General features: G+C 63.5%; 51 protein-coding genes and 1 tRNA gene (1 of these 52 running past the window's edge). 20 read left to right on the top strand and 32 right to left on the bottom strand.

Annotation, left to right across the window (positions count from 1 at the left end):
* The 3 genes in view from dusB to ntrC are tightly spaced (at most 9 nt apart) and all read left to right on the top strand, a layout consistent with a single transcriptional unit that may run on beyond the window.
* A protein-coding gene (gene dusB / locus IVB12_RS08600) for a tRNA dihydrouridine synthase DusB (protein WP_247297692.1) crosses the window boundary here: on the top strand, positions 1–28 show its 3' end. It extends 974 nt beyond the left edge of the window; 28 of the gene's 1002 nt are visible here — the last part of the coding sequence; its start codon lies beyond the left edge, outside the window; the stop codon is at positions 26–28.
* Positions 25–1194, top strand: a complete 1170-nt coding sequence (locus IVB12_RS08595; RefSeq protein WP_247297678.1) for a nitrogen regulation protein NR(II) — start codon at positions 25–27, stop codon at positions 1192–1194. The genes dusB and IVB12_RS08595 overlap by 4 nt, the downstream gene beginning before the upstream one ends.
* Before the next feature lie 9 nt (positions 1195–1203).
* Positions 1204–2646: a nitrogen regulation protein NR(I) gene (gene ntrC, locus IVB12_RS08590; protein WP_247281084.1), complete on the top strand. Its 1443-nt coding sequence runs from the start codon at positions 1204–1206 to the stop codon at positions 2644–2646.
* Positions 2647–2812: 166 nt separating this feature from the next.
* On the opposite strand, the gene IVB12_RS08585 is transcribed toward ntrC, so the two are convergent.
* On the bottom strand, positions 2813–2959 hold the full coding sequence (locus IVB12_RS08585; RefSeq protein ID WP_247281085.1) for a hypothetical protein: 147 nt from the start codon (positions 2957–2959) through the stop codon (positions 2813–2815).
* Between the two features lie 173 nt (positions 2960–3132).
* Between IVB12_RS08585 and IVB12_RS08580 the strand changes: the two genes are divergently transcribed.
* The 4 genes from IVB12_RS08580 (at position 3133) to hflX (ending at position 8838) form a co-directional block, all read left to right on the top strand.
* Positions 3133–5544 (top strand): PAS domain-containing sensor histidine kinase, encoded by a 2412-nt coding sequence (locus IVB12_RS08580; RefSeq protein WP_247297676.1) that lies wholly within the window; start codon positions 3133–3135, stop codon positions 5542–5544.
* Between the two features lie 17 nt (positions 5545–5561).
* Positions 5562–6932: a sigma-54 dependent transcriptional regulator gene (locus IVB12_RS08575; RefSeq protein WP_247297674.1), complete on the top strand. Its 1371-nt coding sequence runs from the start codon at positions 5562–5564 to the stop codon at positions 6930–6932.
* A gap of 248 nt (positions 6933–7180) precedes the next feature.
* Positions 7181–7429 (top strand): RNA chaperone Hfq, encoded by a 249-nt coding sequence (gene hfq / locus IVB12_RS08570; RefSeq protein WP_007591126.1) that lies wholly within the window; start codon positions 7181–7183, stop codon positions 7427–7429.
* 11 nt (positions 7430–7440) lie between these two features.
* The gene (gene hflX / locus IVB12_RS08565; protein ID WP_247297671.1) at positions 7441–8838 is read left to right on the top strand and encodes a GTPase HflX; all 1398 of its coding nucleotides are present in this window, start codon (positions 7441–7443) and stop codon (positions 8836–8838) included.
* Positions 8839–8897: 59 nt separating this feature from the next.
* Here hflX and mazG read toward each other — a convergent pair whose 3' ends face one another.
* On the bottom strand, positions 8898–9752 hold the full coding sequence (mazG, locus tag IVB12_RS08560) for a nucleoside triphosphate pyrophosphohydrolase (RefSeq protein WP_247297670.1): 855 nt from the start codon (positions 9750–9752) through the stop codon (positions 8898–8900).
* A gap of 126 nt (positions 9753–9878) precedes the next feature.
* Here mazG and queC point away from each other — a divergent pair, with 126 nt between their 5' ends.
* Positions 9879–10595, top strand: a complete 717-nt coding sequence (gene queC, locus IVB12_RS08555; protein ID WP_247297668.1) for a 7-cyano-7-deazaguanine synthase QueC — start codon at positions 9879–9881, stop codon at positions 10593–10595.
* A 146-nt stretch (positions 10596–10741) separates the two neighbouring features.
* Here queC and IVB12_RS08550 read toward each other — a convergent pair whose 3' ends face one another.
* The 3 genes from IVB12_RS08550 to nthA are packed head-to-tail and all read right to left on the bottom strand — an operon-like array spanning position 10742 to position 12404.
* Positions 10742–11122, bottom strand: a complete 381-nt coding sequence (locus IVB12_RS08550) for a nitrile hydratase accessory protein (RefSeq protein ID WP_247297666.1) — start codon at positions 11120–11122, stop codon at positions 10742–10744.
* The gene (nthB, locus tag IVB12_RS08545) at positions 11122–11781 is read right to left on the bottom strand and encodes a nitrile hydratase subunit beta (protein ID WP_247297664.1); all 660 of its coding nucleotides are present in this window, start codon (positions 11779–11781) and stop codon (positions 11122–11124) included. Before nthB ends, IVB12_RS08550 begins: the two co-directional genes overlap by 1 nt.
* A complete protein-coding gene (gene nthA / locus IVB12_RS08540; RefSeq protein ID WP_247297662.1) occupies positions 11778–12404 on the bottom strand; it encodes a nitrile hydratase subunit alpha in 627 nt (208 codons plus the stop codon). Before nthA ends, nthB begins: the two co-directional genes overlap by 4 nt.
* A gap of 335 nt (positions 12405–12739) precedes the next feature.
* Between nthA and IVB12_RS08535 the strand changes: the two genes are divergently transcribed.
* From IVB12_RS08535 to fsrB, 4 genes are all read left to right on the top strand, one after another.
* A complete protein-coding gene (locus IVB12_RS08535) occupies positions 12740–13891 on the top strand; it encodes a methionine ABC transporter ATP-binding protein (protein ID WP_247297660.1) in 1152 nt (383 codons plus the stop codon).
* The gene (locus IVB12_RS08530; protein ID WP_247281095.1) at positions 13881–14546 is read left to right on the top strand and encodes a methionine ABC transporter permease; all 666 of its coding nucleotides are present in this window, start codon (positions 13881–13883) and stop codon (positions 14544–14546) included. The genes IVB12_RS08535 and IVB12_RS08530 overlap by 11 nt, the downstream gene beginning before the upstream one ends.
* Before the next feature lie 213 nt (positions 14547–14759).
* Positions 14760–17063, top strand: a complete 2304-nt coding sequence (locus IVB12_RS08525) for a TonB-dependent siderophore receptor (RefSeq protein WP_247297658.1) — start codon at positions 14760–14762, stop codon at positions 17061–17063.
* Between the two features lie 56 nt (positions 17064–17119).
* On the top strand, positions 17120–18412 hold the full coding sequence (gene fsrB, locus IVB12_RS08520) for a siderophore utilization protein FsrB (RefSeq protein ID WP_247297656.1): 1293 nt from the start codon (positions 17120–17122) through the stop codon (positions 18410–18412).
* 139 nt (positions 18413–18551) lie between these two features.
* On the opposite strand, the gene IVB12_RS08515 is transcribed toward fsrB, so the two are convergent.
* The 7 genes from IVB12_RS08515 to IVB12_RS08485 form a co-directional block, all read right to left on the bottom strand.
* Positions 18552–19751 carry a Xaa-Pro peptidase family protein gene (locus IVB12_RS08515; RefSeq protein ID WP_247297654.1) on the bottom strand — a complete coding sequence of 400 codons (1200 nt, stop codon included), beginning with the start codon at positions 19749–19751 and terminating at the stop codon, positions 18552–18554.
* 143 nt (positions 19752–19894) lie between these two features.
* Positions 19895–20527, bottom strand: a complete 633-nt coding sequence (gene leuD / locus IVB12_RS08510) for a 3-isopropylmalate dehydratase small subunit (protein WP_247297653.1) — start codon at positions 20525–20527, stop codon at positions 19895–19897.
* Entirely contained in the window at positions 20524–21942 is a 1419-nt protein-coding gene (gene leuC / locus IVB12_RS08505; RefSeq protein WP_247297651.1) for a 3-isopropylmalate dehydratase large subunit, read from the bottom strand. The genes leuD and leuC overlap by 4 nt, the downstream gene beginning before the upstream one ends.
* 57 nt (positions 21943–21999) lie before the next feature.
* A complete protein-coding gene (locus IVB12_RS08500) occupies positions 22000–23403 on the bottom strand; it encodes an MFS transporter (protein ID WP_247297690.1) in 1404 nt (467 codons plus the stop codon).
* 287 nt (positions 23404–23690) lie between these two features.
* Positions 23691–24926 (bottom strand): CaiB/BaiF CoA-transferase family protein, encoded by a 1236-nt coding sequence (locus IVB12_RS08495; protein WP_247297649.1) that lies wholly within the window; start codon positions 24924–24926, stop codon positions 23691–23693.
* Between the two features lies 1 nt (position 24927).
* On the bottom strand, positions 24928–25881 hold the full coding sequence (locus IVB12_RS08490; RefSeq protein WP_247297646.1) for a hydroxymethylglutaryl-CoA lyase: 954 nt from the start codon (positions 25879–25881) through the stop codon (positions 24928–24930).
* Between the two features lie 384 nt (positions 25882–26265).
* Complete coding sequence (locus IVB12_RS08485; protein WP_247297644.1) at positions 26266–26598, bottom strand: LysR family transcriptional regulator; 333 nt, start codon at positions 26596–26598, stop codon at positions 26266–26268.
* 527 nt (positions 26599–27125) lie between these two features.
* On the opposite strand from IVB12_RS08485, the gene IVB12_RS08480 reads away from it, so the two are divergent.
* From IVB12_RS08480 to IVB12_RS08470, 3 genes are read left to right on the top strand one after another with little or no spacing between them, the layout of a single operon-like run.
* On the top strand, positions 27126–28145 hold the full coding sequence (locus IVB12_RS08480; RefSeq protein ID WP_247297643.1) for a TRAP transporter substrate-binding protein: 1020 nt from the start codon (positions 27126–27128) through the stop codon (positions 28143–28145).
* A 16-nt stretch (positions 28146–28161) separates the two neighbouring features.
* Positions 28162–30051, top strand: a complete 1890-nt coding sequence (locus tag IVB12_RS08475; protein ID WP_247297640.1) for a TRAP transporter large permease subunit — start codon at positions 28162–28164, stop codon at positions 30049–30051.
* 20 nt (positions 30052–30071) lie between these two features.
* Positions 30072–31721, top strand: coding sequence for an acyl-CoA synthetase (locus IVB12_RS08470; protein ID WP_247297638.1), 1650 nt, complete (start codon positions 30072–30074; stop codon positions 31719–31721).
* Positions 31722–31784: 63 nt separating this feature from the next.
* On the opposite strand, the gene IVB12_RS08465 is transcribed toward IVB12_RS08470, so the two are convergent.
* The 9 genes from IVB12_RS08465 to IVB12_RS08425 form a co-directional block, all read right to left on the bottom strand.
* Positions 31785–32762 carry a TRAP transporter substrate-binding protein gene (locus IVB12_RS08465; RefSeq protein WP_247297636.1) on the bottom strand — a complete coding sequence of 326 codons (978 nt, stop codon included), beginning with the start codon at positions 32760–32762 and terminating at the stop codon, positions 31785–31787.
* A 39-nt stretch (positions 32763–32801) separates the two neighbouring features.
* Positions 32802–34115, bottom strand: coding sequence for a TRAP transporter large permease subunit (locus IVB12_RS08460; protein WP_247297634.1), 1314 nt, complete (start codon positions 34113–34115; stop codon positions 32802–32804).
* A gap of 2 nt (positions 34116–34117) precedes the next feature.
* Positions 34118–34711: a TRAP transporter small permease gene (locus IVB12_RS08455; protein ID WP_247297632.1), complete on the bottom strand. Its 594-nt coding sequence runs from the start codon at positions 34709–34711 to the stop codon at positions 34118–34120.
* A 164-nt stretch (positions 34712–34875) separates the two neighbouring features.
* On the bottom strand, positions 34876–35673 hold the full coding sequence (locus IVB12_RS08450; protein WP_247297631.1) for an MBL fold metallo-hydrolase: 798 nt from the start codon (positions 35671–35673) through the stop codon (positions 34876–34878).
* 13 nt (positions 35674–35686) lie between these two features.
* Positions 35687–36463, bottom strand: a complete 777-nt coding sequence (locus IVB12_RS08445) for a TatD family hydrolase (protein ID WP_247297629.1) — start codon at positions 36461–36463, stop codon at positions 35687–35689.
* Between the two features lie 12 nt (positions 36464–36475).
* Positions 36476–38452, bottom strand: coding sequence for a methionine--tRNA ligase (metG, locus tag IVB12_RS08440; RefSeq protein ID WP_247297627.1), 1977 nt, complete (start codon positions 38450–38452; stop codon positions 36476–36478).
* Positions 38453–38499: 47 nt separating this feature from the next.
* On the bottom strand, positions 38500–39546 hold the full coding sequence (locus tag IVB12_RS08435) for a DNA polymerase III subunit delta' (protein WP_247297625.1): 1047 nt from the start codon (positions 39544–39546) through the stop codon (positions 38500–38502).
* The gene (gene tmk / locus IVB12_RS08430; RefSeq protein ID WP_247297623.1) at positions 39543–40229 is read right to left on the bottom strand and encodes a dTMP kinase; all 687 of its coding nucleotides are present in this window, start codon (positions 40227–40229) and stop codon (positions 39543–39545) included. Before tmk ends, IVB12_RS08435 begins: the two co-directional genes overlap by 4 nt.
* Before the next feature lie 2 nt (positions 40230–40231).
* Positions 40232–41494: a D-alanyl-D-alanine carboxypeptidase family protein gene (locus tag IVB12_RS08425; protein ID WP_247297621.1), complete on the bottom strand. Its 1263-nt coding sequence runs from the start codon at positions 41492–41494 to the stop codon at positions 40232–40234.
* A gap of 154 nt (positions 41495–41648) precedes the next feature.
* Here IVB12_RS08425 and IVB12_RS08420 point away from each other — a divergent pair, with 154 nt between their 5' ends.
* A complete protein-coding gene (locus IVB12_RS08420) occupies positions 41649–42605 on the top strand; it encodes an alpha/beta hydrolase (RefSeq protein ID WP_247297619.1) in 957 nt (318 codons plus the stop codon).
* Here the strand turns inward: IVB12_RS08420 and IVB12_RS08415 are convergent.
* On the bottom strand, positions 42599–43534 hold the full coding sequence (locus IVB12_RS08415; protein WP_247297617.1) for a septal ring lytic transglycosylase RlpA family protein: 936 nt from the start codon (positions 43532–43534) through the stop codon (positions 42599–42601). The two genes, IVB12_RS08420 and IVB12_RS08415, sit on opposite strands and share 7 nt — an antisense overlap.
* Positions 43535–44653: 1119 nt before the next feature.
* Between IVB12_RS08415 and IVB12_RS08410 the strand changes: the two genes are divergently transcribed.
* Positions 44654–45244, top strand: coding sequence for a TIGR00645 family protein (locus IVB12_RS08410; RefSeq protein ID WP_247297615.1), 591 nt, complete (start codon positions 44654–44656; stop codon positions 45242–45244).
* Between the two features lie 18 nt (positions 45245–45262).
* Here IVB12_RS08410 and IVB12_RS08405 read toward each other — a convergent pair whose 3' ends face one another.
* The 5 genes from IVB12_RS08405 to IVB12_RS08385 all read right to left on the bottom strand — a co-directional run bounded on the left by IVB12_RS08405 (position 45263) and on the right by IVB12_RS08385 (position 49594).
* The gene (locus IVB12_RS08405; protein ID WP_247297613.1) at positions 45263–45580 is read right to left on the bottom strand and encodes a DUF1476 domain-containing protein; all 318 of its coding nucleotides are present in this window, start codon (positions 45578–45580) and stop codon (positions 45263–45265) included.
* A gap of 246 nt (positions 45581–45826) precedes the next feature.
* Complete coding sequence (locus IVB12_RS08400) at positions 45827–46018, bottom strand: hypothetical protein (RefSeq protein ID WP_247281133.1); 192 nt, start codon at positions 46016–46018, stop codon at positions 45827–45829.
* A 375-nt stretch (positions 46019–46393) separates the two neighbouring features.
* Entirely contained in the window at positions 46394–47068 is a 675-nt protein-coding gene (locus IVB12_RS08395) for an endonuclease/exonuclease/phosphatase family protein (RefSeq protein WP_247297610.1), read from the bottom strand.
* Positions 47068–49215, bottom strand: a complete 2148-nt coding sequence (locus tag IVB12_RS08390) for a VTT domain-containing protein (protein ID WP_247297608.1) — start codon at positions 49213–49215, stop codon at positions 47068–47070. The genes IVB12_RS08395 and IVB12_RS08390 overlap by 1 nt, the downstream gene beginning before the upstream one ends.
* 82 nt (positions 49216–49297) lie before the next feature.
* Positions 49298–49594 carry a hypothetical protein gene (locus tag IVB12_RS08385; RefSeq protein ID WP_247297606.1) on the bottom strand — a complete coding sequence of 99 codons (297 nt, stop codon included), beginning with the start codon at positions 49592–49594 and terminating at the stop codon, positions 49298–49300.
* A gap of 477 nt (positions 49595–50071) precedes the next feature.
* On the opposite strand from IVB12_RS08385, the gene IVB12_RS38125 reads away from it, so the two are divergent.
* Together IVB12_RS38125 and IVB12_RS08380 are read left to right on the top strand one after the other, a co-directional pair.
* A complete protein-coding gene (locus IVB12_RS38125) occupies positions 50072–50200 on the top strand; it encodes a hypothetical protein (protein WP_256466437.1) in 129 nt (42 codons plus the stop codon).
* Between the two features lie 18 nt (positions 50201–50218).
* Positions 50219–52012: a DNA polymerase/3'-5' exonuclease PolX gene (locus IVB12_RS08380; protein WP_247297604.1), complete on the top strand. Its 1794-nt coding sequence runs from the start codon at positions 50219–50221 to the stop codon at positions 52010–52012.
* Positions 52013–52037: 25 nt separating this feature from the next.
* On the opposite strand, the gene IVB12_RS08375 is transcribed toward IVB12_RS08380, so the two are convergent.
* Both IVB12_RS08375 and IVB12_RS08370 read right to left on the bottom strand, forming a co-directional pair.
* Entirely contained in the window at positions 52038–52241 is a 204-nt protein-coding gene (locus IVB12_RS08375; RefSeq protein ID WP_247297603.1) for a hypothetical protein, read from the bottom strand.
* 372 nt (positions 52242–52613) lie between these two features.
* Positions 52614–52703: transfer RNA gene (locus IVB12_RS08370), tRNA-Ser, on the bottom strand.
* 498 nt (positions 52704–53201) lie between these two features.
* Between IVB12_RS08370 and IVB12_RS08365 the strand changes: the two genes are divergently transcribed.
* Positions 53202–53435: a hypothetical protein gene (locus IVB12_RS08365; RefSeq protein WP_247297599.1), complete on the top strand. Its 234-nt coding sequence runs from the start codon at positions 53202–53204 to the stop codon at positions 53433–53435.
* Between the two features lie 731 nt (positions 53436–54166).
* Here the strand turns inward: IVB12_RS08365 and IVB12_RS08360 are convergent.
* The 3 genes from IVB12_RS08360 to ilvD form a co-directional block, all read right to left on the bottom strand.
* A complete protein-coding gene (locus IVB12_RS08360) occupies positions 54167–54490 on the bottom strand; it encodes a hypothetical protein (RefSeq protein WP_247297688.1) in 324 nt (107 codons plus the stop codon).
* Between the two features lie 249 nt (positions 54491–54739).
* Positions 54740–55000 (bottom strand): hypothetical protein, encoded by a 261-nt coding sequence (locus IVB12_RS08355; protein WP_247297597.1) that lies wholly within the window; start codon positions 54998–55000, stop codon positions 54740–54742.
* Positions 55001–55443: 443 nt separating this feature from the next.
* Complete coding sequence (gene ilvD, locus IVB12_RS08350) at positions 55444–57294, bottom strand: dihydroxy-acid dehydratase (RefSeq protein WP_247297596.1); 1851 nt, start codon at positions 57292–57294, stop codon at positions 55444–55446.
* Positions 57295–57671: the final 377 nt, after the last annotated feature.

Here is a 57671-nt window from a genome sequence, read left to right as displayed (position 1 = left end):
CGACTTCGCATGGAGAGCCGCTGCATGAGCTCAGCCGCCGAACATCGCCGGGCGTCCGACAGCGATGCGATCCTGGATGCGCTGCCCAATCCCGTGCTGATGATCGGGCCGGACGGCAAGATCGTCGCCGCCAACATCGCGACCGAAGCCTTCTTCGAAATCTCGACGCAGTTCCTGAAGCGGCAATCGCTCAAGGAGCTGGTGCCGTTCGGCAGCCCGCTGCTGGCACTGATCGACCAGGTGCGCTCGTCGAACTCGCCGGTCAACGAATACAAGGTTGATCTGGGCACACCGCGCATGGGCGGCGACCGCCAGGTCGACCTGCATGTGGCTCCGCTCACCGAGCGGCCCGGCCACATCGTGGTGATGCTCCAGGAGCGCAGCATCGCCGACAAGATGGACCGCCAGCTCACCCATCGCAGCGCCGCGCGCTCGGTGATCGCGCTCGCGGCGATGCTGGCGCACGAGATCAAGAATCCGCTCTCGGGAATCCGCGGCGCGGCGCAATTGCTGGAGCAGCAGGCCTCGTCCGAGGACCGCATGCTGACGCGCCTGATCTGCGACGAGGCCGACCGCATTGTGACGCTGGTCGACCGCATGGAGGTGTTCGGCGACGAGCGCCCCGTGGTGCGCGGTCCCGTCAACATTCACTCTGTGCTCGATCACGTGAAGCGACTGGCGCAGTCCGGCTTTGCCCGCAACATCCGCTTCATCGAGGATTACGATCCCTCGCTGCCGCCGGTGCTGGCGAACCAGGACCAGCTGGTCCAGGTGTTCCTCAATCTCGTCAAGAACGCCGCCGAAGCCCTGATCGACGCGCCCGACGCCGAGATCCAGCTCACCACCGCCTTCCGCCCCGGCGTGCGCCTGTCAGTCCCCGGTCAAAAATCCCGGGTATCCCTGCCGCTCGAATTCTGCGTGAGAGATAACGGACCAGGCGTGCCAGACGACCTTCTGCCCAACCTGTTCGACCCCTTCGTGACCACCAAGCAGACCGGCTCGGGGCTGGGCCTCGCGCTGGTTGCAAAGATCGTCGGCGATCACGGGGGCATCATCGAATGCGAATCTCAGCCGCGCAAGACGACCTTCCGCGTGCTGATGCCGATGTATTCCACATCGGCGAAACATGCCGATCAAAGCAGTCGCGCCGACTCTGCCGGGAAGCCGTCGCCTGCATCACAGGGGGCAAAATGAGGATTAACGATGCCCGCAGGTAGCATTCTCGTAGCTGATGACGATACCGCCATCCGCACCGTTCTCAATCAGGCACTGTCCCGCGCCGGCTACGAAGTGCGGCTCACCGGCAATGCCGCAACCTTATGGCGCTGGGTCAGCCAGGGAGAGGGCGATCTCGTCATCACCGACGTGGTGATGCCTGACGAGAACGCTTTCGACCTCTTGCCGCGGATCAAGAAGATGCGGCCGAATCTGCCCGTCATCGTCATGAGCGCACAGAACACGTTCATGACGGCGATCCGCGCCTCCGAGCGCGGCGCCTATGAATATCTGCCAAAGCCCTTCGATTTGAAGGAGCTGATCGCCATCGTCGGCCGCGCGCTCGCCGAGCCGAAGGAGCGGGTCTCGACGCCGGACGATGACGCCGAGATGGAAGCGATCCCGCTGGTCGGCCGCTCGCCGGCGATGCAGGAGATCTATCGCGTGCTGGCGCGTCTGATGCAGACCGACCTCACCGTGATGATCACGGGCGAGTCCGGCACCGGCAAGGAGTTGGTGGCACGCGCGCTGCACGATTACGGCAAGCGGCGCAACGGCCCCTTCGTCGCCGTCAACATGGCGGCGATCCCGCGCGACCTCATCGAATCCGAGCTGTTCGGCCATGAGCGCGGCGCCTTCACCGGCGCCAACACCCGCGCCTCGGGCCGGTTCGAGCAGGCCGAGGGCGGCACGCTGTTCCTCGACGAAATCGGCGACATGCCCATGGAGGCGCAGACCCGCCTATTGCGCGTGCTCCAGCAAGGCGAATACACCACCGTCGGCGGCCGCACCCCGATCAAGACCGACGTGCGGATCGTCGCGGCTTCCAACAAGGATCTGCGCGTCCTGATCCAGCAGGGCCTGTTCCGCGAAGACCTGTTCTTCCGCCTCAACGTCGTGCCGCTGCGGCTGCCGCCGCTTCGCGAGCGTATCGAGGACCTGCCGGATCTGGTGCGGCACTTCTTCACGCTGGCCGAGAAGGACGGATTGCCGCCGAAGAAGCTCGACGCGCTGGCGCTGGAGCGGATGAAGCAGCACCGCTGGCCGGGCAATGTGCGCGAGCTCGAAAACCTCGCCCGGCGCCTGGCCGCGCTCTATCCGCAGGACGTGATCACGGCCTCGGTCATCGACGGCGAGCTCGCGCCGCCTTCGGTCAGCCCTGGTGCGGCGGTCCAGCAGGGCGTCGACAATCTGGGCGGCGCGGTGGAGGCCTATCTCTCCTCGCACTTCCAGGGCTTCCCGAACGGCGTGCCGCCGCCGGGTCTCTATCACCGCATCCTGAAGGAGATCGAGGTGCCGCTGCTCACGGCCGCGCTCGCGGCCACCCGCGGCAATCAGATCCGCGCCGCAGACCTGCTCGGCCTCAACCGCAACACGCTCCGCAAGAAGATCCGGGATCTGGACATCCAGGTCTACCGCAGCGGGGCATAGTCGTTCTGGACGGACGGTGGCTCAGCTCCCCCTACCAAGGCAGAGCTGAGCCTGTCCGGATCGCGCTGGCCGTTGTGGCTGACGCGGTGGGCAGAAGTCCGTATCGGACTGAAATGTTCCGCTCGCACCCACAAATTGGTCATTCTGCCGCAAGGCGCTGCATCATCTACCTGACAAGTCGGCTGGATGCCGGCATCACGCTGGCGACATTCACCAGCGGCTGCTGAAGGCCGAGCCCGTTAACCAGGAGGTCGGCGGCCACGATCAGCAGAAGCACGGCCGAGACCATCGTCGCGAGAAAAAATCTATCCATCCCCGTCAAGCCGGGACGGCGGGAATCCGTTCCCGTCCAACCGGAATCTGCTTGTGGATGTGCCGTCGTCGCGGCGGAGACGCCGCGGAATTGTCGCAATTCGGCAACAATGTGGTACGAATACATCAGTATCCGCCCGCCCGCGGACCCGTTTTCAGCAACCCATTGCCGGAATGACCAGCGCAGATACCTCGGCCGCATCCTTTGACACGGCCCCAGCCGAAGAGCCCAAGCGCTGGTCGCTGCGGCGCTGGCTGGCACCCTTCGCCGTGGCCCTGGCGCTGCTCTCGGCCCTCCTGACCTTCCTGGTTCTGACCGGCCTCACCAAGATCGAGCCGACGCCGGAGGTGGTCCGCTCGTTTTATCTGATCAACGCGGCCACGATCCTGCTCCTGGTCGGGATCATCGTCCGGGAACTCTGGCAACTGATCCTGGCGCGACGGCGGGGCAGGGCGGCAGCGCGCCTCCATGTCCAGATCGTCAGCCTGTTCTCGATCGTGGCGGTGCTGCCGGCGGTGCTGGTCGCCGTGGTCGCCAACGTCACCATCGAGCGCGGCCTCGACCGGCTGTTCTCGGGGCCGACCAAGGAGGTGATCCAGAATTCGCTGACGATCGCGCGGGCCTACATGCAGGACCATGCGCAGCTGATCCGCGGCGACATTCTCGGCATGGCCAACGACATCGCGCACGCCCGGCCGCTCTACGACCAGGACCGCCGCTCGTTCCGCGAGATGCTGACCGCCAGCGCCGGCTCCCGCAATTTGCCGGGCGCGATGATCATCGACAAGAACACCAACATTCTGGAATCCGCCGACACCGGCATGCGGCTCGCCTATTCGCCGCCGGCGCCCGACTTTCTCAGCAACGTCAACGAGTCCGAGCCCGAGATCGCGGTGCTGCCGGACGCGAGCTTCGTCGCCGCGGTGATCCGCCTGCGCGCCTTCAGCGACACGTTCCTTTACGTCGCCCGGCCACTCGATCCGAACGTCGTGAACCAGCTCAAGCAAACCGAGGTCAGCGTCGCCGAATACGCTCAGATCGAGTCGCGACGGCTCGGTATCCAGGTCGCGTTTGCGCTGATGTTTGCGGTGATCGCGCTGACCATCCTGATGGCCTCGGTGCTGATCGGACTCAACTTCGCCAACTCGCTGGTCTCGCCAATCCGGCGGCTGATGAATGCGGCCCACACGGTCTCGACCGGCGATCTGCATGTCCAGGTGCCCGTGCACCAGTCGGAAGGCGACCTTGCCCAGCTCGGTGAGACCTTCAACAAGATGACGCAGGAATTGCGCAGCCAGCGCGACGAGCTCGTCAACGCCAGCGACCTCATCGACAGCCGCCGCCGCTTCATCGAGGCCGTGCTGTCATCGGCAAGCGCCGGCATCATCGGCGTCGACACCTCCGGCAGCGTCGGCATCCTCAACCGTTCCGCCGAGAAGCTGATCGGGCACTCCGAAGCGGAGACGCTCGGCCACCCGCTCTCCGACGTGCTGCCCGAGCTTGACGAAATGATGAAGGCGGCACGGGAAGGGACCCAGCGCCTGGTGCAGGGCCAGATCACGATCACCCGCGACGGCACCGAGCGCAATCTCTCGGTCCGCGTCAGCGCCGAGAAGACCAGCCAGCCGCGCGACAGCTACATCATCACGCTCGACGATATCACCGAGCTCGTGTCGGCGCAGCGCACCTCGGCCTGGGGCGACGTGGCGCGCCGCATTGCCCACGAGATCAAGAACCCGCTGACGCCGATCCAGCTCTCGGCCGAGCGCATCCGGCGCAAGTTCGGCAAGACCATCACCGAGGACAAGGACAAGCAGGTCTTCGACCAGTGCACCGACACCATCGTGCGCCAGGTCGACGACATCAGGCGCATGGTCGACGAGTTCTCCCGCTTCGCGCGGATGCCGAAGCCGGTGATGGAAGGCGAGGACGTCGCCGACACAGTGCGGCAGGCGGTATTCCTGATGAAGGTCGCCCATCCCGAGATCGACATCGAGGCCGAGTTCAAAGAGGATCCGCTGCGCGCCCAGTTCGACCGGCGGCTGATCTCCCAGGCGGTCACCAACATCGTCAAGAACGCAACCGAGGCGATCGAGCAGGTCCCGCCGGAGGAGCTCGGCAAGGAAAACGGAAAGGGCCGCATCGACGTCGTGGTGTCGCGCGAGGGCGAGGACGTGCTGATCGACGTCATCGACAACGGCATCGGCCTGCCCAAGGTCGCGCGCTCGCGGTTGCTCGAGCCCTACGTCACGACGCGTGCCAAGGGCACCGGCCTGGGGCTGGCGATCGTCGGCCGCGTGCTGGAAGACCACGGCGGACGCATCGAGCTGAAGGACGCTTCCGACTTCCGCGAAGGCCAGCGCGGCGCCTGGATGCGGTTGCGCTTTGCGATCTCCGGGCAACCCGCGAAGTCCGAGACAGCCGAGCCGGCGGCCGCGGCCAAGGAAGCAACCAAGTCGGACAACAAGGACGCCGTTACGGGATCCATCAAGGACCCGGAAACAAACGGGCCGGCCGCCGGAACCAAAGAGCCGACTGAAAAGACCAATGATTCAACGAAAATCGAAGCCTCAACAGGTAGCTGACAAGGCAGGCGCGACCCATGGCAAGTGAAATTCTGATTGTCGATGATGAGGCCGATATTCGGGATCTCGTTGCCGGCATACTCGAAGACGAGGGGTTCGTCACAAGGACTGCGCGCGACAGCGATACGGCCCTCGCCGAGATCGCCAACCGCAGACCGCATCTGGTGTTCCTCGACATCTGGCTCCAGGGCTCCAAGCTGGACGGCTTGCAGCTCCTGGAGCAGGTCAAGAAGGACAACGCCGACCTGCCGGTCGTGATGATCTCCGGCCACGGCAACATCGAGACCGCGGTCGCCGCGATCAAGCGCGGCGCCTATGACTTCATCGAGAAACCGTTCAAGGCCGACCGGCTGATCCTGGTCGCGACCCGCGCGCTGGAGAACTCGCGCCTCAAGCGCGAGGTCAAGGAGCTGAAGCAGCTCGCGCCGAGCGCCAGCCAGCTCGTCGGCCGCTCGCCGAGCATGAACCAGCTGCGCCAGACCATCGAGCGCGCGGCCAAGGCCAACAGCCGTATCCTGATCGTCGGCCCCGCCGGCGCCGGCAAGGAGCTGACGGCGCGCACGCTGCACATGGCCTCGGGCCGCGCCGACGGACCCTTCGTCGTCATCAACGCAGCCGCCATCACGCCCGAGCGGATGGAGCATGAGCTGTTCGGCGTCGAGCAGCCCAACGGCGAACAGCCGCGCAAGGCCGGTGCGCTCGAGGAAGCCCATGGCGGCACGCTGTTCATCGACGAGATTGCGGACATGCCGCGCGAGACCCAGAACAAGATTCTGCGCGTGCTGGTCGAGCAGTCGTTCCAGCGCGTCGGCGGCACCGCAAAGGTGCAGGTCGACGTCCGCATCATCTCCTCCACCGCGCGCAATCTCGAAGAGGAGATCGCGGCCGGTCATTTCCGCGAGGACCTCTATCATCGGCTCTCGGTGGTGCCGATCCGCGTGCCCGCGCTGTCGGAGCGGCGCGAGGACATTCCGGAATTGATCGACTACTTCATGGAGCAGATCTCGGCCGGCAGCGGCCTGCCGAAGCGTCAGATCGGGCAGGATGCGATGGCGGTGCTGCAATCGCACGTCTGGCCGGGCAATGTGCGCCAGCTCCGCAACAATGTTGAGAGAGTCATGATTCTGGCTGCGGGCGGGCCCGAGGTCATCATTACGGCCGACATGTTGCCGCAGGACGTCGGCTCCATGGTCCCGGCGATGCCGACCAGCAACAATGGCGAGCACATCATGGGGCTGCCGCTGCGCGAGGCGCGCGAAGTGTTCGAGCGCGACTATTTGATTGCACAGATCAGCCGTTTCTCGGGAAATATTTCTCGCACGGCCGAGTTTGTTGGCATGGAACGTTCAGCGCTACACCGGAAGCTGAAGGCGCTTGGTGTCGGCTAGCGCGGCCAGGTGGCGGTCAGAGATCAAAGATAAGCGAGGAAAATCATCGATTTCCGTAGTTTTTCGGGGCAATACGGCTGGGGCTGCCGCGTGAAGCGGCTTGCCTAATAGGCCCACCTGTCCTCTAATTGCACAGCTGTTCCTTCCGAGGGGGATCTCATGAGGCACGGCAACCGGGAGAGGCTCCGAATTTCAAAAGAGGGCCGCAACCGGCGCAATAAAAAGAAACTCAAAGCGAGATAAAAACAATGGCGGCAGACCGCGCACAAAACCTGCAGGACACCTTCCTTAATCACGTTCGCAAAACCAAGACGCCACTGACGATCTTTCTGGTCAACGGAGTGAAGCTCCAGGGCATCGTGACCTGGTTCGACAATTTCTGTCTGCTGCTTCGGCGCGACGGTCACTCGCAGCTTGTCTACAAGCATGCGATATCGACCATCATGCCGGGTGCGCCGATCCAGTTGTTCGAAGGCGGCGAGGATCAGCCGGCTTGAGAGTGATCTGATTGGAACCCCGGAATTTCGACGGGGATGCCGACCGTCCGCGGCCGGCAGGGGCTAAGCAGACGGGGCGGGTGCTTGTCATCGGCCCCTACTTGCGTATGCGCGCGGGCAGTGCCGACGTGCAATCGGAAAACCATGGCTTGTCTAATCAAGTCCTGCGTAACGCCGAGGCCCGGCTCGATGAAGCCGCGGGCCTCGCGCGCGCGATCGATCTCGTCATTGCCGACGCCATTATCGCGCCGATCAGCCAGATCAGGCCGGCGACCTATATCGGCAAGGGCAAGGTCGAGGAGATCGCGGGGCTGATCAAAAGCCTCGATGTCGAGCTCGTGGTGATGGATTGCGCGCTGGCGCCGATCCAGCAGCGCAATCTCGAGAAGGAGCTGCACGCCAAGGTGCTCGACCGCACCGGGCTCATTCTGGAAATCTTCGGCCGCCGTGCCAAGACCAGGGAAGGCTCGCTCCAGGTCGAGCTCGCGCATCTCAACTATCAGCGCTCGCGCCTGGTGCGCTCATGGACCCATCTCGAACGCCAGCGCGGCGGTTTCGGATTCATGGGCGGTCCGGGCGAGACGCAGATCGAAGCCGACCGCCGCCTGATTCAGGAGCGCATCTCCAAGCTGGAGGGCGAACTGAAGAAGGTGCAGGCGACGCGCCGCCTGCACCGGGCCGGGCGCCAGCGCGTGCCGTATCGCGTCGTCGCGCTGGTCGGCTACACCAATGCCGGCAAGTCGACGCTGTTCAACCGCCTGACGCGCGCCGACGTGCAGGCCGCCGACATGCTGTTCGCGACGCTCGATCCGACCCTGCGGGCGCTGAACCTGCCGCACGGCGGCAAGGCGATGCTGTCCGACACGGTCGGCTTCATTTCCAATCTGCCGACACAGCTCGTCGCCGCCTTCCGCGCTACGCTGGAGGAGGTGCTGGAGGCCGACGTCATCCTGCATGTCCGCGACATCTCGCATGAGGATGCCGAAGCGCAGCAGAGCGACGTCGACGCGGTGCTGCGCCAGCTCGGCATCAACCCTGATGATTCCGGCCGCATCATCGAAGTCTGGAACAAGATCGACCGTTACGATGCCGAACAGCGCGAAGAGCTTTTGAACATCGCCGCACGCAGGCCGGAAGACCATCCGGCGATGCTGGTCTCGGCCGTGTCGGGCGAAGGGGTGGAAGCACTGCTCGCCGCGATCGAGGAACGGCTCGCGGCCAAACGCACCACCCTGGATCTCTCCATCGACGCCGCCGACGGCGCCGGCATCTCCTGGCTGCATCGCAATTCCGAGGTGCTGTCCAAGGAGCTGCACGACGGCCGCTTCGACATGACCGTGCGGGTCGACGAGACCAAGCGGGATATCGTGGTGTCCAGGTTCGATGCGGTGCCGCATCTCTCCGCATAGACGCTGTCGTCCCGGATCTGCGCGCGCTTGAGGCGCGCTTGTCCAGGACGACATTTGGGTTAACGGCGAACTTCTTTGCGTCCCTCCGGCGCCGGCTTTTCGTCGACCTTCGCCTCGTTCCATAGCGCATCCATCTCCGCGAGCGAGGCCTGCTCCAGCGTGCGCCCCTGCGCCTCGAGCGCGCGTTCGATATAGGCGAAGCGCCGCTCGAATTTTGCATTCGTCGCCCGCAAGGCGCTTTCCGGATCGGCATCGACATGGCGGGCGAGGTTGACGAGGGCGAACATCAGGTCGCCCGTCTCCTCCGCCAATTCCTGCTTGTCGTTGCGGTCGAGCGCGGCCTCGATCTCGTCGGCTTCCTCGCGGATCTTTTGCAAGACCGCGCGCGGATCGTTCCAGTCGAAGCCGACGGTGGAGGCCTTGCGCTGAAGCTCCATGGCGCGCGTCAGTGCGGGCTGGCCGGCCTTCACGCCCGACAGCAGTGATTTGCGCGCCGGCCCGTCCTCCGGCGGCCGGCGCGCGGCGCGCTCGGCTTTCTCCTCGGCCTTGATGCGGTCCCAGACTTCCTTGACGTGAGAGGAGGCGAGATTTCCGTTCTTGTCGGCGAAGACATGAGGATGGCGGCGGATCATCTTGCGGGTGATGGCTTCGACGACGTCACCAAACGCGAACGCATTCTGCTCCTCAGCCATCTGGGCGTGGAACACGACCTGCAACAGGAGGTCGCCGAGCTCCTCGCGCAGATCGTCGAGGTCGCCCCGGGTGATGGCGTCGACCACCTCATAGGCTTCCTCGATCGTGTAGGGCGCGATGGTCGCGAAATCCTGCTCGAGATCCCAGGGGCAGCCGGTCACCGGCGTGCGCAGCGCCGCCATGATCTCGATCAGGCGGGAGATGTCGCGGGAAGGGGTCATTGCGGGGCAGTCTCCTGGCTCCCAAACCTTATGCCAAAAGCGGGCGCCCGTTCCCAGCGGAGCACGGCGGAACAGGCCGATTTCCACCGATTGGCGAGTGGTCTGCGCAGTGCTAAAGCGCGGACCATGAGTGACGCATTTTCATCACAGACCGCCTTGGTGCTGTTTTCCGGCGGCCAGGATTCCACCACCTGCCTCGCCTGGGCACTCAGCCGCTTCGCCCGCGTGGAGACGCTGGGGTTCGACTACGGCCAGCGCCATGCCATCGAGCTCGCCTGCCGCGACCGCCTGCTCGAGGGTATCAAGGGCCTGCGCGCGGATTGGGCCGCAAGGCTCGGCGACAGCCATACTCTGTCGATCCCGACGCTGGCGGCCGTGTCCGAGACGGCGCTGACGCGGGACGTCGCGATCGCGATGGGGGCCGACGGGCTGCCCAACACCTTCGTGCCCGGGCGCAATCTGGTGTTCTTGACCTTCGCCGCGGCGCTGGCCTACCGACGCGGTATCAGCCACATCGTCGGCGGCATGTGCGAGACCGATTATTCCGGCTATCCCGATTGCCGCGACGAGACCATCCGCGCCATGCAGGCCGCGCTCGCGCTCGGCATGGCGAGAGCCTTCGAGCTGCATACGCCGCTGATGTGGATCGACAAGGCCGCGACGTGGAAGCTGGCCCACGATCTCGGCGGCGACGGCCTCGTCGATCTCATCCGCGAGCAGTCGCACACCTGCTATCTCGGTGAACGCGGCGCGCAGCATGAGTGGGGCTATGGCTGCGGCGAGTGCCCGGCGTGCAGCTTGCGCGCGAAGGGGTGGCGGGAGTTTGCGGCGGGGCGCAAATAGCGGCTTCGAGCAACACTGTCATTCCCCGGCGAAGGCGGCGAGTCCAGTACGCCGCGGCTTCCCCGTTCCCACAAGCGTCATACACCCGCCTTCGCGGGTGATGACAGCTGTGTTTGGGAAGCACCGCCCGCGCCACGGACGAAGCACTAACCCTTAAAATCCTCCGCCCGCAGCTCGATCGGCTTGCCGTGCGGCGTGCGATCCGCCGCGTGGTCCCAGGCATCCCGATAACGGTGCAGCGTGTCCTTCGACGCCACGCCCTTGCTTGCGACCAAGCCCTCAAGTGTCGCGAGCCAGTGCAGGTAATAGGTCTCGCCCGTATCGGGATCGCCGGCCGCCTGCGCGCGCTTGATCTCGTCGGCCAGTGCGGCGGCCCATTCCGGCCAGGTGAACACGCCGCGTTCGTGCAGGGTGAGCGCCATCGCAAACGCATGCGCCTCCCAGGGCGCGCGGAACACCGGGCCGTCGTCGTCACGGGGAATGCTCGGAATGGCCGCCGTCGCGGCGGCCGCAAGCGTACGGCTCATCACGCCGGATCCAGATAGGGCTCGAACGCGTCGATCGAGACCTTCGAGGTCGGATCGCCATCCGCTCCCCAGAGATCGCGGCCCTCGAACACGACCGTGTAGAGCCATTGCGGATTTTCGCCTTGCTCCATCGCGGCCGTGTCAGGAAACACGTGGCAGCCATGGTTGAGCTCGACGACGCCGACATGGCCGCGCACATAGCGCGGCAGCCGTGTATGCGTTGCCGGATGAATGTTCTTGGCGCGCACGCGATCGCCGATGTTGAATTTCGCCGGGGCCAGGGCAGGGCGGGCGAACTTGCCGCGCACCATCACGCGCTCGACATTGGCGAGATCGAACTTGCCGTGCTTGAGCGCCTTTCCCGGCTGCATCGCATGGCCGGCAGCGACCTCCTCCCTGGTGAGATAGCCCTTCTCGATCAACATCTCCTCGAGCCCGAGAAACCACTTCTTGTAGTAGGAGCTCGACAGATAGACGTCCGGCGGCAGCGTCTCGCGATAGTACCGCGAGGTATCGATGTTGAAGGCACCGGCCGCGCCCATCGCCCGCACCATCGCCAGGACACGCGCTTCCCACGCTGCGTGGAACACCGGCTCGTTGGCTTCGGGCTCGACCTTGCCGAACCCATCCATGCCGCCCATGTCGTGCACGCCGTTCACGACGGCGCTCCCGGCGTCTTGGGAAAGCCGGTACCGATCATGGAGTCGCGGGTGACGAGCTCGGCGAGCTGCTCTTCGCTCCAGCCTTCCGTGCCTTCCGGGCGCCTCGGCAGCACCAGGAAACGCGTCTCGGCAGTGGAATCCCAGACACGGATTTCGATCTCCTTTGGCAACGTGACGCCGAAATCGGCGAGCACGCCGCGCGGGTCCTTCACCGCACGCGAGCGGTAGGGCGCGGCCTTGTACCAGACCGGCGGCAATCCCAGCATTTCCCAGGGGTAGCAGGAGCATAGCGTGCACACGACCATGTTGTGACGCTGCGGCGTGTTCTCGACCACCACGAGATGGTCACCGACGCGGCTGACATGCCCGAGCGTGCCGATGGCTTTTGAGCCGTCCTCCAGCAGCGCCTGTTTGAACGCCGGATCGGTCCAGGCCTTGGCGACGACACGCGCGCCATTATGCGGGCCGATCTTGGTCTCGTAGGCCTCGATGATGGCATCGAGCGCGGCCGGCTCCACGTAGCCTTTTTCGGTCAGGATCGTCTCGAGCGCGCGCACGCGCAGCTCGGTTTCCGACAGTTCGGAACGATCGTGGTGATGGTGGTCGTGATCGTGGCTCATGGGACGAAAGATAGGCGCAAAGGTCCCCGCCTGTCGAGGATGCGTGGTGGCGCAATGGGTAAGGCGCGAACTGAGGTCGATGACAAGGCTGCCGGTGCGGATCCGCCGTGCTCGGATCAGACGACAGCCCGGCAGATGATTTTTCTTCGCCAAGGAGCGATCGGGAAAACTTTGTCCAACTGCCCGCCAATATCTGAGATTGCAAGAAGGGTCTGAAAGGGCGATGGTGCGTGCTGCGATGCAGCGCGCTTTCCGAGCCCTCATCGCGGTTCCATCTCCGTCGCGTGATGCGACCCGGCTTCCCGCGCGCTTTTGCGGGCAAGCGACCATTGTGCATGAAGGCCGCCGCCATGAACGCCCACCAATCGCCTGCGATCGGACAGCCGATCCAGACGCCTGAAGCGATGTCACCCGCCATGACCGAGCCGGACGCGATGGTCCGGTTCGCAGGCATCTCAAAAACCTATCCGGCCTATCGCGGCAAGCCCGGAGTCAAGGCGCTGCAAGACATCGACTTCGCGATTCCGCGCGGCTCCATCACCGGCGTGATCGGCCGCTCCGGCGCCGGCAAATCGAGCCTGGTCCGGCTGATCAATGGGCTGGAGAAGCCGACCACGGGCCGCGTCATCGTCGATAGCAGAGACATCTCGGCGCTTGCAGGGCGCGAGCTGCGGCTGGCGCAGCGCTCGATCGGCATGATCTTCCAGCATTTCAACCTGCTGTCGTCGCGCACCGCTGCCGATAATATCGCGCTGCCGCTCGAGATCGCCGGCTGGGGCAAGGACGATACCAAGGCCCGTGTCGCTGAGCTGCTGGCGCTGGTCGGGATCGCCGACAAGCACGATCGCTATCCCTCGGAGCTCTCCGGCGGCCAGAAGCAGCGCGTCGGCATCGCGCGGGCGCTGGCGACGCGGCCGAGTGTGCTGCTGTCGGACGAGGCGACCTCCGCGCTCGATCCGCAGACCACGCGCGCGATCCTCGACCTGCTCGCGAGCATCAATCGCGAGCTGGGCGTGACGATCGTGCTGATCACGCACGAAATGTCGGTGGTGCGTCAGCTCGCCAAGGAAGTGGTGGTGCTCGACGCCGGCCATGTGGTTGAGAGCGGCCACGTCGCCGACATCTTCACCCATCCCAGGCACCCGATCACGCAGTCCTTCCTGGCGGAGGTGATCGGCGACAGTCTGCCGGTGTCGCTGGCGAGCCGCATTGTTCCGGAGCCGGCAGCAGGCGGGCAGGCCGTGATCCGAGTCCAGGTGCGCGGCGCCGGCGCCGGCGATACGCTGGTGGCGCGGCTTGCCCGTGAGCTCGACCTCGACGTTGCACTGCTCTCGGCGCGCATCGACGAGATCAGCGGTCAGCACGTCGGCTCACTCGTTCTCGGCATTCCCGTTGGCGTTTTTGGCGGAGAGGACGCGGTGACGCGGACGCTCGCCTGGCTTTCTCGATATCAATTCCCGGCGGAGCGTCTCGGCCATGTCGCCTGAACTCATCAACCTGATCATCCAGGCCACGGGCGAAACCCTGTTCATGGTCGGCACCGCGGCGCTGCTCGGCACCGTCTTCGGGCTGCCGCTCGGCGTCTTTCTCGCGACCAGCCGGAAGGGGGAGCTGTTTGCAGCGCCTGCCATCAACGGCGTGCTCGGCGTCATCGTCAACGCGACGCGTTCCACGCCCTTCATCATCCTGGTCGTCGCCATCATCCCGTTCACGCGCCTCGTCGCCGGCACCTCGATCGGCTCGACCGCGGCGATCGTGCCGCTGACGATTGCCTCGACACCGTTCATCGCACGCCTCGTCGAAGCCGCCATCCGCGAGGTCGATGGTGGCCTGATCGAGACGGCGTCCTCGTTCGGCGCCTCGCCAATCCAGATCGTGCTCAAGGTGCTGATCCCCGAGGCGCTGCCCGGCTTGCTGCTGGCGCTGACACTCGCGGTGGTCAGCCTGCTCGGCTATTCCGCCATGGTCGGTGCCGTCGGGGGCGGAGGTTTAGGTGATCTCGGCATTCGCTACGGCTATCAGCGCTTCATGCCGGAGATGATGCTCGCCGTCGTCGTCGTGCTAATTGCGTTGGTACAGCTCGTTCAGAGCGCGGGCGACTATCTGGCGCGCCGCGTCAACCGGCGGCTGCGGCATCGCTGACGCCGTTTCGAGATATTGCCGGCAGGCAGATTCTTGTCTGTCTGGAAACATTCCAAATTCCGAATCGCGACTGAGCGCATTCGTCGCACTTGCTGCGCACACGTCTGGAGAGATTCTAACGCCGTTCCTATCGCACTCCGAAACAGCTTGAGCTAGGCCGGGGCATCAAAAAACGATACCGGCAAAGCCGGCAGTGCGTGGGGCCTCGAATACGTGACCGATTTCCAACCTTCTTCGCGTGATGACACGCGTCGCCGACAGATCCAGCTTCTTTTCTTCGGTGCAGTCAGCACATTTGCTCTCTCCGTCCCGTTCGCTGACGTGCAAGCCCAGACGCAGATTCCACCTGTCACTGTCGACGCGCCGACGCAGCGCGGCCGTCCGGCCGCGGTTGCTTCGTCCCGGCGGTCGTCGGCGACACGCACCGCACGGGCCAATCGTCGCGGTCCGGCGCAACAGGCTGCGCCAACCCAGTCGGCATCGGCATCGAACGGCGGCACCGGCGAACGCGCCAATGGCCCGGTACGCGGTTTCGTCGCCACGAGGAGCGGCACAGCCACCAAGACGGATACGCCGCTGATCGAAACCCCACAATCGGTGTCCGTCGTCACCACCGACCAAGTCAAAAACCAGGGCGCGGTCTCGATCGGCGAGGCATTGCGCTACACCGCAGGCGTCAGCGGCGACGTCAATGGCGGTTCTGACACCCGCTTCGGCGCCCTCCAGATCCGCGGCTTCGACACCACCATGTCAGGCCTCTACGTCGACGGCTTGCGGATTCCATCCAGCAACTACGTGCACTTCAACGGCCTCGATCCCTACGGGGCCGAGCGCCTCGAGATTCTCAAGGGGCCTTCGTCGGCGATGTATGGCGGCAGCGGTACCGGCGGCATCCTCAACTACGTGACCAAGCTGCCGACCGCGCAGCAGTTCGGCGAAGTCTCAATCTCCGGCGGCAGCTTCAACCGTTATCAGGGCCAGTTCGACATGGGCGGCGCCGCCAACAAGGAGGGCACCGTGCTATGGCGTCTGACCGGCGTCATCCGCGACGGCGAGACCCAGGTCGACTTCACCAAGGACAACCGCATCTTCATCGCGCCCGCTGTCACGTTCAAGCCGAACGAGGACACGACGATCACGCTGCTCGCCCACTACCAGCGTGATCGGGCAGGGTGGGGCCTTCAGTTCCTGCCGGCTTCGGGCACGGTGTGGCCGAACAACGGCCGCACCATCCCGGTCTCGTTCTTCGCGGGCGTGCCGAGCTTCAATGCGTTCAACACCGAAATTGCGACCGCCGGCTATCAGCTGTCGCACAATTTCACCGACAACATCACGTTCCGGCAGAACCTGCGCTACGCCTATCAGCACAACGAGGAAAAGACCTTTTACGGCACCGGATACACCGACGAGGCGGCGGGACAACTGGGGCGTTTCGGCAGCTACAGCAATTCGTACATCAACTCCTTCGCGGTGGACAATCAGCTCCAGGGCAATTTCACCACCGGCATCCTCAGCCACACCACCCTGGTCGGGCTCGACTATCGCAACACCACGTTCCGCGATACGGCGTTTGCCGTCACGACATCGGCGCCGGAGATCAACGTCTTCAATCCGGTCTACAGCTATGACTGGGCCATCGGCGGAATGTACGACAACAAGGGTGTCAAGCAGTCGCAGCTCGGCCTCTATGCGCAGGATCAAATCAAGCTCGGCCGGCTCTCGTTCCAGCTCGGCGGGCGCCAGGATTTCGTGACGACGCAGCTCGATACCAATCTGCCCCCGGCCGATACATCGACGTCGAAGGACGCATCGGCGTTCACCGGCCGCGCCGCCGTGATGTACAATTTCGACAACGGCATCGCTCCCTATTTCAGCTATTCCGAGTCGTTTCTGCCGCAGCTCGCGACAAGTCCGTCAGGACAGATGCTCAATCCCGAGACCGGCGTGCAATACGAGGTGGGCGTCAAGTACCAGCCGCTGGGCTGGAATGCGCTGTTCACGTTCGCCGCCTTCGACCTGACGCGTGACAATGTCGCTGTGTACATGCCTGCAACCACCTTTTACGAACAGATCGGGCAGGTGAAGTCGCGCGGCATCGAGCTCGAAGGTACGATGTCGCTGGCCGACGGCTGGAACCTGCGCGCGGCCTATGCCTATGTCGATGCCATGGTTACGCAGGATCCGGTCAATGTCGGTAAGGCGCCGGTCACGGTGCCGCTCAACCGCGCGTCGCTGTGGAGCGACTACACGCTTCAGACCGGGCAATTGGCGGGCTTGCAGTTCGGCGGCGGCATTCGCTATGTCGGCGCGACGTGGGGCGATGATGCCAACACGTTCAAGGTTGGATCAGCCACGGTGCTGGACGCGCTGCTTGCCTACACCAGGGATAATTGGCGGCTGTCGCTGAACGTCACCAACCTCGCGGACACGCGCTATGTCGCGGCGTGCTACGGCCTGTCGGGCTGCATGTATGCGGAGGGACGCAAGGCGATCGGCAAGCTGACCTACCGCTGGTGAAATCGAGGACGGTCCGGCGATGGGAAGTCGGACCCTGCTGATGAGAGTGCAACACGATGAGGGCGATATTCGGCAGGCTGCATCGTTGGGCGGGACTGCTCACGGCCGGATTCCTGTTTTTCTCCGGCATCACCGGGGCGATCATCTCGTGGGATCACGAGATCGATGACGTCCTGAACAGCCGCTTGTTCGACGTCAGCAGCAAGGGTCCGGCGATTCCCTCGATCGAGCTCGCCAAGATGATCGAGCAGCGCGATCCCCGCGCGCGCGTCGTCTATCTCTTCATGACGCCGGAGGAAGGCCACTCACTGTGGTTCTTCGTCATGCCGCGGATCGATCCCGCAACCGGCAAGCGTTACCCGCTCGACTACAATCAGGTCTTCCTCGATCCCAACACCGGCGCGGAGCTCGGCCGGCGCTATTGGGGCGCGGTATGGCCGGTGACGCGGGAGAATTTCGTCTCCTTCCTCTACAAGCTGCACTACACCATGCACATCCCGGAATTCTGGGGCAGCGACCGCTGGGGCATGCGCGTGCTCGGCGTGATCGCCATCATCTGGACCATCGATTGCTTCGTCGGCTTGTATCTGACGCTGCCCTCGCGCAGGCGCGCCAAGGCGGCGCGGGCCCCGGAAGTCACGCGCCAGCTCGAGCGCGGTTTCTGGGCGCGCTGGGCGCCGGCCTGGACCATCAAGACCTCCGGCAGCGCCTACCGGATCAATTTCGACATCCACCGCGCCTTCAGCCTGTGGACCTGGGGCGTGCTGTTCGTCATCGCTTTCACGGCATTCTCGCTGAACCTCTATTTCGAGGTGTTCTCGCCGCTGATGAAGATGGTGTCGAACTACACCCCGACGCCCTATGAGCAGCGGCCCTATCGCGATCTCGATGATCCCATCGAGCCCAAGGTCACCTTTGCCGAGATCGCGGCGCGCGCGGCGGCGGACGGCAAGGGGCGAGGGTGGACCACCCCGGTCGGCGCGATCAGCTACGACCCGGCCCATGGCGTCTATGCCGCCGCCTTTTTCCATCCTGGCGACGATCACGGCGCCGGCGGCGTCGGCCCGGCCCAGCTCTATTACGACAGCGAGGATGGCCGCTCCATTGGCGAACGGCTGCCCTGGGTCGGCACCGCTGCCGACATCTTCGTGCAGGCGCAATTCCCGCTGCATTCGGGCCGCATCGTCGGGCTGTTCGGCCGCATCCTGATCTCGATCATGGGCCTCGTCGTGGCGACACTCTCGGTCACCGGCGTCGTGATCTGGTGGCGCAAGCGCCGTGCCCGCGTCCGCGCGCGCCAGACCGCGGCGATGCGCCTCGGCGGGCAGCAGCTCACGCCAGCAGAGTAGGGCGTGGCATCACCCGCCTATGCGGCTGCGCCGAGCGGCATTATCTCGATCTGCGCGAAATGCTGCGCCAAGGAAACGCCGAGCCAGAGCTGGTTCGCGGCGGTCGTCAGAGGCGCAGCGCCAGCTCGATCAACTGCCGCTACCCTAAGGCGCTGCCGCCAAGATTCCACCCGCGGCCACCTTCGCCGAAAATTTCGTAGCCCGTCGACGTCACCGCAACTGTATCCTCGAGCTTGATGAAGCCGCGCCTCGGATGCTTCATGGTGGTCTCGATCGAGACCACCATGCCGGCTTCGAGCGGTTGACGGGCGTCGGTGTCGTCGTAGGGAATCGGACCCTTGGCGGTCAGGCGAGGGGCTTCGTGGCTGACGAGCCCCATGCCGTGAGCGAGAAAATCGGTGCAGTCGCGCTGGGTGATCTGGGCGAGCTGGCGTTCGGCCGCGACGTAGATGTCGCCGCCCAAGGCGCCCGGCCGGACCGCCGCGAAGGCGGCGCGCTGGACCGCTTCGATTTCGGCCAGACAATCCTTCAGCTCCGCATCCGGCGCGCCCAACACGGCCATGCGCGCGACGTCGCCGATATAGCCGTGATAATTGCCGCCGGAGTCCAGCGACAGCACCTCGCCTTGCTCCCAGTGATGCGCCGATGGCGCCCGGTTGTGGCTGCTGCCGCAGGCCAGCAGGCAATACTCGAAGGTCAGGCCGCGGTTGGCTTCGGCAAGGCGCAACGCCTCCGACAATTGCCGCTTGGTCGTGCCCCGACCGTGCCCGGCGATGACCGCCAGCATGGATGCGACGACGAGCTCGGACGCCGTCTTCAGCTTCGCCAATTCCTCCGCCGACTTGACTGCCCGCAGCCGCTCCAGCACCAGCACCGCATCCTTGAGCTCGGCACCGGGCAGGGCGTCGGCCAGCGCCTTCCCGGCGTCCATCGGCATGAACGGCATCTCGATCCCGATCCGCTTCAATGGCACGCCGGCCTGCCGAATCAGGTCCGCAGCCTGCGCAATGGCGTCCACCGAACCATTGGATTCGGTCCGGACCTGCGGCACCCAGGGCGGCGCGACCGCGCGCTGATGGGTCTCCAGCCGGTGGCCGACATAGACCGCTTTCTCAGGTGCGCCCTTGGGATAGACCAGGATCGGCAAATAGCGGCTGACGCCGAGCGCGTCCATGTAGTCGAAGAAGATCGCGCGCTCGGCGCCCAGCAGATACTGCACGTTGTGCTTGGAGGTCGCGATCACGAGGTCGAGGCCGGCGGCCTCCATGAGACGGTCGAGCTTGGCGGCATCGAACGGAATGGCGCGGGACCCCGCTCCGCGGGGGGCGTGCTCCTGCATGACGATCTCCCAAGGCTGGCGCGGCTTGAAGGCCGGCGTTCTGTTGTCTCGCTTGCGGCAGACAACTCTGAGCCGGGAGCAGAGTTTTGGCTAGCCCAAATTTCGTGGCGAACGCATGCGATGAGGATGCCCGTGAGGTTCGTTCAGGACCTCTTGTATGGGTCGAGCCAAGGGTATGCGTCATCCAGCCGGCGCTGCGTAGCCTGGATGTCGGGCACGTAGCGGGCGGTGAGCGCAAATTCATCCATGCCGTTGACGATCATCTCCAAGCCCATTTCGTCGGCTCGGAATGCTCCGACATTGTGGTCATTGATCGTGATGCATTGCCGGATGAGATCGATCGACGTGACCGGAGGGGTCGGGCAATCCAGGGATTGTACCAGCCGTGCATGTGTCTCGGCATCGACGGTCGCGGGCAGGAGGTGGTTCTTATAGGCATTTTGCTCGAATATCTCGGCAAAACTGCGTGCGATCACCGCGCGAAAGCCGTAGTCAATCAGCGACCACACCGCTACCTCGCGCGACGAGCCGCAGCCGAAATTCTCGCCCGCGACCAGAATGGCGGCGCCTGTGAATTGCGGCTCGTTCAGAACAAAGTAAGGCTTTGGTGTGCCGTCTGCGGTGAACCTGAACTCGTAGAACAGAACCTCACGTAAGCAGTCACGTCCTCCGCCAAGCCGCTTGTAAGGGGCAACGGGGGTGAGGGCGTCGGTATCGACATTGTCCCAGAGCAGGGGAGCGGCGATCCCACGAATAATTGTGATTTTCCCGCTCATGCGAGGGTCCTGACATCGGTGATCTCGCCGGTGATCGCCGCGGTCGCCACCATAGCCGGACTCATCAGGTGCGTGATCGCACCGGGACCCTGTCGATTCTCGAAATTGCGGTTCGAGGTCGACGCGCACCTTTTTCCGCGGCCGACGTTATCGGGTCCAAGCGAAACGCAAAGCGAGCATGCAGATTCGTGCCACTCGAAGCCTGCATCGCGGAAGATCCGATCGAGACCTTCTGCCTCGGCCCGTCGCTTTACGTCGCTGGAGCCGGGGACCACTAGCGCACGCACACTTCCTGCAACCTTTCGTCCGTCGACAACACGGGCGGCGGCCCGAAGGTCGGATAGACGTGAATTGGTGCAGGAGCCGATAAAGGCGACATCGACCGGCGTGCCCGCGATAGGCTCGCCGGGCCGCAAGTTGACGTAGGAAAATGCACGCTCCCAGCGCGATCTCTGCGCCTGATCGCGGGCGTCGGACAAGCGTGGAATGGTTCCGTCGACGGCGATCGCGTCTTCCGGGCTCGTGCCCCAGGTCACCATCGGTGCTATCGTGCTTGCCGGTAGCGAATACTCCTTGTCGAAAATTGCATCGTCATCACTTGCAAGCCTGCGCCACGATGCAACGGCTGCGTCAAACGCCGAATCCTTTGGTGCTTGCGGCCGGCCGTTGAGGTAGGTGAAGACCGCCTCGTCGGGCGCAATCAACCCAATCCGCGATCCGAACTCGATGGACAGGTTGCATAGCGTCATGCGCTCTTCCAAGGGAAGGCTGCGGATAGCGGTGCCGGCGTACTCTACTGCGCAGCCCGTTCCGCCATCGGTCGAGAAGCGGGAAATGATCGCAAGCGCGATGTCCTTACCGTTCACGCTAGGATCGAGTACGCCGTCGATCGTCACACGCAGTGCTTTTGGTTGAGGAAGCCACAGCGCCTGATAGGCGAGGCTGTGCGCGATTTCGGTGCTTCCGATGCCGAAAGCGATCGCGCCCAGAGCGCCGTTTGTACAGGTATGACTGTCGCCGCAAACAGCCGTCATTCCCGGCAGGATGGCACCTTGCTCCGCGGCAACGACGTGCACGATGCCTTGCTGCGGATCTCCAAGACCGAACAGCGGAATTCCGCACTCAGTCACCTCCCGGCGAAACGACCTTACCATCGGCGCCATGACCGGATACGTCTCCTCCGTTCGACCAGGCGCGGTCGCGACCGCGTGATCGATAACGGCGAGGGTACGCGCTGTTTCTGCGACGGAGAGGTTGCGTTCGCGAAGCTGCTCGAACGCCGGAATCGACGTCATATCGTGCAGGAAGATGCGATCGATGGTCAGCAGGTTTCGCGTGCCGCGCCGCGTGGCGACGTGAGGTCGCCAGATCTTTTCGAACAATGTTTGGGGTCTACCCGCTAGGTCCGTTGCCATTGGTTTCTCGATCTTCGACGTTCGGCAGCAACGGCTGCAGCGTGGCGCGAGACCGCCCTAGGCGATCTCTTCGAGCGACTTGTTATTCGTTGTCGGCCCAAATACGCCGATGACGATCATCACCACGACCATGGCTCCCACGATGGCACCGAACACGCCCGTCACACCGTAGTCTCGAAGCAGAAAGGCGATCAGGAAGCCGGAGAACATGGCGGTCAATCGGCTGACCGAATAGACGGTGCCTGCCGCTCGTGCCCGGATTCGAGTCGGGAAGACCTCGTTCTGGTAGGTGTGGAAACTGAGCGACATGATTGAGTTGCCGAGATTGACCAGGAGGCCGAACGTAACGAGCAAGAAGGGCGCGGATGATTGAGCAAACGCCAGCCCGAAGACGGAGATTGACGCAGCGGCAATTACGATGAGCCATTTGCGCTCGATGCGATCGGCGATCATCATGGCTAACAGTGGTCCGACAGGGCTGGCGATCGCAATCGCCGAAGAATAGAGCAGGCTCTTGGTGACCAGGACCCCCTTGGCGATCATGAAGGAAGGCACCCAGTTCGCGAAACCGTAATATCCGATTGCCTGGAACAGATTGAAGACAAGCAACATCAAGACTCGTGAGCGCCAGGGGCCCGTCCACAGTTCAAAAAAGTGAGGCTCTCGCTCGGGAGCGGCGTTCCGGATGCGCGCCGGCTCGGGCAAGGAATTTCCGGTCTCGCGTATAATCTGCTGTTCGATACGCTCGACGATGCCAAGAGCTTCTTCCGATCGGCCATGCTGTGCAAGCCATCGCGGCGTTTCGGGAAGGCGGGCGCGCAGGAAGCCGACCACGATTGCGCCGGTGGATCCGATCAGGACGATCCAGCGCCAGCCGTCCAGGCCGAAATAGGTTTCCGGAACGAGCCAGGATGAAAGGAGGGCGGCGATCGGTGCCGCCGTGAACATGATTGCCTGGTTCAGTGCGATGGCCTTGCCCCGCATATGGCCGGGGACGAGCTCGATGATGAAGGTCGTCACCGTGATGATCTCGACCCCGATGCCAATCCCGGCGACGAAGCGCCAGACCAGCAGGCCCTCAGGCGTGTGCTGAAACGCCATGATGAGCAAGGCGAAAGAATACCACACCATCGACCAGGTGAAGGCCGCGCGTCGGCCGAACCGATCGATCAATCTGCCGCAGAAGAAAGTTCCTACGAAGAGCCCGGCAAAAGTTGCGGCGATAAAGCCGGCAATTCCAGTGTAGCCGAAGAAGGTCGTGGTCGTGGTGGTCAGCAATCCCGATTTCGTCAGGCCGGGCGCGATATACCCCGTGAAGATGAGATCGTAGTATTCGAACCAGCCGCCGAGGGAAACGAGGATGCCGAGGGAAACGAGGATAATGATCTTCCAGAAATAGCGACTTGCGGGAAGCCGCTCGAGGCGGGCTGCAACCTCGGCAACGGCATGGTCGACCGACAAGGAGCGAGCGTCCCTGGCTGCGGCGCTAGGAGCGTCCAATTGATCGGCTGTCGAGCCGGCCAGATCCGCCGTGGTCATCTATCCCTCCCGATTTTTCGTACGTCTTTGTGCGAGCAACGCGCTTTACCGCGCGAGCACGCCAGGTTGCCGAAAAGGTTCTCCGAATGACGCGAAGAGCACCAGTAGAACTTAGCGATGGGATCGTTCTGGAAGCGAGAAGGCGAGGCGACGTGTGCGCAGCATCAATCCAGACCCCGATGGCCCCATGCGGCAGGCGCTTTGGCCTCTTAGGCAACGTTCTCGTTGCGTGCCGCGACCTGAGCGTCTGGTCGACGCAGAATTCTTTCCTGCACCAAAGCCTCGACTTCGGCCGGAGTCAGGCCCGCCTCCCTAAGGACCTGCTCGCCGTGCTCCGAAATGCCGGGCGGTTGCCGCTCCAACCTTGTTCGTTCCCTGAACTCGCCGAACTCCATGGGCAGGCCGGGCAGGTGCGCGATGAGATGCTTGCCCAAAGCGGAGATCGCAGTTTCGACCAGCCCTCCTGCCGCCAAATGCGGGTCTCGCGGAAGCTCGTCGGGATGCCCCACCTTAGCATAAGGCAGCATGGCCGTATCGCAGGCGGCGAGAACGTCGGCCATTGCCTGCTCGGCAAATAGCCGCTTGAGAACTGGCAGCATCCAGTGGCGGTTGGCGCAGCGATCGGTATTTGATTGCAAGCGCGGATCGCCCCCGAGCTCCGCCAAGCCGAATTGTTTGCAGAACCGACTCCAATGGGCGTCGCTGGTGATGCCTATGAAAACCTGCCCGTCTCGCGTGTCGAAAACGTCGTAGACCCCCCAGGCGTTGGTGCGCGCAGGAAACGGACGCATTGGTTCGCCGGTTACTGCGCCGCCGGCAATGTGGCTCGCCATGAGGAATGCCGCACTCTCGAACAGGGAGGAGCCGACCCGCTTGCCCTGTCCGGTGATCGCGCGCTCATTGATGGCTGCGAGCACGGCAACGACCCCGAAAACGGCGCCGAGAATGTCGATGATCGAAGCGCCGGCCCGTAACGGCTGGCCGGGCGGGCCGGTCATATAGGCGATGCCGCTTTGCATCTGGACCACTTCGTCCAGGGCTCCGCGATGCTCATAGGGACCCTTCAGATATCCCTTCATCGACAGGAAGATCAGGCGCGGGTTGATCTTCGCGAGGTCTTCCCATCGGCAGCCAAGACGCTCGATCGTGCCGGGGCCGAAATTCTCCAGTAGCACGTCTGCACCAGCCACCAGGCGGTGAAGAGCTGCCTGGCCACGGGGTGTTTTCAGATCAAGCGCGATCGAGCGCTTGTTACGATTGAACGTGGCAAAGAATCCCGCGGCGAAGCCGGGCATTCGACGTGTGGAGTCGCCTTCGTAGGGTTCGACTTTGATCACATCGGCGCCGAGATCGGCCAAGATCAGTCCGGCGCCGGGGCCCATAATGGTGTGACCGAAATCCAGAACGCGAATGTTCTGGAGCGGCTTTGCAACATCTGCGGTCATGTCATTGGGTCCCTATTATCTTCGGTCGCCCCGATCTGAGCAGCGCGCTTGGCAGGCGGTGCCCGACGATCTGCTCGGCGAGCCGGGCAACGTCAATGAGCCGGTCAAGATTGATGCCGGTCGGTATGCCGAGTTGTTCGCAGAGGAGCACCAGCTCTTCCGTGGCAATATTGCCGGGCGCTCCGGGTTGCCCGGCAAAGGGGCAGCCTCCCAGGCCGGCGACGGCGGCGTCGAACTTCGATACACCGAGCCGCAGCCCCTCATAAGCCGATGCGATGCCGAGACCCCGTGTATCGTGCAGATGCAGCGACAACTCCAACTCCGGCCAGCGCTCGCGGATAGCGGTGACGGTCTCCTGAATCCTCCTCGGCGTGCACCAGCCCATACTGTCTCCGAGCCCGATGGCGCAAATTCGGGTCCCCGTTTCCTCGGCGATGCCGAGCCCATCCTTGATGGTGGAGATCACCGCGCTGAGCGGCACTTCTCCGGAGAAATTGCATCCGAATGCCGCCATGACGATCACTCGATCAACCGGCACGTTCGCGGCGAGATGAGCCGCCACTGTCGATCTCATGGCTTCAATCTGGCCCTGCCGATCTCGCCGGAGATTCTGCAGAGAGAACGCCTCGGAGGCGCTCAAGGCGATGGCTGCGGCATTCACGAGACGATCGCGATGGGAGAGGGCGCGTTCCATTCCGCGCTCATTGAACCAGAGGGCCGTATAGGCGACGCCCGGAGACGGCGTGAATCCCCGAACGACCGCCTCGGCGTCAGCCCAGCCCGGCACGGCCTTCGGGTTGACGAACGAAGCGACCTGGATCGTCTTGACGCCTGTCTGTGACAAGGCATCGATCAGCTCGATCTTTGCAGCGGTCGAAATTGGCCCGGGCTCGATCTGGAAGCCCTCGCGAGGACCTTCCTCGACGATCTCCACCGAGTTGGGGAAATTGCTCATCTCTCCACGTGCGCTCCCATCGCGTCGGCAGTTTGCCTGCTGTTTGCCACCAGACGATGCTCGCGCCTGCGGAAAGTGACAATTACACCTTTCCTAACGCAGCTATCTCGCGACCAGATAGTTCAACGCGTTGATTTGGCTCGACCCATGCGGGGCATGTCGGGGAGGCCTGTTTCGCCCGAGCCAACCAATGCCGCCGAAGCCGGTATCCGGCTGCATTGCCGTTCAGGGCGCTTACAAAGTCGTGCTCGGCTCAGCTCTGCGTCGCTTTGGCCAGCGACTCCGCTGGCCAGCGTCCGCTGACCACCTCCTGAAAAAACACCTCATTCAGGACGCGGCGCACCTCGGTGAAGGCGCGCGTTTGCGGGTGGTCGGACCGCATGATCAGATTGAGATCTCTTGTAATGGTCGGCTCTGCGTGAGGCCGACCGAAATCGCCCCGGTCGCCTCCTCGGTGAATGCCTTGACGTCGGTCTCCGCCTTCACCACCGCAGCCAGGATCGCAGTGGCATGCTCGTAAAGACGTTCCCCGGCAGGTGTCAGCAATATTCCGCGCGGACGCCGATGTAGGAACTGGACCCCAAGGACGGCCTCTATCTCCGACACGTGATGGCTCAGCGCCGATTGAGCGACGTTCAGGATTTCGGCGGCTCTCGCGAGCGCACCAGCATCCGCAATGGCCACGAAGTATCGAAGTTGTCTGAGGCTCAGAGTCATGTCGATTCCGCCTAGCCAATTTCAGGACCGCGCCTCAGATCCCGACGTTGCGGGCTCCACCTCAACGCTCGAACGATGAGGCCGCTGGGTGAGGGCCCAGCCGAAAAGGACGTCGAGGGCAAGATCTTCGTTGCCCGCAGGCGTTGCCAGAGTCGAGTCCAACCCCTGGAGAACGGTGCCGAGCACAGGCCGGCTCGCCCCATACCCGTAATTCGCATAAGGTATATTATGGAATATTTTTATGTGCAATTTGATCAGTCATTTAGATGAAATTCCTGCCACTGCACCTTCGCTCCAAGCCGTTTTTGGGCTTACGCCGGGCCGCCGTCCCAGCTCTTTGACGGCTACTGTGCATGGGGTTGTTTTCGCATTTTTTTGTGCGGCCATCTCTCCGAAAGCCGATATTGCCGCGACGTTGTCCGGCTGCAATAAGCGAGGCTTCGCGAGATCGCAGATGACCTTCTGACCTGACGTCCGTATAGGTTTGCATCTCAGAACAACAACAAACCTTCCGAGGAAGCAGACCCATGAGCTTTTCCCGACGCACGCTTCTCAAGGCCTCCGCCGCGACCGCGGTCCTGGGCGGCCTCAGTGCGCCCCATGTGGCCCGCGCCCAGAGCGCCGAGTTCACCTACAAATACGCCAACAACCTGCCGGACAGCCATCCGCTGAACGTGCGCGCCAAGGAGATGGCCGCGGCCATCAAGAGCGAGACCAACGGCAAGTTCGACCTCCAGATCTTCCCGAACAACCAGCTCGGGTCCGACACCGACATGCTGAGCCAGATCCGCTCCGGCGGCGTCGAGTTCTTCACGCTGTCGGGGCTGATCCTCTCGACCCTGGTGCCGGCCGCGTCCATCAACGGCATCGGCTTCGCGTTCCCGGACTACGGCACGGTCTGGAAGGCCATGGATGGAGACCTCGGCGCCTTCGTCCGCGGCGAGATCAAGAAGGCCGGGCTCGAGGTCATGGACAAGATCTGGGACAACGGCTTCCGCCAGACCACATCGTCGACCAAGCCGATCGCCGGTCCGGACGATCTCAAGGGCTTCAAAATCCGCGTGCCGGTGTCGCCGCTATGGACCTCGATGTTCAAGGCATTCGACGCAGCGCCCGCCTCGATCAATTTCGCCGAGGTCTATTCGGCGCTCCAGACCAAGATCGTCGAGGGCCAGGAGAACCCGCTGGCGATCATCTCGACCGCAAAGCTGTACGAGGTGCAGAAGTACTGCTCGCTGACCAACCACATGTGGGACGGCTTCTGGTTCCTGGCCAACCGCCGTGCCTGGGAAAAACTGCCGCAGGACGTGCGCACTGTCGTCGCCAAGAACATCAACGCCGCCGCCGTCAAGGAGCGTGAGGATACCGCCAAGCTCAACGCCAATCTCCAGCAGGAGCTGGCGGGCAAGGGCCTGACCTTCAACCAGCCGGCGGTGGCCCCGTTCCGCGACAAGCTGCGGTCCGCCGGCTTCTATGCCGAATGGAAGGGCAAGTACGGCGATCAAGCCTGGGACCTCCTGGAAAAAGCCGTGGGCAAGCTGTCGTAACGCGTTAGGCCGCGTCATGGCTCATGTCGAAGTCGAGGTGATCGAAGTGGCGGGCGAGGCGACTGTTCAGTCCCCTCGCCGACCTTCGTTGCTGGCTTCGCTGGAGCGCACACTTGGCCTTCTTGTGGAGATCCCGGCGGCGATCCTGGTCATCGCCGAGATCGTGATCCTGTTTGCCGGCGTGGTTGCGCGCTACGGGCTGCATCGGCCGCTGATCTGGTCAGACGAGCTCGCCTCGATCCTGTTCCTGTGGCTCGCCATGCTGGGCGCGGCAGTCGCGTTCCGCCGCTCCGAGCACATGCGCATGACCGCGGTCGTCGCCAGTGCCCGGCCCGCGTTGCGGACCTATCTCGATCTGGTCGCGACATCGGCCGCGCTGGCGTTCCTCGTGCTGATCGTCTGGCCGTCCTGCGACTATGCCTACGAAGAGAGCTACATCACCACACCGGCGCTCCAGATCTCGAATATGTGGCGCGCTGCGGCGCTGCCGGCCGGCATCAGCCTGATGGCGGCGTTCGCCTTGCTGCGGCTGCTGCGCGCCGCCGATTACCGGATGGTCGCGGCCGCCGTGCTGTCGGTTGCAGTCCTGATCGGCGCATTCTGGCTGGCGGAGCCGTCGCTGCGCCCCCTCGGCAATCTCAACCTCGTCATCTTCTTCGTCGGCGTTGCCGGCTTCTGCGTCTTTGCCGGCGTTCCCATTGCGTTCGGGTTTGGCCTTGCGATCTTCGGCTATCTGGCGCTGACCACGCGCACGCCGGTGATGGTGCTGGTCGGGCGGATGGACGAGGGCATGAGCCACCTCATCCTACTCTCGGTGCCGCTCTTCGTCTTTCTGGGGCTGCTAATCGAGATGACCGGCATGGCGCGGGCCATGGTGGCGTTCCTGGCGAGCCTGCTCGGGCATGTCCGCGGCGGCCTGCATTATGTACTGGTCGGCGCCATGTACCTGGTCTCCGGCATCTCCGGCGCCAAGGCCGCCGACATGGCCGCGGTCGCACCGGTGCTGTTCCCGGAGATGAAGCAGCGCGGCGCCAAGCCCGGCGACCTCGTCGCGCTCCTTGCGGCGACGGGGGCCCAGACGGAGACCATTCCACCGAGCCTCGTGCTGATCACGATCGGCTCGGTCACGGGCGTGTCGATCGCCGCCCTCTTTACCGGCGGTCTATTGCCCGGCGTGGTGCTGGCGATCACGCTCTGCATGCTGGTGTGGTGGCGCTACCGCCACGAGGACATGAGCCACGTCCGCCGCGCCAAGGCATCCGAGATCGGCAGGACCTTCATCATCGCCCTGCCCGCGCTCGCGCTGCCCTTCGTGATCCGCTACGCCGTGGTCGAGGGCATCGCGACCGCCACCGAGGTCTCCACCATCGGCATCGTCTACGGCGCCCTGGTCGGCGTTCTAGTGTACCGCCGCTTCGACTGGCGGCGGTTGTTTCCAATGCTGGTCGAGACCGCAGCGTTGTCGGGCGCAATCCTGCTGATCATCGGCACCGCGACCGGTATGGCGTGGGGCCTGACCCAATCCGGCTTCTCGCGCTCGCTGGCGGCGGCCATGACGGGATTGCCCGGCGGGGCGGCGACCTTCATCGCCGTCTCAATCCTGGCCTTCACCATTCTCGGCAGCGTGCTGGAGGGCATCCCTGCGATCGTGCTGTTCGGGCCGCTGCTGTTCCCGATCGCCCGCGCCGTCGGCGTGCACGAGGTGCACTATGCGATGGTGATCATTCTCGCCATGGGTATCGGGCTATTCGCCCCACCCTTCGGCGTCGGCTATTATGCCGCCTGCGCCATTGGACGCGTCGACCCGGCCGAAGGCATCAGGCCGATCTGGGGCTATCTGCTGGCGCTGCTGGTGGGATTGATCATCGTCGCGATCTTCCCCTGGATATCGATCGGATTCCTTTGAGGCGTTTTCAGGAGGTGTCGATGAGTAAGCGGCAGAACAAGTACGATATCGGCCTCGACAAGACCCCCGCCAATTATGTGCCCCTGAGCCCGTTGAGCTTCCTCGCGCGAAGCTCCGCCGTCTATCCCGATCACGTCAGCACTGTCTATGAGGGCCGCAGCTTCACCTGGGCGCAGACGCACGAGCGCTGCCGGCGCTTTGCCTCTTATCTGGCGGGCAAGGGCATCGGCGTCGGTGACACCGTTGCTGCAATGCTGCCGAACGTTCCGGCGATGAACGAGGCGCACTTCGCCGTCCCCATGACGGGCGCCGTGCTCAATGCGCTCAACATCCGCCTCGATGCGCCTTCCATCGCGTTTCAGCTCGACCATGGCGGGGCCAACATCATCCTGGTTGACCCGGAATTCTCCGGTGTCATCAGTGACGCACTCGCACAGATGACCGGGCCAAAGCCGTTCGTGATCGATGTCGACGATGCCGCCTTCAAGGGCGGCAAGCGCATCGGCGAGATCGAGTACGAGGACGCCGTCGCGCAAGGCGATCCGAACTTCGAGGCCGTCCTGCCCACCGACGAATGGGATGCGATCGCGCTGAGCTACACCTCGGGCACCACGGGAAATCCCAAGGGCGTCGTCACCCATCATCGCGGCGCGTATCTGAATGCCGTCAGCAACATCCTGGCCGGCAATCTCGGTCAGCACCCGGTGTATCTCTGGACGCTGCCGATGTTCCATTGCAACGGTTGGTGCTTCCCCTGGACCATCGCTGCCTCGGCCGGCACCAATGTCTGCCTGCGCAAGGTCGAGCCGACCAAAATCTTCGAGCTGATCAGGCAGCACGGCGTCACCCACATGTGCGGCGCGCCGATCGTCTACAACACGCTGATCAATGCGCCCGACGCGCCAAAGGGCGAGGCCGCGCGCCGCGTCGTCGGCCTGATCGCAGGTGCGGCGCCACCCGTCGCCGTGCTCGAAGGCGCCGAAAGCATCGGCATCAAGCTGACGCATGTCTACGGGCTGACCGAGGTCTACGGCCCCGCCTCCGTCTGCGCCGAGCAGCCCGGGTGGGACGAGCTTCCGCCCGCCGAACGCGCGCGCATGAAGCGCCGGCAAGGCGTGCCCTACCCGCTTCAGGAAGCCGTCACCGTCATCAATCCGCAGACGATGCAAGAGGTGCCGCGCGACGGCGAGACCATCGGCGAGGTCATGTTCCGCGGCAACATCGTGATGAAGGGCTACCTCAAGAACGAGAAGGCGACCAAGGAAGCCTTCGAGGGCGGCTGGTTTCACACCGGCGACCTCGGCGTGCTCGACGAGCACGGCTACGTCATCATCAAGGACCGTTCCAAGGATATTATCATCTCCGGCGGCGAGAACATCTCATCCGTCGAGGTCGAGGACATCCTCTACAAGCACCCAGCCGTGCTGTTCGCCGCCGTGGTTGCCAAGCCCGATCCGAAATGGGGCGAGGTGCCCTGCGCCTTCGTCGAGCTGAAGGACGGCGCCAGCGCGAGCGAGGCTGACATCATCGCGTTCTGCCGCTCGCAGATGAGTGGCTTCAAGACGCCGAAGGCCGTCGTGTTCGGACCGATCCCGAAGACCTCGACCGGCAAGATCCAAAAATTCCTGCTGCGCAACGAGGTCGGATCAGCCAAGGCGATCTCGGCCTGAGGCTGACTGTGGAAGACCTTCCGCCCGCACACCTGAAGGTGGCGGGCGGAAGCTTCGCGGTCGTCACATCTTCTTGTAGGCGTCGACGATCGCCTGCCCGTCAGCGCCGGCCTTCTTGAGCCAATCGGCGGTCAGCTGTTCGCCGATCTTCTGGAAGCCGGCCTTCAGTGCCGGGCTCGGCGGCTCGACATTCATGCCTTTCGCCTTGAGCTGATCGAGATACCAGCTGCTCTTGTCTTGCCAGGCCTTCCACCCGCGGGTTTCCGCCGTCGCAGCCGCCTTGAGGATCGCCTCCTGCGTCGGCTTGTCGAGCGCCTCGAACGCGGCCTTGTTGACAAAGGTGTAGTCCTTCGGAATCCAGGCCTGCACGTCGTAAAAGTATTTGAGCGACTCCCAGGCCTTCGCATCGTAACCCGTGCCGCCCGACGACATGAAGGAGTTCACCACGCCGGTCGCAAGTGCCTGCGGCAGTTCGGCAGCCTGGATCGTGACCGATTGTGCGCCGACCAACTCGCCGATGCGCGCGGTGCCGACATTATAGGCGCGCCACTTCAAGCCTTTCATGTCTTCGATCGTCGCGAGCGGCTTGTTGACGTAGACGCCCTGCGGCGCCCACGGCACGGCGAACAGCAGCTTGAGGCCCTGCGCATCGAGCTTCTTGGCGATCGCGGCCTTGGAGGCCTGATACAGCTTCATCGCGTCAGGGAAGCTGGTCGCGAGGAACGGCACGACGTCGACGCCGAAGAGCGGGTCCTCGTTCTCGTGGATCGACAGCAGCACCTCACCCATCTGCGCCTGCCCGGTCACCACCGCGCGCTTGATGTCGGGCGCCTTGAACAGTGAGGCCCCCGGATGAACGGTGATCTGGAGCTTGCCGGACGTGGCGGCCTCGACGTCCTTGGCGAAGGCGATCAGATTTTCGGAGTGCGGATTGTCGGCAGGATAGGCTGCCGGCAAATTCCATTTGGTCTGGGCCAAAGCAGGTGCCGCGGCCATCACGACGCCGGCGATCAGGGACGCGCGGACTAAACGAGACATCATCGGGCTTCTCCTTAAGGTCAATCTGAAAAACGGGTATGCTCAGTCTGGAAAAGCAAGCTTCGGCAAGAACATCACGATCTGCGGATACTCCGTGATGATGAACACGGCGGCCAGCAGCAGGACGAAGAATGGGAAGGCCGCCCGTGCAACGGTGAACGTATCGCGGCCGCTCATGTTCTGGAGCACGAACAGATTGAAGCCGACCGGCGGCGTGATCTGCGCCATCTCGACGTGGATGATGAGATAGACGCCGAACCAGACCAGATCGAGGCCCGCCTGCCTGACCATGGGCAGTACGATGACGGCGGTCAGGACGATCATCGAGATGCCGTCGATTAGGCATCCCAGGATGATGTACATGATGCTGAGATAGAGGGCGAGCATGCCGGGTGTGAGCTGCTGCCCCTGGACCCAGGTGGCGAGCGCCGCCGGAATACCCGTATAGGCCATCGCAGCTGTCGTATAGGCCGCGCCTGCCAGGATCAACATGATCATGCAGGTCAGGCGCGTCGCGCTCATGATGCTCTCGAGGAAGTTCTTGCGCGTGAGCGTGCCGCTCCACCACGCCAGCAGCAGCGCGCCTGAGACACCCCACGCCGCGCATTCCGTCGCCGTCGCGAAGCCGAGCACGAGGGACAGGAAGACCGCCAGGATCAGCAGCAGGCAGGGCGCCAGCTTGGCCGACTCGCGGAGCTTCTGCCGGAACGGCATCGGCGGATCGCGCGGGGGAATTTTCTTTGGGTTGAGCAGCGACCAGATGATGATGTAGCCGGAATAGAGCACAATCACGAGCACGCCCGGCAGGAAGCCGCCGAGAAACACCTGGAGCACGGAGACGTTCGCCGTGACCGCATAGACCACCATCGGAATCGAGGGCGGAATCAAGAGGCCGAGCGTGCCGGAGCCCGCGAGCGATCCGAGGCTCAGACCCTTGTCGTAGCCACGCTTGTCGAGCTCCGGCAATGCGATCTTGCCGATGGTCGCACAGGTCGCGGCCGACGAGCCCGACACCGCCGCGAAGATGCCGCAGCCGATCACATTCACATGCGTCAGCCGTCCCGGCAGCCACTGCACCCAAGGCGACAGACCGCGGAACATCTCTTCCGACAATTTTGTCCGGAAAAGTATCTCTCCCATCCAGATGAACAGCGGCAGTGCAGCCAGCGTCCAGGACGCGCTCGCGCTCCAGGTCGTGGTGGCGAGCACGGTACCGAGCGGCAAACTCGTCGTCAGCGCCATCGCCACAAAGCCGACGAGCCCGAGCGAGACCGCGATCCAGACGCCGCTGCCGAGCAGCAGGATCATGACGCCGAGCAGGATGAACGACAGCTCGATCATGCCGAGATTGGCCATGCTCAACCTCCGCCGCCCTGCGAGATGCGCTCGATGAATTCGTCGGGCGTCTCGTCCGGCGAGCCCTTCTCGTAGCTCGGCCGGTTGCCGCCGACGACATTGACCATTTCATCGATCAGCGCGATCGACAGGATCGCAAGGCCGCCGGCAAAGCCGAGCTGCGGAATCCAGAGCGGAAGCGCGACGACGCCCTGCGCCACGTCGTTGAAGCGCCAGGAATCGTAGGTCATCTGCACGGCATGCCAGGTGAAATAGAGGATGAATGCCGCGGCAATGCCGAGCGCAACGATCTCGGCCACCTGCTTGGTCCGCCCGTGCAGGCGCTCCAGCAGCAGGCCGACCCGGATCATCTCTCCGCGCTTGAAAGTGTGCGCGAGTCCGAGGAAAGCCATCGCGGCCATGCACCAGGACGCGAAATCGTCGCCGGCGGGAATGTTGATCGCAAACTGACGCCCGACCGACATGACCATCATGATTGCAAAGATCGCAACCAGGAAGACGCCCGCGGCGTAGCCCGCGCCGAGATAAAGGAGGTCCAGAGCGCGTCGCACCAGTCCTCGAGTCGCTAGATCGTCCGCTGCCAACGCAATCCCCATCTTCACACGAGGCGATTCAACCGACCCCGGCGATTGCACGTCAGGTGCTGGTCCTGCTTGAATATCGCCCAGTCCAACGCCTGTCTTTCAGACGTTAGATCAACATGATGGGGCCGGCGCAAGCAAGGTATATGCCGGCTGGCAGGAGAATTTCCACCGCGGGTTTAGTGCGTCTCCAGCCGCAGCCCGTCATAGGCCGGCACCACGCCCGCGGGCAGCGACTGCCTGATGACCTCGTAATCAACGTCAGCGGTCATGTTGGTGATGACCGCGCGCTTCGCCTTGAAACGTTCGATCCACGACAGCGCATCGTTGATGCTGAAATGGCTGACATGACTGGTGTAGCGCAGGCCGTCGACGATCCAGAGGTCCAGATTTTCCAATGCGCCCCAGCTCTCGCGCGGGATGTCGTTGAGGTCGGGTGTGTAGGCGGCATCCCCGATGCGGTAGCCGAGCGCGGGAATATTGCCGTGCTGCACCAGGAAGGCGGTCATCGTCACCGCGCCGCCCTTCCCCAAAATCGTCTGACTTTCGCCCGCCTCGATCGAATGCCGCGTCAGGATCGGCGGATAGTCGCTGCCCTCCGGCGAGATGAAGCAGTAGGAGAACCGCGACAGGATGTCCTTCGCTGTCGACTGGTTGAAGTAGGTCGGGATGCGCCGTCGCATGTGCATGACCACCGAACGCAGATCATCCATGCCGTGGGTCTGGTCGGCATGCTCGTGGGTCAAGAACACGGCATCGATGTGGTCGACGTTGGTCGAAAGCAATTGCTCGCGCAGGTCCGGCGAGGTGTCGATCAAGATGCGTGTGGTGCCGTGCTCGGACGTTCGTTCGACCAGCAGCGAGCAGCGGAGACGGCGGTTCTTGGGGTTGTTGGGATCGCAGGCGCCCCAGCCGAGCGCCGGGCGCGGCACGCCGGCGGAGGAGCCGCAGCCCAGGATCGTCAGCGTCAGTGTCATGCGGCTCCCAGTCTCAAGCTTTCACCTTCGAGAATAGACGGAAGAAGTTTTCGGTGGTCTGGCGCGAGATTTCCTCGGTCGACACGCTGCGTGTCTCGGCGAGCACCTTTGCGACTTCGACCACATAGGCCGGTTCGTTGCGTTTGCCCCGGAATTTTCCCGGTGCAAGATAAGGCGAGTCCGTCTCAACCAGAATACGATCGGGCGGCAGTTCGGCCGCAAGCGCGCGCAGGGATTCCGACTTCTTGAAGGTCAGGATACCCGTGAAGCCGATATACAGCCCGAGCGAGACCGCCTTCAGCGCCAGCTCGCGCCCGCCGGTGTAACAATGCAGCACCGCGCGAAACGATCCGCGTGCGGCCTCATCCTCCAGGATGCTGGCACAGTCCTCGTCCGCCTCGCGGGTGTGGATCACCAGCGGCAGGCCGGTAGCGCGGGCGGCGGCGATGTGGGCGCGAAAGCCTCTCGCCTGCGCCTCCGGTGAGCTGTTGTCGTAGAAATAATCGAGCCCGGCTTCACCGAGCGCGACGACCTTGGGATGCTGCGTCAGCGCGATCAGCTCGTCCGACGCGATGCCGTCCTCCTCATCCGCATTGTGCGGGTGAGTGCCGACCGAGCAATAGACATCGTCGTAGCGCTCGGCGATGGCGACAAGATCGTTCAGCTTCCGCACCCGCGTGGAGATCGTGACCATGCGTTTGACGCCGGCTGCACGCGCACGCGACACGATCCCGTCGAGATCTTCCGCGAAGTCCGGAAAATCCAGGTGGCAATGACTGTCGACCAGCATCGCGCGTCCGCCTCAGGCCGCCGGCTCGACGTAGCGCGGGAACGCCGGTTTCGGCGCCGGCAGCGTCGAGCCCGGCGCGATGCGCGAGGTGCCACCCAGGGCGGCGAAGCTGCGCTCGGCTTCCGGGATGCCGAGGCTGTCGAGCAGCAATCCCGAGGCGGTCGGCATCGCCGGCTGCGTCAGAATCGCGATCTGGCGCACGACTTCCGCAGTGACGTAAAGCACCGTCTTCTGCCTGGCGGGATCGGTCTTGGCGAGCGCCCACGGCGCCTCGCCCGCGAAATAGCGGTTGGTCTCCGCCACCACGGCCCACACGGCGTTGAGCCATTGGTGGATCTGCTGCGTCGCCATGGCTTCACGCGACGTGGCGATCATGCCGTCGGCCATCGCCAAGATTGCGTTGTCGTTGTCGCTGAACTCGCCGGGCTCCGGCAGCACGCCCCCGAGCTGCCTGGCGATCATCGACAGCGAGCGCTGCGCAAGGTTGCCGAGATCGTTGGCGAGATCGGCGTTAATGCGCGCGACGATGGCCTCGTGATTGTAGTTGCCGTCCTGGCCGAACGGCACCTCGCGCAGGAAGAAATAGCGCATCTGATCGACGCCATACTGGTCGGCGAGGTTGAAGGGATCGACGACGTTGCCGACCGACTTCGACATCTTCTCGCCCCTGTTGAACAGGAAGCCGTGGGCATAGATCCGCTTCGGCAGCGGAATGCCCGCGGACATCAGGAACGCCGGCCAATACACCGCATGGAAACGGATGATGTCCTTGCCGATGATGTGCACGTCGGCCGGCCAGTAGCGCCAGTTTTCGTCGCTCTCGTCGGGGAAGCCTACGCCGGTGATGTAATTGGTCAGCGCGTCGACCCAGACATACATCACGTGCTCTTCATCGCCGGGCACCTTGACGCCCCAGTCGAAGGTCGTGCGCGAGATCGAGAGATCGCGCAGGCCACCTCTGACAAAGCTCACCACCTCGTTCCTGCGGGAGTCCGGCCCGATGAAATCGGGATGGTCCGCATAAAGCTTGAGCAGCTTGTCCTGGTACGCTGACAGGCGAAAGAAATAGCTCTTCTCCTCAACCCATTCGACCGGCGTGCCCTGCGGTCCGAGCCGCAACCCATCATCGTTCAGGCGCGTCTCGTCCTCGGCGTAATACGCCTCGTCACGGACCGAGTACCAGCCCGAATAGGTGTCGGCATAGATGTCGCCGTTCGCTTCCATGCGCCGCCAGATCTCCTGGCTGGAGCGATGATGCTGCTCCTCGGTGGTGCGGATGAAGCGGTCGAACGACACGTTCAGGCGCTCGTCCATCTCCTTGAAGCGGCCGGCATTGCGGGTCGCGAGCGCGGACACGGACATGTTTTCACCGGCCGCCGTCTGCACCATTTTTTGGCCGTGCTCGTCGGTGCCGGTCAGGAAGAACACGTCCTTGCCATCGAGCCGCGCAAAGCGCGCCAGCACGTCGGTCGCGATCGCCTCATAGGCGTGGCCGATATGCGGGCTGCCGTTGGGATAGGCGATGGCGGTCGTGATGTAGAAGACGTTATCGCGCGCGGGGGTGGCAACGGGCGCGGCCGTTTGTGGCGCTGCGACGGGCTTTGGCGCGCGCGGCGCCTTCGGCTTGGCAGCTTTTTGCGGGGCGGCGACAGGAGCTGGCGCGGCGATCACGGCAGGCGCAGTCACCCTCGCCTTCTTGGCTACGTTTTTCGCCGGAGCATTGGCCGGCGCTTTGGCCGGCGCTTTGACGGCGGTTTTCTTCGAAGCCTTGTTGGTGGCGACCTGCTTCTTCGCCGCCCGGCCGGCCTTCTTTGCCGTCTTCGCTGCGCTCTTCTTCACGGCTTTTTTGGCGGCAACCTTTTTGGTCTTCTTGACCGTCTTGGCACCTTTGCGCGCACGCGCCTTCACAGCCTTCTTCGTGGCTTTCTTGACGGCTTTCTTCGCAGCCTTCTTCTTGCCCTTGGCGGTTTTTTTAGCTCGCGTTGCCACCACGAATTCCTTTACCGGCTTCTCGAAAATTGGAAACGAACCTGCGCCTAGCGCGTTGCGTCCGCCAGCCAGCCGAACACCGAGAAAACCAAGGGCTTGCGCTCCAGATTGTAGGTTTCGGTGTCGCGCGCGGCGCGGACGATCTTTTCCCATACCTCAGCTAGACGCGCAAGGCGCGGCAGATTCTGGTTCGTATTGGCTTCGTCCGCATGCAGGCGTTCGGCGATCCAGCGATCGATGCCGTCGATGAAGGCGGCAAGCGCGACACGGTCGCTGGTCCCGAGCGAATCGCCGAGCGTGTGCAGTTCGCGCGGATCGACCTGCGGCAGACGCGCGAGCAGTGCCGCCGTGCGCTGCTGGAGCTTGAGCGCGTCACCGCCGAGCAGCGTCAGTGCCCGCGCCACGCTGCCCTCGGAAGCCTCCGCCGCTTCGTGCAGCGCCGGATCATTCGGATCGAGGTCGCCGGCCGAAGCCGCCGCACTGATCACGTCATCGGTGGCGAGCGGGCGCAAGCGCAGCTTGCGGCAACGCGACTGGATGGTGGCGAGCACGCGTGCCGGCGCGTGGCTCACCAACAGGAATAGCGATTGCTGCGGCGGTTCTTCGAGGATCTTCAAAAGCGCGTTGGCCGCGTTTGGATTGAGCTCGTCGACAGTGTCGACGATGCAGACGCGCCAACCTTCGGCGGCGGCCGTCGAGCCGAAGAAGCCGATCGTCTCGCGCGTCTCGTCGACGGTGATCACGGTGCGCATCACGCCGCGATCATTCGCGGTGCGCTCCAGCGTCAACAGCCCGCCATGCGAACTCGCCGCAACCTGCCGCGCCACGGCATTGTCGGGATCGATCGCAAGGTCTTCGGCGCGCTGCACGGACGGCGCCAGCGGCTTGCCGTGGGCGAGCACGAAGCGCGCCATGCGGTAGGCCAGCGTTGCCTTGCCGATGCCTTGCGGTCCGCCGATCAGCCAGGCATGCGGGATGCGCCCGCTGCGATAGGCTGCGAGCAGCGCGGTCTCGGCCTCGCGGTGCCCAAACAGCTTCGATGTCTCGCGCGGATGCGGAATGGCGGTTTCGCGCTCGGTCCGACGCGGGCTCATGCGGAAATCACCGATGCGGGCGTGGGAAGGAGACGTTCGCGCAGCGCCGTCCAGACGCGCCCGGCAACCGTGTCAGGATCGGAATTGGCGTCGATCAGCGCACAACGCGCGGGATCTTCCGCGGCGATCTTGCGATAGGCGTCGCGCAGGCCTTGGTGGAACTTGAGATCCTCGCCCTCGAACCTGTCGGGTGCGGCGCTGCCGCGGCGCGTGGCTGCTCGCTGCAAGCCGATCTCGACCGGCAGGTCGAGGATGATGGTGAGATCCGGCTTGAGATCGCCGATCGTGACCCGCTGCATCGCGTTGATCAGGCCGTCCGGCACGCGGCCGAGGCTGCCCTGATAGGCCCGCGTCGAGTCGGCGAAACGGTCGCACAGCACCCAGACGCCTTGGCTGAGCGCGGGCTGGATCACGGTGCGGACGTGGTCGTCGCGGGCAGCGGCGAACAGCAACGTCTCGGCTTCGGGGCCGAGCAGCTTGCCCATGCCTGACAGCACCAGATGTCGCATGATCTCGGCGCCAGGCGAGCCGCCCGGTTCGCGCGTGACGAGGATGCGCATCCTTGCCGCCTTGAGGCGGTCGGCGAGCTTGTTGATCTGGGTCGACTTGCCCGCCCCTTCGCCACCTTCAAAGGTGATGAAGCGTCCGCGTCCCGACGGCCACCGTACCGCGCTTTCACTCATGATCAGAGCTTCTCGGCGCCTGCGCGGAACATGCCGATCACGAGCTCGCTGGCGCCGTCGATTGCGCGGCGCATGGTCGAGCCGGTGCCGATCGCTTCGGCGGCATAGACCGGCGTCTCCACCGCGATGGTGCCGCCGCGCCAGACCTTGACCACACCGACCTGCTGGCCGGCCTCGACCGGCGCGCGCACCGGGCCGCGATAGACGATGCGGGCGATCAGCTTGTCGCTGCCGTTCTTGTGCACCATCACTTTCACGGGCGTCTTGGCCACGAGCTTGACCGAGCGGCTCTCGCCGCCGAACACCTTGGCGTAGCCGACGGGCTGTTCGGCTGCGATCAGGGTGCGGGTCTCGAAATTGCGAAAGCCCCATTCCAGCATCTTCTTGGCTTCCGTGGCGCGGTCCTCGGGATCATCGAGCCCGTTGACGACAACGATCAATCGCGTGCCGTTTTGCACGGCCGAGCCCACCATGCCGTAGCCGCCTTCCTTGGTGTAGCCGGTCTTGAGCCCGTCGGCGCCCTCCATCGAATTGAGCAGCGGATTGCGGTTGGGCTGGCGAATCTTGTTCCAGGTAAACTCCTTCTCGCCGAACAGTTTGTAGAACTCGGGGAAGTCCAGGATGATGTGGCGGGCGAGGATGCCGAGCTCGCGCACCGTCATCTTGTTGCCGGGATCAGGCAAGCCGTTGGAATTGGCGAAGGTCGATCTGGTGAGGCCGAGCTCGCGTGCACGCTTGGTCATGAACTCGGCCGCGAAAATCCGCTCGTTGCCCGCCATGCCTTCCGCGAGCGCGATGCAGGCATCGTTGCCGCTCTGGATGATCGCGCCATGCAGGAGATCGCTGACCGAGACCTTACTGTTGATGGCGGCGAACATGGTCGAGCCGCCGGAGGGCGCGCCGCCCCGGCGCCAGGCGTTCTCGCTGATCCGATATTCGTCGGTCAGCTTGATGTCGCCCTTCTTGATGGCGTTGAAGACGACCTCTGCGGTCATCAGCTTCATCATGCTGGAGGGCGCGCGCAGCTCGTCGGCGTTCTTCTCGAACAGCACGCTGCCCGAGGAGGCCTCGATCAGGATCGCAGTCGGGGCGTCGCCGTCGAAGCCGGTGTCTTCCGCCTTCTTGGCACCCTGCACGCTCTGGTTGGCGGCGTAGAGCGCCCCGCCCCAGCCGATGGCCGCGACCAGAATCGCCGCGATCAGCCCGCGCGCCAGCGCACCGGCGGTGAACCGGGGGCGACGAAGCAAAGAAGGACGAACTGCCATGGTCAAGCCCTGAGAGCGGCGTTCTATCAGTTGGAACAGCTGCGAACAACACGGAGGTGGACGCCTGTCCCTGAGATTGCACGATTCTCCTCGCGCCCCTATCGTGGCATCTTATATTTCCCGACCAAACCCCTGAAACAAGGCGGAAAAGCGAATGTCCTCCAGCCGTTTGATCAAGGCCAACGGGATCGAGCTCTTCATCCGCGAGCAGGGCCAAGGTCCGCTGGTGGTGCTGTGCCATGGCTGGCCGGAACTGTCCTATTCCTGGCGCCACCAGATCCCCGCGCTCGCGGACGCCGGGTTTCACGTGGTCGCTCCTGATATGCGTGGCTACGGCCAGAGCGCGGCGCCGCCTGATGCGGCCGCCTACTCCATCTTCGACACGGTCGGCGATGTCGTCGGCCTGGTGCAGACGCTGGGCGAGAGCAAGGCAATGGTGGTCGGCCACGATTGGGGCGCTCCGGTCGCCTGGCACGCGGCGCTGTTCCGCCCCGACATCTTCACGGCGGTCGCGGGCCTGAGCGTGCCGCCGCCGTTCCGTGGCCGCGGCAAGCCGCTCGATTTGCTGCGCCAGGGCGGCATCACCAATTTCTATTGGCAATATTTCCAGACGCCGGGCGTCGCCGAGGCCGAGCTCGAGCGCGACGTCGCCCGCACCATGCGCATCGTGCTCGGCGGCCGCGGCCTCGCCGATCCCTCCGCGGCCATGTTCGTGCAGGAGGGCAAGGGCTTTCTCGGCCATGCGGGCGCCGAGGAGCCACTGCCCCGCTGGCTGAGCGAGGCTGACCTCGCCTATTTCACCGAAAGCTTTCGAAAGTGCGGCTTCCGCGGCGGGCTGAACTGGTACCGCAACATCGACCGCAATTGGGAGCTGACGGCGCCTTGGCAGGATGCGCAGATCCACCAGCCGTCGCTGTTCATCGCCGGCTCGAAGGACGCCGTCATCACCGGCCTGATCGGGGCCAAGCGTGTCAACGAGCTCGAGCGCGTGCTGCCCAATCTGAAGCGCAAGCTGATCCTCGAGGGCGCCGGCCATTGGGTGCAGCAGGAGCGGCCCGAGGAGGTGAACGCGGCGCTGGTGAAATTCCTGACGGCGAGCCCAACTCAGTAGAGGCCGCGGCCACTCAGGATGCTGCGGGCCTCGGCCGCGCCATCCGAGGCGTAGGCGCCGGAAGGCGCGCTCTCGGTCGCATAGCGGCCGTCCTCGTCATAGGACACCGCACGGGCGTTCTGGAGGGCCCGGCCCCGGCTGCGGCTCGAAGCCGAGATTTCCGAGGTCGCGTTGAGCGAGGCCATGTCAGCCGAGCTGTTGCCGAGATTGTAGGGCCGCCCCTCCGGCATCGGAACCTCGCCGCGAATGGCACCGCGGCTCGACGAGGGTAATTCCGGCACGAAAGGCTTGGCCGAAGCGACCCGGACCATTGAGGGGGTCGGCGCCGGAACGCCGGTACGCAAGGTCGCGATCAGCTGGCGATCGTCGGAGCCTTCGAGCGGCGCCCGACCGACATATTCGACCCGGACCTTGGCGACGCCATTGCCTTTGAATTCAAGGAGTTCGGCGGCCTTGTTCGAGACGTCGATGAGCCGGTTGCCGTGGTAGGGCCCGCGGTCGTTGACGCGCACGATCAGCGACTTGCCGTTGGAAATATTGGTCACCCGCGCATAGGACGGCATCGGCAGGGTCGGATGCGCCGCCGTGAGCGAGGTCATGTCGAACACTTCGCCGTTGGCGGTCAGGCGGCCGTGGAAATCATCGCCATACCAGGACGCCATGCCCTCGGCACGATAGTTGACGTCCTCCTCCGGCACGTAGGTCCGGCCGGCCACGATATAGGGCTTACCGACGCGGTAGGTGCCGCCACCCTTCGGGACCGGATCACCCCAGGCCACCACCCTTGGGCTTGAGGACACGCCATATTTCGGATCGACGCGGCTGGCGAACTTGTTCGACGAGGCGCAATTGGCGAGCGCAAGGCAGGTCGCGACCGCCGCAACACCGCGCGCGGCCCGCAAAACCGAATCTGACCGTCGGATCCCCATTTGCCCCAAATACCATTCCGCCGGCGGCATGCCCAACCCGCATTGGCTACGGGAGCGCCGTCCGGTCCTTTGATCCGAGGCGGCCCACCACCGCATCGGAAGCAGTAACGATAACGCAACCCGAACACGGCGGAAATGGGGAGCCCACAGCGATCACGCCGGCATGGTAAACGGGACGTTCGCTTCCCCCGTCGATCTACGGAGCGCAGGCGCCCTGCTCTGTGCCAAGGCTGGACATTCTGTTGCGCCAAATCCTCACTCCATCCCCATTGTCACGCCGCTCACGGAAATTCTTTTGACTGTGCAAGGCCGCACGCGTTCTCTCGGATGCAGGGCGGGATTTGGAATTTAGCGATGATCGAGACGGTTTCGGCACTGATGGGTCTGGTAAGCGCGGCGATCTTCCTTGCCCATGCGTTTGAAGGTTACCGCACGAGGGCCTGAAGGCACTCGCGCGGGACGGCAAGCATTCACCTCTTTCAAGGCGGCACGTTCGGACAATTTCAATCGATCCGATCGAGCATCGAGGACGAGAGCGGCAGGTGTCCCATGCGCAACCATGACCTCGTATCCGATGGCTTCCTGGCATTGACCGCGGGCGGCTTGGTCCTGCTCTGCTCGAGCCTCGTGGCACTGGCCTTCGGCTGATCTCGGGCGCAATCTTCGCTTTCCCGACAACGACCACACTGCGCTGCAAACAGTGTTTGCCCGGGGATTGTCCCGCTCCCGTTTAGTTGATTGAATTTCCGCATTCGGCGCCTCGACTTAATTTCAAGAGGCCATCACCAACCTGGGTGAGTCACATGCTTGCCGAGAAGTTTTTCCTTGTCCTTGAATCCCTGATCCGTGGCGATCGCACCTATCCGGACGGAAGCCCCAGGGTCATCAGCACCTCCCCGCACGTACCGGTGAAGCTGCCGAGCCAGAAATAGCCCGCTCGCCTTTCCCAGTCACCCGCCGCTCTGATTCCGGTGCTGGCCGAGCGCGCGACGCCCGCCCAGCACGTTAGCACGAAACGGCGCGATCCCTGGAAAATGACCGGTTGCGCCGCGTCTTCCGCCGGCCATCTTGCCGGGCTACATGGCAGCAAGATCATCTCGATGCGAGGATGCTGCCTGAATGTCGGTTGAGCCTGGATTCCAGTCCGAACGCCGCACCGAACCCCGACGGCCATTGCCGCGTCTGGGCCTGCTGCCGATGATCATCTTCGGCTCGCGCTGGCTGCAGCTGCCGCTGTATCTCGGATTGATCGTGGCGCAGTGCGTCTACATCGCGCTGTTCCTCAAGGAGCTCTGGCATCTGTCCTGGCACTCGCTCGATCTCACCGAGCAACAGATCATGATGAGCGTGCTGGCCCTGATCGACGTCGTGATGATCTCCAATCTGTTGGTGATGGTGATCGTCGGCGGCTACGAGACCTTCGTCTCGCGGCTCGATCTCCAGGGTCATCCCGACGAGCCGGAATGGCTCGGCCACGTCAATGCCAGCGTTCTCAAGATCAAGCTCGCCATGGCCATCATCGGCATTTCCTCGATCGCGCTGCTGCGCACCTTCATCGAGGCCGGCAATCTCGGCTCGAACCGCGCCGGCTTTACCGAGACTGGCGTGATGTGGCAGGTGCTGATCCACCTCACCTTCGTCATCTCGGCGATCGGCATCGCCTATGTCGACAAGCTCAGCGATGCCGGGGCGCGCAAGCACGCCGAATGAGGCACAACGACCAGCCTCTCATGTGCCAGCTTCGAGCTGCTGCATGACCTGGCGCAGGTATTCCACAAGCTTCTGCGCGACCTGCTCGCGCGTCACCCCCTTGGCGGCGAGATCGCCGGACACCTTGCTCACGATGTCGTCGATGGTCTGTCTCTCCAGATTGTCCGTGACCAGCGCTGTTGCGTAGCTTGCCGCCTCGTCGTTGCTGAGGCCGAGCTGGCTTGCGGCCCAAAGCCCGAGCAGCCTGTTGGACCGGGCCGTCGCCTTGAACATCAGCTCCTCGTCGTGGACGAACTTTGCTTCAAAGCCGTGCTCGCGCTTGTCGAACGTGGTCATGGTCAGCTCCATTCTCGTTTCGCTGATGCGACATACTGGCTGGGAGCGAACGTCTCCGTGGTTCACGTCAGGTGAGGATCACCCTAAACTTCCTCCCGGAAGGCAAACGCCGTCAAGCCCGCCGATGGGCGTGGGACCGGGCGCGCGCAAGCTGGTCTTGAGCGGGGAACGCCAACCGCCGTGAGACGCCGGCGGCATCGGTTTGAAAGATCGGTATGAGAGATTGTTGGCGCCGACCGCGCTCGGTCAGCCCTTCGCCGCGGCCGCTTCCCGCGCGAGGCGTTCGGCCTTCAGCCGTTCCTTGTTGGCGTAAAACGCCTTCTGCGCCGCCTCATGATCGCGCATGGCCTTTTCGGCCTCGAGCCGGCGCGCTGCATCACGTGCCTGGCGCTGCTCGGGGGTCAGAGGTTTGCGTCGGAAGGAAAGGTCTTCAGTCATGGCAACACAACGTGGCGGCGAGGAAAAAGTTCCGCATGCCTGAGCTGAAGCATAGGCTCTGACCATCAAAGTTTGCGAAAACAACCCCATGCACCGTAGCTAAGTCTTGTTGGCACAACGCCTTTTGCATTCGCGCAAAAGCCGGTTGACCCGTCGGGCAAAACAGTGGCATTCTGCCATCTTCGGAAAATCGGCAAGAAGGCTGATCTGGATCCCTTCTCGAACGCTAGAGAATAATCCGGAAAAGTGCGCAGCGGATTTCCGAAAAGCTCATGTTCGAGACAACAACCTAAAGCGCGATGACGATTCATCCTAATCTCATCGCACTTTGGGGCAAGCGGCGAGCGAGAAGATCAGCTTCCCTCGGGGAAATATTCAGATCTCTATTTCTGCAATCACCGGCAAATGGTCTGAATAGGCTCCTGCCTCCCGGTCGGTCCACACTTTCCCGAACCGGCTGTCGGGCGTCGCATAGATTCTATCAAGGCGTAGAACGGGCAAACGCGCCGGGAAAGTCCGCAAGCGTGTCCGGTTTGGGCAAACCTGCGCGAGCACGCGCCGCACCGATTTGACCCAAAACCAGTCATTGAAGTCGCCGAGGACGACGGTCTTTCCGGGCTTCACAAGGCTGACCAGGGCTTGAGCTTGCGCATACCGCTCATGGATACTCAAGCCGAGATGAGTAGCCACCACGCGCACATCGCCGACAGGTGTCAGCAGTCCCGTGGCAATCGCCCTACGGGGCTCCCGCTCCCGATACGACACGTCGACGATCTCGGGCACATCAGAGAACGGAAAGCGGCTCAGGAGCATCTGACCGTAGTCGCCATCCTGAGTGACAATCGACTTCGCGTGAACGCGGTGGTCGCCGACAGCAATCGCCAACTTCGCGAATGGATCGTCTGACCGCGATCGCGAATCCACCTCCTGAAGCGCGAGGACATCGGGGGCCCACCTGCGAACGATCGAGCAAACACCCTCCAAATCGAACTTCGTATTGAGATTGAACGTGCCATGCACATTCCATGTCATGAAACGCATCGCCGCCATCAGCGCCTCCCGGCGAGCCAGGTCGCGACGAATTGTGCGCCCACGCAGATTCCGAGCCAGCCCAAAAACGCCAAGACCAATAGCAATATGTTGCTCCAGGATGCATCCCTGGCCAAATCTGCGATTTGAGCCCCCAGAACTGCCATGGCGAGAATACCGGGCATCATGCCCAGCAGAGTTCCAACCATGAAGTCGCGAAGAGGCAGCGTGCTCGCACCAGCCACGACATTCACCACCGAGAACGGTGCTATGGGAATCATCCGGATGACGACGACAGCCAGAATACCCTTGCCTACGACGCGTTCCTGGATGCGCGCTGCACGTCGTCCGAGTAAACGCTGGAGTCGCTGTCGTCCGAGTGCCCGCCCGATCGCAAAAAGCACGAGCGCGCTGAGCAAGACGCCGGCCATTGCGGTGATGAAGCCTAGCCAGGGCCCAAGCGCGGCAGCAGTTGCTGCAATGAGTACGAGAACCGGAAACACGACCAGCCCGCCGACGACGAAAGCTGCGATCGCGAATGGCGGCCCCCAGATAGACTGCGAGTAGGCAGACAGGAACGTCGAAATACGACTCGCGTCGGCGAAATCGCTCAGAGACGTGTACGACCAAGCCACCCCCAGTCCAAAAAGCGCCACGGCTATCGATACGATCCCTATTAGAGTCTTCGTGCTCCACATGCGAGATGCCGCCCGCTCGAGATGAAGAGGCCGCTCAGGGTCGGCCACCGGCTGAACCATTGTGGCCAGAGTACTGGTCAGAACCGAGGACTCCACTTCCCGCAGCGCCTTCGCCCCATCAGCTCTCGACAGGTCGTCCAGGAGGGCAAAAAGACGATCCTCATTTCGCGTTATGGTCTGTTCGTCGAGATCGCAGAAATGGGCAATCAGGCGACGGCGGACCGAAGCGATGAAGTTTCTATGCTCGTCGGATGCAGCTTCAAAAATAAGGTCACACTCACTATCGGCACCCATCGACCGATTGTTCAGGTTAGCCGAGCCGATCCTCAAGATCCGATTGTCGACGGTCATCAGCTTGCTGTGCACCATCACGGCAGCTTCGGTATCCGCGTTGCGTGAGACCGGGTAGACGAAGCGGATACGATCTGCCACTCCGGCCTGATTGAAGCAGTCGATGAAGGCACCACGGCCGTTTTGCATGGCTTGGGATTCTACCCAGGACGAATGCAGTTTGGGAGTGACGACGAGAACCCGAAGCGAAGGCGCGCGAAGCATCTGCTCGGCCAATTCCCGCGCTATCTTGATAGCGCTGGTAAACTGGTTTTCGATGTAAACGAAGCTCGTCGCTGACCGGATCGCTGCAACCAGTGAGCGCTCGACCTCCTTGATCCTCGAACCTGCCGGACACACGATCTCTGTCCTGGCGATACCCACCGGCACGTGCTCCGCCTCAACCGGCACATTCGCCGGCCACCGAATGCTCTTCAGCGCGCGCCGAGGATGAACCTGTTGACCTGCCGCACGCCAGCGTTCCTCCGCGAGGTCGGATAGCCATGCCGCAGCATCCCCGTCGACCATGCATTGAACATCATGAAACGGCGGGTATGGCTTACCCGCAGGGTCGCAGCGCAACGCGTGATCGGCGCGATGGTCGCTCGTGTCCCAGCGCCTGATCGTCAGGTCGAGCCCGCCAACGAACGCCAATGAACCGTCGACGCAGACGATCTTCTGGTGTTGGGCCGAACCAAACGGAAGTGTGGAATCCAGATGAAATCGGACGCGGCCACATGTTCCGGCGGTGAATTTTGCTGCGGAATTCCATTCCCTTTCGGACGCGTAAAACGAGACGAAGTCCCAGGTCAGAATATTGATCCACAGGGCGGGACGGCGTTGAACGAGCGCGCGGAGGAATGGGCCAAGCTGTTCCGGCAGACCATCATCCGCTCCTCCGGAAGCTCCGACCAGCCTGGTTGCACTATGGATATCCCATCCGATCACATAAACTTGGTCTTGCGCCTCCAGCAGCGCGTCCCGCAGGGCCGCGAAATAAGCGGCAGCATCATTCAGAACCGCGACGCGGCGCGCTTCGCACCGCCGCCAGACCGTATTGCCGGGGATCAGGGTCGATGAACTCTGAAGCAGGTGGACCTCGCAAATCGCATTCGTGTCTAAAACGCTGTGAATGCTCAACGGGTTCCGCGGCCCGCAGACGGGCTATGCTCGGTGTGAGAATGCTGAGCCACAGAGCTTACGCGGCACAAGCGCACTTGCGTTATTTGGTTCGGACAGTCTTTGCGCCGGCGCCCCTCAAGACGTCTGCGATCTTTTCAGGGGCATCGCCGTGGAAATCCACGGAGACCTCGATCAGACCCTCCAGCTTCTGGTGACCCTCCGGCGCGGGCGCGGATTTGACGTCAGCACCGGCCGGATGTGTCCGCGCCGTGTTCGCGCCGCCGGCCGGTTGGACGAAGACGTCGCTTCGGGATACGCCGCATTCCTGGACGACGTGCTCAATGGCAAGCTCGGCGCTGCGGCGAGTGTCGACTTCTCCGATGATCGTGCTTTCCAAGACAGCTCTCCCTAGGTGGACGAGAGTGCGTACAACAGGCCAGCACTGGCCAAGTTCCAGAAGCTGGCGACCTGCATCTCAAATGCATGGATGGTCGATTTGGACCACGCGCCGGGGGTTCAGAACCGGACTATCCCGAGCAGGAAGAGGAGCGCGAGAGTGACCAAGCCGGAGATCAGCAACGAGCCGAGACACCCGAGCCGGTTCGAGAAAAAGAAGAACATGCCTGGCCCGCTGTGAAGCTTCCTGCCGGGCTAATTTTTCAAGTTCGATAGCGTTCCGGATGCGCTCTTGTTCGTCCTGATTGTCGAGCGGCTCCCACCTACAGCCAGCGCTTGAACTGGTGCTTCTAGAAGAGACGGATAAGAACCAATCTTTGAGCGAGACGTTGAACCCACGACGTCCGACGCCTTTGACTATTTCCGAGCGCACGCGGTTCGAGCCCTTTGCAAGGCCCGGACGATGCCCCGCGGGCGAATGAAGCATCTCCAAATCGTAGTAGCCCGGATCTACCATCTGCTCACCAAGGAGGCCGCCTACGGGCCGAACCTGCAGCATCTGGACGACTTCCGGGCAGCCCAGAAGGTCGAGAAGTCAATTGATTGAAGGCCTGGAGTGAGGTGAGTGGCGGTCGCTGACACCCCAAAGGTGACTGAACTCCTGAGGGAATACGCGCAGCGAACTGCGCTGCGTGGAGGCAACCCCTATCGTGCGAAGGCTTATGCCCGCGCCGCCGATAATCTTGCCGCGCTCGTCGTCCCGCTCCACGTGCTGATCGAGGAAGACCGCCTCACCGAGATTCCCGGGGTCGGCGAAGCCATCGCGGACATCATCACCAAGCTGTATCGCACGGGCACTCATCCGAGCCTTGAGAAGCTGCGCAAGGAAATTCCCGCGGGGGTCCTGGAACTGCTGACGGTGCCGGGCTTAAGGCCTGAGAAGGTGCTCAAGCTCTACAAGGATCTCGGTATTACCTCCCTATCCGAATTGGAAACGGCAGCCAAGCAAGACCGCATCAAGAAGGCCAAGGGGCTTGGGGCCGCGCTGCAGACCAAGATCGTGGAGAACCTTGCGATCGCCAAAAGCGGCAAGGGACGCCTGCACCTGCATCGCGCCGCGGCCCTGCTCGAGCATGCAACGGACTCGCTGCGGAAGGCGCGGCCCGAGCTCAAACGGCTCACGATTGCCGGCGACTTCAGGCGTGGTTGCGAACTCGTCGCCGACCTCGCGATCGTCGCCGAGGCCCCCGGGAGCGGCAGCGTTATCGAATCAGGCGGGCTGCAAGTCCACCTCGCCGATCGCAAGCATTTTGGCGCCGCCCTGCTCCACGCGACAGGTTCACCGATTCATCTTGATCAGCTTCGGGCGCTCGCCGAGAAGAAAGGAATGCGCCTCGAGCCGGACGGGCTGCACAAGGCGCGGAGCGTTGTCGCAGAGACCGAGGAAGACATCTACCGGGCGCTCGGCCTTCCCTTCATCGCGCCCGAACTGCGCGAGGGTCGCGGCGAGATTGAGCGGGCACTGAAGAAAAAGCTGCCGAGGCTCGTCACCGACCAGGACCTGCGCGGCATCCTGCACTGCCATACCGACGCCTCCGACGGGACCGAGACGCTCGAGACCATGGCAAAGGCAACGTTGAAGCGCGGCTTCGAATATTTCGGTGTCGCCGACCACTCGCAGTCGGCGCACTACGCCGGGGGTCTCTCGCTCGAGCAGATCAAGGAGCAGCATCGGCAGGCCGAGCGGCTCAACAGAAAGTTTGGCAAGGGCTTTCGGATCCTGAGGGGCGTCGAATCCGACATCCTGGCGGACGGATCGCTGGACTATCCGGACGAGGTGCTCGACGGCTTCGACTTCGTGGTCGCCAGCATCCACGGGCGTTTCAGGCTGGATCGGAAGGCACAGACCGAACGCCTGCTGCGGGCGATCGCCAACCCCTACACCACCATCGTCGGCCACATGACCGGCCGCCAGCTTCAGCGCCGTCCAGGCTATGAGATCGATGTCGAAAAGGTGCTGCGCGCCTGCGCCAAGCACGACGTTGCAGTCGAGATCAACGCTCATCCCTGGCGGCTCGATCTGGACTGGCGCTGGCATCAGGCTGCGCTCGGATATGGCTGCATGTTGAGCATCAATCCGGACGCGCACTCGATCGCCGAGCTCGATCACATGCATTGGGGCGTCGAGATGGCGCGAAAAGGCGGCGTCCCCGCAGAGCGGGTGCTGAACGCAATGCCGCTGGCCGATATCGAGCGATACCTCCGCCACAGGCGCCGCTCGTTCGCACGTGCAGCTTGGAGGCCTGGTCCTTCAACGAAGGCCCGCCGGTCCACGCGCAGCCGTTTGCGGGAGAAAGAACGACCCCAGGCCTGGATCAAGGACCCAGGGCTGGGGCCGCTCGGGCTACGGGTTAGATAGCCTGATGCGCCTAAGCGCATGCGGATCAAAGTACGTGGGCCGCAAGCGTTCCTATTTTTGCAACGGCCTCCACCGGAGCTAAAGCGCAATGAGATTGGGAATAATCGTCATCGCGCTTGACGTTGTGTTTGAGCCCGATCTTTTCGGAAAACCGCTTCACACTTTTCCGGATCATGTCCAGGAACGCTTGCTGCGCTTTCGCGTCTTCTGAAAAATGAGACGTGCCCATGCCTCCAGCCACGCCCCCGAGCCCAACCCTGCTCCGCTGCCCCAAATGCCGCGAACCGCTCAGCCTGGCGGAGAAGCTATGGGACATGAAGGCAGCCCGCTTCATCCGGGTTTATCAATGCCGGTGCGGTGAACTGCTCTGGGATGATCAATCGTCCGCGGAACACAGCTAAGGCACACCAGGCCCGCCTCGCCTGGAGTTGCGATCTCGAGCGGCGCAGCGAGGCCGACAAGATTTCGTCTCGCTTCAACTCATCCGCGATTGCGCCCTCTACGTCGAGCTCAGCTGAACGCGGTAACGAGAGGCCGTATTCTCTGTTGAGTTGGACGCCACGTCTGAAACCGCATCTAAGCGGTTGATTTTATTGGATTGTGGCGGAAGGGGTGGGATTCGAACCCACGGTACCCTTGCGGGCACGCCGGTTTTCAAGACCGGTGCCTTAAACCACTCGGCCACCCTTCCAAGTCTGGAAGTTGTTTAGCTTTTCGTCGCTTCGGTTCGCTTGTTTATGGCGGCGCGCATGGCGACGTCAACCGCTGCGGCGGCTTCCCCCTGCATGTTCGGCCTCAGGTGGCTGTAATCTCCATCGTGATCGCGATTGAGGAATGGCCTAGCCGCTGCTGCACGATCTTGGAATGGATATTCGAGGCCAGCATATGGCTGGCGTGGCTGTTGCTAACCAAATGCGTCTGATCCGCCCGCTGTGGGTGCTCCACCGGTGGGCCCGGCATCGCGCCGAGCGCCAGTGAAATCGCGGGCTAAGCCGCTGATCTGACTCCGCTTTGGTCCGAAATCCCGGCAAAGGATTCGCGACCGGGATCCTGGCCCGCCGGTTCACGCTGGCGGGTCTTCTTCGCGACGCCTGTCGGCCTAATCAACGGTTAACGAAGAACCAATAGAATATTCCGCCGTTGACTTGCACCCCACCGCGACACGAGGTGGGTTTAGGACATGCCGATAATGGCGGACCTCAAAAAGAGATTGGACAAACTCCGCGCCGATGCCGCGGATTTGGCCCTTATGAGCAGGCGGGCAAGCGATCCGGAAAAGCGCGAACTCTTCGGACGCTTGGCAGATGAGCTTGCAATAGAAGCTCTTGAACTCGAGCAGGTGGTGAAGCAACAAGCTAGGCAATCAGCTTCCAGCGACATGGACAGAGTTGTGAACTTCCGGACCCGCCTGGAGAGGAACTGAACACCATTGTCGAGATTGCCGGCTCGCAACGTGAGAGCGGACGAAGCGAGCAAAAATGATGAGTAAGCGAAGCAAGGCCAACTTGGTTGGCGTAGGAACGTGCCTAGCGATCAGCGTTCATTTTCCAGGTCGAAGCAGGCTGCTATTGCCCTGTGGTCTCTAGGCGCTCTAGCGTTCGGCATGGCTGCGCTGGTTTCTTCTTCTCACTAGCTTGCTGAAGGGCGCCGCCTCAGTCGGCGGCCGCTCAATGGTCCGCCCGCGCGGCCGGTCGCAGGGGCCCGGTTGGTCATATGGGACCCGAAAACTTCCCGAGCTGACCCTTTCCCATGACGAGATCGCCCGCTCCTAGGAGCTTAATTCTACCGACCATTTTCAGAGTTAAAGTTCAAGACCGGTGCCTTAAACCACTCGGCCACCCGTCCAAGCCTGGAATGGGTGTCGCTTAACGCAGTCACCGCGCAAGGCAATGCGAAGTTTGCACTCTCGCCTCAACCCCTTCAGCCCGCCCTCTGTCAGGCGAGTGTCAGCCTGTTCCGCTAGCTTGGCGCAGGTTCGGCGCCGCCACGCGCCGACGTCTCGGCAATCCCAGATACCGGCGACATCTCCCAGGGCGTTGCCGGTTGCGAGGCCCGGTTGGATTCGTCTCCATATCCGGGCCTCGTTTGCTGATGCGCAAAAGAAAGCGGCGCCCCGCAAGGAGCGCCGCGCGAGACTGTCTTCGTTGCGCCAGCTCAGTACCCGCAGGACGCGCAGCCCATCTGCACGGGCGCGTAATACGAATAGCCCGGCGACACCATCTCGACGCGCTGGCGCGTGGCATATTGCGGGGGGATGCGCTCGTACTGGACGCTGGGCGGGGCCACCATCACGGTCTGCGGCACCATTACCGTGCGGTACTGCGCCGGCGTGCGGTGCGCGACCACAGAACCGGGAGACACCATCACGGTTTCGTCGAAAGTGCGGTATTGCGGCGCGACGTATTGCTGCTGGTAGCAGGTCGTGCACGGCGGCGGCGTATAACAATTGTAGCAGCCGGCGGAGGCTGCGCCCGCCATGGAAATCGCGGCGACCGCGGTGGAGAAAACAACGGCGAAAGTACGAGACATTGCGTGGTGCCCCAGTTGCCCGAAATGGATGTGCGAAGGTCGCTAGCAGTATATGCCGCAAAATCCTGGGCTGCCGAACTTCGTCGGGGCATCCTTAATGCGAACGGCCAATCGCGGCCGACAGGTAAGAACTCATTGACCACGCGCATTAACGCGCGACGTGCGCTTGCCGTTCATCCGCCTCCGACGGCTCGCGCTTCAGCGCCTCGCTGCTCTTTCCAAAAACTCCAGCAGCGAGGGATCGGTCTCCTCGAATTCGACAAAGCGGCGGCGCAGTTCGTCTGCGATTTCTGCGGTGGCATCTCGTGACCATCCTTCCGCGGTATTGAAAGCCACGACACGTACTGGATGGAGATATTGCCCCTCGACGAGATTCCTGAGCAGGGTCGCCCGATTGGCGTCCTCCTCAGCCGTCTCACACCAGGCGCGGCCCAGCCGCCGGCCGAAATCATCAAGCACGAGATAGACGTCCCGGTCTGTCGCAATGTGCGGCACGAGCGATGGAGAGTGACTCATGGCTTACCCCGCTACTGGCAATCCGGACCGTTGCGGAGGATACGGCGTCCGCCCGGCCGGATTCGGAAAAATGGATTTCGGCTATTTTCTTAAGTGGCGCGATTAAATCACAAACAAAGTACAAATAAATAAAAATTAAATGGCAAAATGGGCGCAAAGACACTAAATTCACAGGGGCCTGGCGGGCGAGCCCGCACGTCGGGTGCCCACTTTGCAAAACGGCTCCCGCCTCCACCCCCAAAAGCCCACACCCCAGGAGGCGGGGCCGTTTCTTTTGCGACCGCTGTCCCGGCTCTCTGTCCCGCAACAGTACGCCCGCCCGCTCGCGTCGAGACCGCGGGTCATTCCGGAAGACTCCGCCCAGCCGGTGGCGCGTCGATCAGGCGCTATCTCGAACGCCGCTTCACCTCGCGCACGGCGCCGCGCGCGGCGCTGGTGGTGAGCGCGGCGTAAGCCTGCAGCGCGGTCGAGACGTTGCGCCTGCGGTTCTGCGGCTGCCAGGCGGCATCGCCCTTCGCCTCCTCCGCGGCGCGGCGTTTGGCCAGCTCCTCGTCGGAGACCTGCAGGCTGATGCTGCGGTTAGGGATGTCGATGGCGATACGATCGCCGTCGCGCACGAGACCGATATTGCCGCCTTCGGCCGCTTCCGGCGACAGGTGGCCGATCGACAGGCCGGACGAGCCGCCGGAGAAGCGGCCGTCGGTGACGAGCGCGCAGGCTTTGCCGAGACCCATCGATTTCAGATAGCTGGTCGGATAAAGCATCTCCTGCATGCCGGGGCCGCCGCGCGGGCCTTCGTAGATGATCACAACGACCTCACCCGCAACGACCTTGCCGCCCAGGATCCCTTCCACCGCCGCGTCCTGGCTTTCGAACACGCGCGCGGGGCCGGAGAATTTCAGGATCGAGGCGTCGACGCCGGCGGTCTTCACGATACAGCCGTCCTGCGCGAGATTGCCGTAAAGCACGGCGAGGCCGCCGTCCTTGCTGAAAGCGTGCTCAAGGTCGCGCACGACGCCCTTCTCGCGGTCGGCATCGAGCTCGTCGTAGCGGCGCTCCTGGCTGAAGGCGACCTGGGTCGGGATGCCGCCGGGCGAGGCCCGATAGAAGGTGCGCACCGCCTCGCTCTTGCTGCGCTTGATGTCCCAGCGCTCCAGCGCATCGTTCATGGTCGGGGCGTGCACGGTCGAGACCGAGGTGTCGATCAGCCCGGCGCGGTCGAGCTCGCCGAGAATGCCCATGATGCCGCCGGCGCGATGCACGTCCTCGACATGCACGTCGGCGACGGATGGTGCGACCTTGCACAGCACCGGCACACGACGCGAGAGCCGGTCGATGTCGCGCATGGTGAACTCGACCTGCCCTTCATGGGCAGCGGCGAGCAGATGCAGCACGGTGTTGGTCGAGCCGCCCATCGCGATGTCGAGCGTCATGGCGTTTTCGAACGCCCTAGAGTTGGCGATGTTGCGCGGCAGCACGCTGGCATCGTCCTGCTCATAATAGCGGCGGACCAGATCGACGATGGTATGGCCGGCCTCGACGAACAGGCGCTTGCGGTCGGCATGGGTTGCGACCACCGTGCCGTTGCCGGGCAGCGCGAGACCGAGCGCCTCGGTCAGGCAGTTCATGGAATTGGCGGTGAACATGCCCGAGCACGAGCCGCAGGTCGGGCACGCCGAGCGCTCGATCACCTTGACGTCCTCGTCGCTGACCTTGGAATCGGCCGCGGCTACCATGGCATCGATGAGGTCGACGGCTTTGGTCTTGCCCTGGAGCTTGACCTTGCCGGCCTCCATCGGTCCGCCCGAGACGAACACGGCGGGGATGTTGAGCCGCAGCGCGGCCATCAGCATGCCGGGCGTGATCTTGTCGCAATTGGAGATGCAGACGAGACCGTCGGCGCAATGTGCGTTGGCCATGTATTCGACGCTGTCGGCGATCAATTCGCGCGACGGCAGGCTGTAGAGCATGCCGTCATGGCCCATGGCGATGCCGTCGTCGACGGCGATGGTGTTGAACTCCTTGGCGACGCCGCCGGCCTGCTCGATCTCGCGGGCCACGAGCTGGCCGAGGTCCTTGAGGTGGACGTGGCCGGGCACGAACTGGGTGAAGGAGTTGACGACGGCGATGATCGGCTTGCCGAAATCGGCATCCTTCATGCCCGTCGCGCGCCAGAGGCCGCGGGCGCCCGCCATGTTGCGGCCGTGGGTGGTGGTGCGGGAGCGATAGGCTGGCATGGCGGTTTCCGTCCTCGGGTTGGCTTGAGCCGGGCGGAAAAATCGAAGCCGCCTCAGACCTTTCCGGCCGGATAGCGCACGCGGGGAACGCGCGCAACGGGAACTTGGTCCGGACAGGGCTCCCCTGCTCCCGGCGCGGCCTGTCGCGAACGTTCCCCAGCGCGAGGTTGCGTGCAAACGCTGCGCTGCAGGCGACAAGGATCGCGGCATGCGCGGACGAACGCGCCAATGTTCGAACGGGCGCGGGCGTGTCCGTAGTGATCCGGAATGGAAGCCTAATCGACCTTCGCGTACATCGCGGGACATCGATCGGCGGCCACTTCCACGGGCATCATCCTCTGATCGCGCTACATGGGGTTGGGGGACCACATGGGGCG

Origin of the sequence: Bradyrhizobium sp. 179 (genome assembly GCF_023073535.1) — a bacterium.
In the GTDB taxonomy this organism is placed as follows: domain Bacteria; phylum Pseudomonadota; class Alphaproteobacteria; order Rhizobiales; family Xanthobacteraceae; genus Bradyrhizobium.
The sequence above is the reverse complement of the archived record's forward strand: the minus strand, read 5'-3'. Positions and strand labels throughout refer to the sequence as shown.

What these genes read in the sequence shown, in the direction of transcription:
- IVB12_RS08595 (WP_247297678.1), top strand. Translation starts at nt 25, where the DNA reads ATGAGCTCAGCCGCCGAACATCGCCGGGCGTCCGACAGCGATGCGATC.
- ntrC (WP_247281084.1), top strand. Translation starts at nt 1,204, where the DNA reads ATGCCCGCAGGTAGCATTCTCGTAGCTGATGACGATACCGCCATCCGC.
- IVB12_RS08585 (WP_247281085.1), bottom strand. Translation starts at nt 2,959, where the DNA reads ATGGATAGATTTTTTCTCGCGACGATGGTCTCGGCCGTGCTTCTGCTG.
- IVB12_RS08580 (WP_247297676.1), top strand. Translation starts at nt 3,133, where the DNA reads ATGACCAGCGCAGATACCTCGGCCGCATCCTTTGACACGGCCCCAGCC.
- IVB12_RS08575 (WP_247297674.1), top strand. Translation starts at nt 5,562, where the DNA reads ATGGCAAGTGAAATTCTGATTGTCGATGATGAGGCCGATATTCGGGAT.
- hfq (WP_007591126.1), top strand. Translation starts at nt 7,181, where the DNA reads ATGGCGGCAGACCGCGCACAAAACCTGCAGGACACCTTCCTTAATCAC.
- mazG (WP_247297670.1), bottom strand. Translation starts at nt 9,752, where the DNA reads ATGACCCCTTCCCGCGACATCTCCCGCCTGATCGAGATCATGGCGGCG.
- queC (WP_247297668.1), top strand. Translation starts at nt 9,879, where the DNA reads ATGAGTGACGCATTTTCATCACAGACCGCCTTGGTGCTGTTTTCCGGC.
- IVB12_RS08550 (WP_247297666.1), bottom strand. Translation starts at nt 11,122, where the DNA reads ATGAGCCGTACGCTTGCGGCCGCCGCGACGGCGGCCATTCCGAGCATT.
- nthA (WP_247297662.1), bottom strand. Translation starts at nt 12,404, where the DNA reads ATGAGCCACGATCACGACCACCATCACCACGATCGTTCCGAACTGTCG.
- IVB12_RS08535 (WP_247297660.1), top strand. Translation starts at nt 12,740, where the DNA reads ATGAAGGCCGCCGCCATGAACGCCCACCAATCGCCTGCGATCGGACAG.
- IVB12_RS08530 (WP_247281095.1), top strand. Translation starts at nt 13,881, where the DNA reads ATGTCGCCTGAACTCATCAACCTGATCATCCAGGCCACGGGCGAAACC.
- fsrB (WP_247297656.1), top strand. Translation starts at nt 17,120, where the DNA reads ATGAGGGCGATATTCGGCAGGCTGCATCGTTGGGCGGGACTGCTCACG.
- IVB12_RS08515 (WP_247297654.1), bottom strand. Translation starts at nt 19,751, where the DNA reads ATGCAGGAGCACGCCCCCCGCGGAGCGGGGTCCCGCGCCATTCCGTTC.
- leuD (WP_247297653.1), bottom strand. Translation starts at nt 20,527, where the DNA reads ATGAGCGGGAAAATCACAATTATTCGTGGGATCGCCGCTCCCCTGCTC.
- leuC (WP_247297651.1), bottom strand. Translation starts at nt 21,942, where the DNA reads ATGGCAACGGACCTAGCGGGTAGACCCCAAACATTGTTCGAAAAGATC.
- IVB12_RS08495 (WP_247297649.1), bottom strand. Translation starts at nt 24,926, where the DNA reads ATGACCGCAGATGTTGCAAAGCCGCTCCAGAACATTCGCGTTCTGGAT.
- IVB12_RS08490 (WP_247297646.1), bottom strand. Translation starts at nt 25,881, where the DNA reads ATGAGCAATTTCCCCAACTCGGTGGAGATCGTCGAGGAAGGTCCTCGC.
- IVB12_RS08485 (WP_247297644.1), bottom strand. Translation starts at nt 26,598, where the DNA reads ATGACTCTGAGCCTCAGACAACTTCGATACTTCGTGGCCATTGCGGAT.
- IVB12_RS08480 (WP_247297643.1), top strand. Translation starts at nt 27,126, where the DNA reads ATGAGCTTTTCCCGACGCACGCTTCTCAAGGCCTCCGCCGCGACCGCG.
- IVB12_RS08475 (WP_247297640.1), top strand. Translation starts at nt 28,162, where the DNA reads ATGGCTCATGTCGAAGTCGAGGTGATCGAAGTGGCGGGCGAGGCGACT.
- IVB12_RS08470 (WP_247297638.1), top strand. Translation starts at nt 30,072, where the DNA reads ATGAGTAAGCGGCAGAACAAGTACGATATCGGCCTCGACAAGACCCCC.
- IVB12_RS08465 (WP_247297636.1), bottom strand. Translation starts at nt 32,762, where the DNA reads ATGATGTCTCGTTTAGTCCGCGCGTCCCTGATCGCCGGCGTCGTGATG.
- IVB12_RS08460 (WP_247297634.1), bottom strand. Translation starts at nt 34,115, where the DNA reads ATGGCCAATCTCGGCATGATCGAGCTGTCGTTCATCCTGCTCGGCGTC.
- IVB12_RS08455 (WP_247297632.1), bottom strand. Translation starts at nt 34,711, where the DNA reads ATGGGGATTGCGTTGGCAGCGGACGATCTAGCGACTCGAGGACTGGTG.
- IVB12_RS08450 (WP_247297631.1), bottom strand. Translation starts at nt 35,673, where the DNA reads ATGACACTGACGCTGACGATCCTGGGCTGCGGCTCCTCCGCCGGCGTG.
- IVB12_RS08445 (WP_247297629.1), bottom strand. Translation starts at nt 36,463, where the DNA reads ATGCTGGTCGACAGTCATTGCCACCTGGATTTTCCGGACTTCGCGGAA.
- IVB12_RS08435 (WP_247297625.1), bottom strand. Translation starts at nt 39,546, where the DNA reads ATGAGCCCGCGTCGGACCGAGCGCGAAACCGCCATTCCGCATCCGCGC.
- tmk (WP_247297623.1), bottom strand. Translation starts at nt 40,229, where the DNA reads ATGAGTGAAAGCGCGGTACGGTGGCCGTCGGGACGCGGACGCTTCATC.
- IVB12_RS08425 (WP_247297621.1), bottom strand. Translation starts at nt 41,494, where the DNA reads ATGGCAGTTCGTCCTTCTTTGCTTCGTCGCCCCCGGTTCACCGCCGGT.
- IVB12_RS08420 (WP_247297619.1), top strand. Translation starts at nt 41,649, where the DNA reads ATGTCCTCCAGCCGTTTGATCAAGGCCAACGGGATCGAGCTCTTCATC.
- IVB12_RS08415 (WP_247297617.1), bottom strand. Translation starts at nt 43,534, where the DNA reads ATGGGGATCCGACGGTCAGATTCGGTTTTGCGGGCCGCGCGCGGTGTT.
- IVB12_RS08410 (WP_247297615.1), top strand. Translation starts at nt 44,654, where the DNA reads ATGTCGGTTGAGCCTGGATTCCAGTCCGAACGCCGCACCGAACCCCGA.
- IVB12_RS08405 (WP_247297613.1), bottom strand. Translation starts at nt 45,580, where the DNA reads ATGACCACGTTCGACAAGCGCGAGCACGGCTTTGAAGCAAAGTTCGTC.
- IVB12_RS08400 (WP_247281133.1), bottom strand. Translation starts at nt 46,018, where the DNA reads ATGACTGAAGACCTTTCCTTCCGACGCAAACCTCTGACCCCCGAGCAG.
- IVB12_RS08395 (WP_247297610.1), bottom strand. Translation starts at nt 47,068, where the DNA reads ATGGCGGCGATGCGTTTCATGACATGGAATGTGCATGGCACGTTCAAT.
- IVB12_RS38125 (WP_256466437.1), top strand. Translation starts at nt 50,072, where the DNA reads ATGAAGCATCTCCAAATCGTAGTAGCCCGGATCTACCATCTGCTCACC.
- IVB12_RS08375 (WP_247297603.1), bottom strand. Translation starts at nt 52,241, where the DNA reads ATGGGCACGTCTCATTTTTCAGAAGACGCGAAAGCGCAGCAAGCGTTC.
- IVB12_RS08365 (WP_247297599.1), top strand. Translation starts at nt 53,202, where the DNA reads ATGGCGGACCTCAAAAAGAGATTGGACAAACTCCGCGCCGATGCCGCG.
- IVB12_RS08360 (WP_247297688.1), bottom strand. Translation starts at nt 54,490, where the DNA reads ATGGCGGGCGCAGCCTCCGCCGGCTGCTACAATTGTTATACGCCGCCG.
- ilvD (WP_247297596.1), bottom strand. Translation starts at nt 57,294, where the DNA reads ATGCCAGCCTATCGCTCCCGCACCACCACCCACGGCCGCAACATGGCG.